Origin of the sequence: Pseudomonas sp. Lz4W (genome assembly GCF_000346225.2) — a bacterium.
GTDB classification, from domain to species: domain Bacteria; phylum Pseudomonadota; class Gammaproteobacteria; order Pseudomonadales; family Pseudomonadaceae; genus Aquipseudomonas; species Aquipseudomonas paraversuta.
In genome coordinates, this window is sequence record NZ_CP017432.1 from 1821481 (window position 1) to 1876076 (window position 54596).

66 protein-coding genes and 1 tRNA gene (1 of these 67 running past the window's edge) are annotated in these 54596 nt (G+C 55.3%); 56 read left to right on the forward strand and 11 right to left on the reverse strand.

Features of this window, described 5'->3' with window-relative positions; translation table 11 throughout:
• Window positions 1–67: 67 nt before the first annotated feature.
• The 11 genes from B195_RS08660 to B195_RS08710 all read left to right on the forward strand — a co-directional run bounded on the left by B195_RS08660 (window position 68) and on the right by B195_RS08710 (window position 8864).
• Window positions 68–289 carry a Cro/CI family transcriptional regulator gene (locus B195_RS08660; RefSeq protein ID WP_003447369.1) on the forward strand — a complete coding sequence of 74 codons (222 nt, stop codon included), beginning with the start codon at window positions 68–70 and terminating at the stop codon, window positions 287–289.
• Window positions 290–522: 233 nt separating this feature from the next.
• Window positions 523–1296 carry a DnaT-like ssDNA-binding domain-containing protein gene (locus B195_RS08665; RefSeq protein WP_003447370.1) on the forward strand — a complete coding sequence of 258 codons (774 nt, stop codon included), beginning with the start codon at window positions 523–525 and terminating at the stop codon, window positions 1294–1296.
• Window positions 1293–1988 carry a replication protein P gene (locus tag B195_RS08670; protein ID WP_003447371.1) on the forward strand — a complete coding sequence of 232 codons (696 nt, stop codon included), beginning with the start codon at window positions 1293–1295 and terminating at the stop codon, window positions 1986–1988. The genes B195_RS08665 and B195_RS08670 overlap by 4 nt, the downstream gene beginning before the upstream one ends.
• Window positions 1981–2190, forward strand: coding sequence for a hypothetical protein (locus B195_RS08675; RefSeq protein WP_003447372.1), 210 nt, complete (start codon window positions 1981–1983; stop codon window positions 2188–2190). The genes B195_RS08670 and B195_RS08675 overlap by 8 nt, the downstream gene beginning before the upstream one ends.
• A complete protein-coding gene (locus B195_RS08680) occupies window positions 2187–3482 on the forward strand; it encodes a site-specific integrase (protein WP_003447373.1) in 1296 nt (431 codons plus the stop codon). Before B195_RS08675 ends, B195_RS08680 begins: the two co-directional genes overlap by 4 nt.
• Window positions 3483–3484: 2 nt before the next feature.
• Window positions 3485–3868 (forward strand): antiterminator Q family protein, encoded by a 384-nt coding sequence (locus tag B195_RS08685; protein ID WP_176464626.1) that lies wholly within the window; start codon window positions 3485–3487, stop codon window positions 3866–3868.
• 172 nt (window positions 3869–4040) lie between these two features.
• Window positions 4041–4958, forward strand: a complete 918-nt coding sequence (locus tag B195_RS08690) for a hypothetical protein (protein ID WP_003447378.1) — start codon at window positions 4041–4043, stop codon at window positions 4956–4958.
• A gap of 128 nt (window positions 4959–5086) precedes the next feature.
• Window positions 5087–5416, forward strand: coding sequence for a phage holin, lambda family (locus tag B195_RS08695; protein ID WP_037001968.1), 330 nt, complete (start codon window positions 5087–5089; stop codon window positions 5414–5416).
• Window positions 5416–6045, forward strand: a complete 630-nt coding sequence (locus B195_RS08700; protein ID WP_003447394.1) for a hypothetical protein — start codon at window positions 5416–5418, stop codon at window positions 6043–6045. The genes B195_RS08695 and B195_RS08700 overlap by 1 nt, the downstream gene beginning before the upstream one ends.
• A gap of 139 nt (window positions 6046–6184) precedes the next feature.
• Window positions 6185–6790 (forward strand): hypothetical protein, encoded by a 606-nt coding sequence (locus B195_RS08705; RefSeq protein ID WP_003447395.1) that lies wholly within the window; start codon window positions 6185–6187, stop codon window positions 6788–6790.
• Entirely contained in the window at window positions 6723–8864 is a 2142-nt protein-coding gene (locus B195_RS08710; protein WP_083912810.1) for a phage terminase large subunit family protein, read from the forward strand. The genes B195_RS08705 and B195_RS08710 overlap by 68 nt, the downstream gene beginning before the upstream one ends.
• On the opposite strand, the gene B195_RS08715 is transcribed toward B195_RS08710, so the two are convergent.
• Window positions 8865–9197, reverse strand: a complete 333-nt coding sequence (locus B195_RS08715) for a hypothetical protein (protein WP_037001996.1) — start codon at window positions 9195–9197, stop codon at window positions 8865–8867.
• 40 nt (window positions 9198–9237) lie between these two features.
• Here B195_RS08715 and gpW point away from each other — a divergent pair, with 40 nt between their 5' ends.
• From gpW to B195_RS08790, 15 genes are all read left to right on the forward strand, one after another.
• Window positions 9238–9507: a gpW family head-tail joining protein gene (gene gpW, locus B195_RS08720; protein ID WP_003447402.1), complete on the forward strand. Its 270-nt coding sequence runs from the start codon at window positions 9238–9240 to the stop codon at window positions 9505–9507.
• A complete protein-coding gene (locus B195_RS08725; RefSeq protein WP_100917152.1) occupies window positions 9507–11159 on the forward strand; it encodes a phage portal protein in 1653 nt (550 codons plus the stop codon). Before gpW ends, B195_RS08725 begins: the two co-directional genes overlap by 1 nt.
• Window positions 11159–12037: a S49 family peptidase gene (locus B195_RS08730; protein WP_003447406.1), complete on the forward strand. Its 879-nt coding sequence runs from the start codon at window positions 11159–11161 to the stop codon at window positions 12035–12037. The genes B195_RS08725 and B195_RS08730 overlap by 1 nt, the downstream gene beginning before the upstream one ends.
• Window positions 12038–12061: 24 nt before the next feature.
• On the forward strand, window positions 12062–12712 hold the full coding sequence (locus B195_RS08735; RefSeq protein WP_003447408.1) for a hypothetical protein: 651 nt from the start codon (window positions 12062–12064) through the stop codon (window positions 12710–12712).
• A gap of 27 nt (window positions 12713–12739) precedes the next feature.
• The gene (locus tag B195_RS08740) at window positions 12740–13435 is read left to right on the forward strand and encodes a head decoration protein (protein WP_003447410.1); all 696 of its coding nucleotides are present in this window, start codon (window positions 12740–12742) and stop codon (window positions 13433–13435) included.
• An 87-nt stretch (window positions 13436–13522) separates the two neighbouring features.
• Window positions 13523–14602, forward strand: coding sequence for a major capsid protein (locus tag B195_RS08745; protein WP_003447412.1), 1080 nt, complete (start codon window positions 13523–13525; stop codon window positions 14600–14602).
• 44 nt (window positions 14603–14646) lie between these two features.
• Complete coding sequence (locus tag B195_RS08750; protein ID WP_100917153.1) at window positions 14647–14838, forward strand: hypothetical protein; 192 nt, start codon at window positions 14647–14649, stop codon at window positions 14836–14838.
• Complete coding sequence (locus tag B195_RS08755) at window positions 14838–15173, forward strand: hypothetical protein (RefSeq protein WP_003447416.1); 336 nt, start codon at window positions 14838–14840, stop codon at window positions 15171–15173. Before B195_RS08750 ends, B195_RS08755 begins: the two co-directional genes overlap by 1 nt.
• The gene (locus tag B195_RS08760; RefSeq protein ID WP_003447418.1) at window positions 15173–15802 is read left to right on the forward strand and encodes a hypothetical protein; all 630 of its coding nucleotides are present in this window, start codon (window positions 15173–15175) and stop codon (window positions 15800–15802) included. The genes B195_RS08755 and B195_RS08760 overlap by 1 nt, the downstream gene beginning before the upstream one ends.
• Window positions 15803–15810: 8 nt before the next feature.
• Window positions 15811–16041, forward strand: coding sequence for a DUF2635 domain-containing protein (locus B195_RS08765; RefSeq protein WP_003447420.1), 231 nt, complete (start codon window positions 15811–15813; stop codon window positions 16039–16041).
• The gene (locus B195_RS08770) at window positions 16038–17516 is read left to right on the forward strand and encodes a phage tail sheath subtilisin-like domain-containing protein (protein ID WP_003447422.1); all 1479 of its coding nucleotides are present in this window, start codon (window positions 16038–16040) and stop codon (window positions 17514–17516) included. Before B195_RS08765 ends, B195_RS08770 begins: the two co-directional genes overlap by 4 nt.
• Window positions 17517–17573: 57 nt before the next feature.
• Window positions 17574–17942, forward strand: coding sequence for a phage tail tube protein (locus tag B195_RS08775; RefSeq protein ID WP_003447424.1), 369 nt, complete (start codon window positions 17574–17576; stop codon window positions 17940–17942).
• A gap of 3 nt (window positions 17943–17945) precedes the next feature.
• Complete coding sequence (locus tag B195_RS08780) at window positions 17946–18239, forward strand: phage tail assembly protein (protein ID WP_003447426.1); 294 nt, start codon at window positions 17946–17948, stop codon at window positions 18237–18239.
• Between the two features lie 112 nt (window positions 18240–18351).
• A complete protein-coding gene (locus B195_RS08785; RefSeq protein ID WP_003447427.1) occupies window positions 18352–20445 on the forward strand; it encodes a phage tail tip lysozyme in 2094 nt (697 codons plus the stop codon).
• Window positions 20442–21872: a DNA circularization protein gene (locus B195_RS08790; protein WP_003447429.1), complete on the forward strand. Its 1431-nt coding sequence runs from the start codon at window positions 20442–20444 to the stop codon at window positions 21870–21872. Before B195_RS08785 ends, B195_RS08790 begins: the two co-directional genes overlap by 4 nt.
• A gap of 9 nt (window positions 21873–21881) precedes the next feature.
• Here the strand turns inward: B195_RS08790 and B195_RS08795 are convergent, their stop codons facing one another.
• Entirely contained in the window at window positions 21882–22274 is a 393-nt protein-coding gene (locus B195_RS08795) for a hypothetical protein (protein WP_003447431.1), read from the reverse strand.
• A gap of 80 nt (window positions 22275–22354) precedes the next feature.
• Between B195_RS08795 and B195_RS08800 the strand changes: the two genes are divergently transcribed.
• The 12 genes from B195_RS08800 (at window position 22355) to B195_RS08855 (ending at window position 32491) form a co-directional block, all read left to right on the forward strand.
• Entirely contained in the window at window positions 22355–23440 is a 1086-nt protein-coding gene (locus B195_RS08800; RefSeq protein WP_037001971.1) for a phage baseplate assembly protein, read from the forward strand.
• Entirely contained in the window at window positions 23437–24021 is a 585-nt protein-coding gene (locus B195_RS08805) for a phage baseplate assembly protein V (protein WP_003447435.1), read from the forward strand. The genes B195_RS08800 and B195_RS08805 overlap by 4 nt, the downstream gene beginning before the upstream one ends.
• The gene (locus tag B195_RS08810; protein WP_003447437.1) at window positions 24018–24455 is read left to right on the forward strand and encodes a phage GP46 family protein; all 438 of its coding nucleotides are present in this window, start codon (window positions 24018–24020) and stop codon (window positions 24453–24455) included. Before B195_RS08805 ends, B195_RS08810 begins: the two co-directional genes overlap by 4 nt.
• Before the next feature lie 65 nt (window positions 24456–24520).
• Entirely contained in the window at window positions 24521–25648 is a 1128-nt protein-coding gene (locus B195_RS08815) for a baseplate J/gp47 family protein (RefSeq protein ID WP_003447439.1), read from the forward strand.
• A gap of 7 nt (window positions 25649–25655) precedes the next feature.
• Window positions 25656–26309, forward strand: a complete 654-nt coding sequence (locus B195_RS08820; RefSeq protein WP_003447441.1) for a putative phage tail protein — start codon at window positions 25656–25658, stop codon at window positions 26307–26309.
• A gap of 1 nt (window position 26310) precedes the next feature.
• Window positions 26311–27291 (forward strand): hypothetical protein, encoded by a 981-nt coding sequence (locus tag B195_RS08825; RefSeq protein ID WP_003447445.1) that lies wholly within the window; start codon window positions 26311–26313, stop codon window positions 27289–27291.
• Window positions 27292–27356: 65 nt separating this feature from the next.
• Window positions 27357–29378, forward strand: coding sequence for a hypothetical protein (locus B195_RS08830; protein ID WP_003447447.1), 2022 nt, complete (start codon window positions 27357–27359; stop codon window positions 29376–29378).
• A gap of 13 nt (window positions 29379–29391) precedes the next feature.
• Window positions 29392–30192, forward strand: coding sequence for a hypothetical protein (locus B195_RS08835; protein WP_003447449.1), 801 nt, complete (start codon window positions 29392–29394; stop codon window positions 30190–30192).
• Window positions 30193–30331: 139 nt separating this feature from the next.
• Window positions 30332–30841, forward strand: a complete 510-nt coding sequence (locus tag B195_RS08840) for a glycoside hydrolase family 104 protein (protein ID WP_003447451.1) — start codon at window positions 30332–30334, stop codon at window positions 30839–30841.
• Between the two features lie 29 nt (window positions 30842–30870).
• Window positions 30871–31332, forward strand: coding sequence for a DUF2514 family protein (locus tag B195_RS08845; RefSeq protein WP_158525119.1), 462 nt, complete (start codon window positions 30871–30873; stop codon window positions 31330–31332).
• Window positions 31333–31782: 450 nt separating this feature from the next.
• Window positions 31783–31992 carry a ribbon-helix-helix protein, CopG family gene (locus B195_RS23230; RefSeq protein ID WP_083912811.1) on the forward strand — a complete coding sequence of 70 codons (210 nt, stop codon included), beginning with the start codon at window positions 31783–31785 and terminating at the stop codon, window positions 31990–31992.
• Between the two features lie 181 nt (window positions 31993–32173).
• The gene (locus tag B195_RS08855) at window positions 32174–32491 is read left to right on the forward strand and encodes a hypothetical protein (protein WP_003447454.1); all 318 of its coding nucleotides are present in this window, start codon (window positions 32174–32176) and stop codon (window positions 32489–32491) included.
• A gap of 100 nt (window positions 32492–32591) precedes the next feature.
• Here the strand turns inward: B195_RS08855 and B195_RS08860 are convergent, their stop codons facing one another.
• Complete coding sequence (locus B195_RS08860; protein ID WP_003447455.1) at window positions 32592–33281, reverse strand: SOS response-associated peptidase family protein; 690 nt, start codon at window positions 33279–33281, stop codon at window positions 32592–32594.
• Window positions 33282–33432: 151 nt separating this feature from the next.
• On the opposite strand from B195_RS08860, the gene B195_RS08865 reads away from it, so the two are divergent.
• Window positions 33433–33861 carry a LexA family transcriptional regulator gene (locus B195_RS08865; protein WP_003447456.1) on the forward strand — a complete coding sequence of 143 codons (429 nt, stop codon included), beginning with the start codon at window positions 33433–33435 and terminating at the stop codon, window positions 33859–33861.
• Window positions 33862–34433: 572 nt separating this feature from the next.
• Window positions 34434–36203 (forward strand): retron Ec67 family RNA-directed DNA polymerase/endonuclease, encoded by a 1770-nt coding sequence (locus tag B195_RS08870; protein ID WP_037001973.1) that lies wholly within the window; start codon window positions 34434–34436, stop codon window positions 36201–36203.
• A 686-nt stretch (window positions 36204–36889) separates the two neighbouring features.
• Here B195_RS08870 and B195_RS08875 read toward each other — a convergent pair.
• Window positions 36890–37261: a tyrosine-type recombinase/integrase gene (locus tag B195_RS08875; protein ID WP_003447458.1), complete on the reverse strand. Its 372-nt coding sequence runs from the start codon at window positions 37259–37261 to the stop codon at window positions 36890–36892.
• Between the two features lie 183 nt (window positions 37262–37444).
• On the opposite strand from B195_RS08875, the gene B195_RS08880 reads away from it, so the two are divergent.
• Complete coding sequence (locus tag B195_RS08880; RefSeq protein ID WP_003447459.1) at window positions 37445–37996, forward strand: hypothetical protein; 552 nt, start codon at window positions 37445–37447, stop codon at window positions 37994–37996.
• Window positions 37997–38132: 136 nt separating this feature from the next.
• Here the strand turns inward: B195_RS08880 and B195_RS08885 are convergent, their stop codons facing one another.
• Complete coding sequence (locus tag B195_RS08885) at window positions 38133–38498, reverse strand: hypothetical protein (protein WP_003447460.1); 366 nt, start codon at window positions 38496–38498, stop codon at window positions 38133–38135.
• A 174-nt stretch (window positions 38499–38672) separates the two neighbouring features.
• Here B195_RS08885 and B195_RS08890 point away from each other — a divergent pair, with 174 nt between their 5' ends.
• The 7 genes from B195_RS08890 (at window position 38673) to B195_RS08915 (ending at window position 41829) form a co-directional block, all read left to right on the forward strand.
• The gene (locus B195_RS08890; RefSeq protein WP_003447461.1) at window positions 38673–39053 is read left to right on the forward strand and encodes a DUF4236 domain-containing protein; all 381 of its coding nucleotides are present in this window, start codon (window positions 38673–38675) and stop codon (window positions 39051–39053) included.
• A 408-nt stretch (window positions 39054–39461) separates the two neighbouring features.
• Complete coding sequence (locus B195_RS22850) at window positions 39462–39845, forward strand: hypothetical protein (protein ID WP_148666170.1); 384 nt, start codon at window positions 39462–39464, stop codon at window positions 39843–39845.
• 27 nt (window positions 39846–39872) lie between these two features.
• The gene (locus B195_RS08895; protein ID WP_003447462.1) at window positions 39873–40256 is read left to right on the forward strand and encodes a DUF1090 domain-containing protein; all 384 of its coding nucleotides are present in this window, start codon (window positions 39873–39875) and stop codon (window positions 40254–40256) included.
• A gap of 32 nt (window positions 40257–40288) precedes the next feature.
• Window positions 40289–40606: a DUF2388 domain-containing protein gene (locus tag B195_RS08900; protein ID WP_003447463.1), complete on the forward strand. Its 318-nt coding sequence runs from the start codon at window positions 40289–40291 to the stop codon at window positions 40604–40606.
• Between the two features lie 11 nt (window positions 40607–40617).
• Complete coding sequence (locus B195_RS08905) at window positions 40618–40800, forward strand: hypothetical protein (RefSeq protein WP_081481301.1); 183 nt, start codon at window positions 40618–40620, stop codon at window positions 40798–40800.
• Between the two features lie 152 nt (window positions 40801–40952).
• Window positions 40953–41096 (forward strand): hypothetical protein, encoded by a 144-nt coding sequence (locus B195_RS22920; RefSeq protein WP_156428451.1) that lies wholly within the window; start codon window positions 40953–40955, stop codon window positions 41094–41096.
• Between the two features lie 286 nt (window positions 41097–41382).
• Complete coding sequence (locus tag B195_RS08915) at window positions 41383–41829, forward strand: cupin domain-containing protein (RefSeq protein WP_003447464.1); 447 nt, start codon at window positions 41383–41385, stop codon at window positions 41827–41829.
• Window positions 41830–41929: 100 nt separating this feature from the next.
• On the opposite strand, the gene B195_RS08920 is transcribed toward B195_RS08915, so the two are convergent.
• On the reverse strand, window positions 41930–42364 hold the full coding sequence (locus tag B195_RS08920) for a DUF3757 domain-containing protein (RefSeq protein ID WP_003447465.1): 435 nt from the start codon (window positions 42362–42364) through the stop codon (window positions 41930–41932).
• A gap of 837 nt (window positions 42365–43201) precedes the next feature.
• On the opposite strand from B195_RS08920, the gene B195_RS08925 reads away from it, so the two are divergent.
• Window positions 43202–43552, forward strand: coding sequence for a putative holin (locus B195_RS08925; protein ID WP_003447466.1), 351 nt, complete (start codon window positions 43202–43204; stop codon window positions 43550–43552).
• Window positions 43553–43676: 124 nt separating this feature from the next.
• Here the strand turns inward: B195_RS08925 and B195_RS08930 are convergent, their stop codons facing one another.
• Window positions 43677–44087: a helix-turn-helix domain-containing protein gene (locus B195_RS08930; RefSeq protein WP_003447467.1), complete on the reverse strand. Its 411-nt coding sequence runs from the start codon at window positions 44085–44087 to the stop codon at window positions 43677–43679.
• Window positions 44088–44260: 173 nt separating this feature from the next.
• Here B195_RS08930 and B195_RS22855 point away from each other — a divergent pair, with 173 nt between their 5' ends.
• Both B195_RS22855 and B195_RS08935 read left to right on the forward strand, forming a co-directional pair.
• On the forward strand, window positions 44261–44593 hold the full coding sequence (locus B195_RS22855; RefSeq protein WP_148666171.1) for a hypothetical protein: 333 nt from the start codon (window positions 44261–44263) through the stop codon (window positions 44591–44593).
• A 204-nt stretch (window positions 44594–44797) separates the two neighbouring features.
• Window positions 44798–45073, forward strand: a complete 276-nt coding sequence (locus tag B195_RS08935) for an ogr/Delta-like zinc finger family protein (RefSeq protein WP_003447468.1) — start codon at window positions 44798–44800, stop codon at window positions 45071–45073.
• Between the two features lie 762 nt (window positions 45074–45835).
• Here B195_RS08935 and B195_RS08940 read toward each other — a convergent pair.
• Window positions 45836–46870 carry an ABC transporter substrate-binding protein gene (locus B195_RS08940; RefSeq protein WP_003447469.1) on the reverse strand — a complete coding sequence of 345 codons (1035 nt, stop codon included), beginning with the start codon at window positions 46868–46870 and terminating at the stop codon, window positions 45836–45838.
• 68 nt (window positions 46871–46938) lie between these two features.
• Entirely contained in the window at window positions 46939–47712 is a 774-nt protein-coding gene (locus B195_RS08945; RefSeq protein ID WP_003447470.1) for a class II aldolase/adducin family protein, read from the reverse strand.
• A 173-nt stretch (window positions 47713–47885) separates the two neighbouring features.
• Here B195_RS08945 and B195_RS08950 point away from each other — a divergent pair, with 173 nt between their 5' ends.
• Together B195_RS08950 and B195_RS08955 are read left to right on the forward strand one after the other, a co-directional pair.
• Window positions 47886–49301, forward strand: a complete 1416-nt coding sequence (locus B195_RS08950; RefSeq protein ID WP_003447471.1) for a PLP-dependent aminotransferase family protein — start codon at window positions 47886–47888, stop codon at window positions 49299–49301.
• Complete coding sequence (locus tag B195_RS08955) at window positions 49258–49701, forward strand: hypothetical protein (protein ID WP_037001978.1); 444 nt, start codon at window positions 49258–49260, stop codon at window positions 49699–49701. The genes B195_RS08950 and B195_RS08955 overlap by 44 nt, the downstream gene beginning before the upstream one ends.
• Window positions 49702–49846: 145 nt before the next feature.
• On the opposite strand, the gene B195_RS08960 is transcribed toward B195_RS08955, so the two are convergent.
• Window positions 49847–49921 (reverse strand) — tRNA-Gln (locus B195_RS08960).
• Between the two features lie 336 nt (window positions 49922–50257).
• Window positions 50258–51748, reverse strand: a complete 1491-nt coding sequence (locus B195_RS08965) for an MFS transporter (RefSeq protein WP_003447472.1) — start codon at window positions 51746–51748, stop codon at window positions 50258–50260.
• 103 nt (window positions 51749–51851) lie between these two features.
• Here B195_RS08965 and B195_RS08970 point away from each other — a divergent pair, with 103 nt between their 5' ends.
• From B195_RS08970 to B195_RS08980, 3 genes are all read left to right on the forward strand, one after another.
• Entirely contained in the window at window positions 51852–52427 is a 576-nt protein-coding gene (locus B195_RS08970) for a TetR/AcrR family transcriptional regulator (protein ID WP_003447473.1), read from the forward strand.
• Between the two features lie 131 nt (window positions 52428–52558).
• The gene (locus B195_RS08975; protein WP_003447481.1) at window positions 52559–53563 is read left to right on the forward strand and encodes a helix-turn-helix transcriptional regulator; all 1005 of its coding nucleotides are present in this window, start codon (window positions 52559–52561) and stop codon (window positions 53561–53563) included.
• 118 nt (window positions 53564–53681) lie between these two features.
• Window positions 53682–54596, forward strand: the beginning of a protein-coding gene (locus B195_RS08980) for an amidohydrolase (protein ID WP_003447483.1). Its footprint extends 927 nt past the window's final position; 915 of the gene's 1842 nt are visible here — the first part of the coding sequence; the start codon lies at window positions 53682–53684; its stop codon lies beyond the right edge, outside the window.

Here is a 54596-nt window from a genome sequence, read left to right on the forward strand (position 1 = left end):
TAGGCAATAGCTTGTTAGGGATTAGCTAATGCCTTATATTTGGCCGGTGATCTAACGGAGAACATCCATGACACCAGCACAAGCAGCTCGGGAGGCGGCCCGCATCGTAGGGAGTCAGACCGATCTGGCAAAGCGCCTTGCCGTCTCAGCTCCGACTGTCAGTCAGTGGTGCTCTGGCGACCGGCCAATTCCCCCACCAAGAGCTCTGCAAATCGAAGCTTTGACAAAAGGCCAAGTGAAACGCGTTGACCTTTGCCCATCGTTTCCCTGGTCCGAGATGGTCGCGTAGTCCAGAGATTCGATTGTCAGGCCATTTGGCTCAAGGGAACAGCACCTCGGATTAGCTGTTAATCCATCCAGTTACCAAATCGCAGACAAAAAAAAGCCGGTGGATAGACCGGCTTCTTCACAACTTCTTTCAGGGGCCATTATGTGCACCATTTGTTCATCACGCAACACTGCTGACGTGATACCTCGCCTTGCACCATTACTCGCTACGACCCCGGCACAGGAGGCCGTGTAATGGCCCGCATACGCACGATCAAACCCGAGTTCTGGACCAGTGAACAAGTCATGGAATGCAGCCCTTTGGCGCGCCTGTTGTTTATCGGTGTGTGGAATTTCTGCGACGACGCAGGCAACCATCCCATGTCTTCCAAAACCCTGAAGGCACTGGTGTTCCCAGGCGACGACATCACCTCGGCGAAAGTCGGTGAACTGCTCGCCGAGCTTTCAACAAATGGGCTTATCGACCTCTACGTGGTGTCGGGTAAAGAGTACCTGCACGTCAACGGCTGGAAACATCAGAAGATCGATAGACCCACGATTAAGCACCCTGCATTTCGACTGACTATCGACGCTGACTCGGAGAGTGCTCGACGAGCCCTCGCCGAGGAGCCGACAGAGCCTAGACGAGCCCTCACCCCCGGAAGGGAAGGGGAATCTAAGGGAGAAAACCCACCCAATGCGCACGAGACGTTCGACTCACGCGAAATGGTCGCCATGACCCTGGACTGGTTGCCCGATCCAGAAACCCTAAAAACCTATGCCGTTCACGTTGGCCTGTCTGGCGCTCTGTTCACTCCAGCGGTGATTGCGTTATTCACCTGCCACTACGAGTCGAAGGGCGTGATCAACACCCAGGCCGAGTGGGTGAGCATGCTGGTCAAGTGGGTGCAGCGTGATCAGATCAAGACCGCCGGAACCAACGTCAGCCGCTTCCCGGGCAGGCCCCGAGCTGACGAACCCTTTGACGACGAAGATACCGACTGGCTGCATCAGGAGGCCACCCAATGAACCAAGTTTCAGTAATCGCCACCGGCCTGTGGGCCAAGGTGCAGACAGGCCAATTTATCGCTGCCGGAGAAAGTGAACACATTCAGCCCGCCGCAGAACTGTCCCAGGCCACGGCCAAGGTCATCAATGGGCTGTTCCGCGAACTGCGTTCGATCTTCCCCGCGTGGAAGCAGGCATGGCCGGATATGGCGACCTACAAAGCGGCCAAGCAACAGTGGATGCGCGGCTTTCTCGAAGCTGGGATCTGCAGCACCGAGCAACTGCGCTTCGGCCTGATGCGGGCCCGCCAAGCAGCCAAGGACTTTGTGCCGAACGTGGGTGTGTTTATCGGTTGGTGCACACCGACAGCGGAAATGCTCGGCCTGCCGAGGTTGGCTGCGGCTCACCGCGAAGCTTGCCGTAACGCGCATCCGTCGATGGCCGGCCAGGCCAAGTGGACCCATGACGCGGTGTGGCACACGGCCAAAGAGTGCGGGTTTGAAAACCTCAACCGGCTGTCCCACGACCTGAGCATCAAGCTGTTTGAGCGTAATTATACGATCACTGTGCGCCGAATTCTGGCGGGCCTGCCGTTGCAGAAAATGCCGCTGGCTTTGCCGCCACGGACCATCGAGCGCAGCGCGCCAGAAGTGGGCAACAAGGCTCTGGCCGCGCTGCGGGCCATGCGTTCGGGAGGTGCTGCGCATGCCTAATCCTCATCTGGCCCCGGTTGAGCCGAGCGCCTACCGTTGGGCCGTTCACTGCTGCTCCTACAAGCTCGACTTGAGCCATAAGCCCGACCGGGCTGTGGCCTTGTTTGAACATGAAAGCGCGGCAAAGCATTTCGGCGGATTGATGTGGCCCAGCACCTTTGAAGTGGTGGACCTGCAATCACCTGTGGGAGCGGGGCAATGAACACGAAAATCAAAACCCTCACCGTGAAGCTGTCTGATGCGGAGATTGGGCGCAATGCCAAGCTTGAGCATGTGCGCGACCTGCGTGATGCCGGTCACCCGGCGTTGCACTTTCGCTTCTTCAAGAATCGCAGCCGGGGCTCCTGGTACTTGGTCAATAAGCGCCGCTGGCATCGCATCGGAGTCTATCCGGCTTTGAGCGCCAAACAGGTGTTGGCTGAGTTGCCAGCCGTGCGACTGCGTGTCTCTGCTGATGCGAGCTCAACGATTTCTCAGTGGGCGACCACCGGCGAACTGCTCGGCTGGTACGCCGATCGCATGGCCCGTGACCGCAGTCTGTCGGCCAAGCGCAAGAACACCGGCGCCTCTGCCATGAAGTGCCACCTGCTGCCGCGCCTGGGTGGCTTGCCGCTGGTGGAGGTCAACAAGGCCACGCTTGATACCTTGTTCATGTGGCCGCTGCAGGAAGTCCTTTCCATCGACTACGTGCGTCTGGCGTTCCAGTTGCTGGCCCTGGCATTCCGTCAGGCGTTGAAACTGGGCCTGATCTCGTCCAACCCGATGGCGGGTATCAAGTTCAGCGATTTCTCCAAAGCCAAGGTCAGCATCAAACCCTCCCGGTTGCGGGGCGTACAGTTGCAGGATCTGCTGACCGAACTGACCCCGGTCATGGCGAATGAACCCGCTGACGCCATGCTGGCCCTGATGATGTTGTGCCACGGCACGCGGATAGGGGAGACGCGTCAGGCGCGCTGGTTGCATATCAGTCTGGCTGAGCGTGAGTGGTTTATTCCTGCGGAGCACACCAAGACCGGCGTGGAGCATCACCTGCCGCTGACCGACCAGGTGCGCACTCTGCTGATCCAGTACCGCGAAACACAAACCGCCCGAGGCTATAACGGCCAGTACCTGTTCCCGGCTCGCAATGGCAAGGCGTTGAGCGAAGGGCTGGCCAGTGCGGTTTTCACCCGGCTGGGGAAGGGCGAGTGGACCAGTCACGACCTGCGCAAGGTAGCCCGCACCGGCTGGGCAGACTTGGGCATCGACCACCTGATCGGTGAGTTACTGATCAACCATGCCATGGGTCACAACGTGAAGGTGTACATCCAGTCGGACGTGATGGGCCGCAAGCGTGATGCGCTGGAGAAGTGGCACGACCATCTAGACCAGAAGGGTTTCAGCCTGATCCACGGGCAGACAGGCGTTAGATTCGGAGAATCCGGTAATACGCTGGTGGCCGCTAACGGCAAGGCGTGCAGCGCTATTAAGAAAACAACCATAGGCGAGGATTAAAAATGATGATTCGAAAAACGCTGCACCGACCTTTGGGTGATACCGAACACATGCTTGAGCAATGGGGCTGGTGGCGAATGGACGGGATGGGGATTCCCAGTTATGCCTCGCCAATGCTGGCCCTGATGCGAGATGCGCTGCCTTCCAGCACGAAGTCCTACACCATCACTGATGAACTGGCCTGCGCCGTTGACGGGGCGTTGGCCAGGCTGTGCAAGCGTGACCAGCAGATGGGCGACATGGTGTGGCTTTACTACGGATCCAAGTGGCCGGCAGTGCGGGTAGGTCGCCACTTCAAGGTGAGCGAAATGAAGGCGCGAGAGTTGATCAAGGCGGGCGTAGCCTGGATCGATTGCGTTCTGGAGACCCTGCGTGAAGCTGCGTAAAAAGAGTTGTCCATATGGAATAGCTCTGTTTTCATAGCACTGTGTTTAGCTGTTACAGCGGGACACCACAGAGAAAGCCCGACCATTGAGTCGGGTTTTTTATTGTTGCAATGATAGCTATAAGCCATTGCCATGCTGTAAATTCGCCCGGAATATTTAACGGAGTTCCCCGGTGACGGACCAGCTAACCCTCGATCTTCCAATCTCTTTCTACTTTGAATCACAAGAACCGATTCCTATTGATGAGATAGTCGCCTCGCTTCTTGGGCTACAGAAGCTAGCCTCAAAAGTGCCTATGCTAGTGGGCAATCTCTGTCATGCGGAACACGGGATTGATCTCGATAGTCTGAAGGTCTCGAAGATCGAGTCGGGCAGCTTGCTTGAAGTCTTGGTGTTGACGCTGCTGTTCAGTTCTGCGGTCGACAAAGAAAGATGTATCCGGTGGCTCAACGAGACGAAAATGGGAAAATATGCGAAGTATGGCCTAGGAGGCCTTTTACTCTTGCTGCTTGCCAGTGAGTCAATCACCCTTTACGACTCATTTAAGGGCAAGGGCGGCACAGGGGAGACCCCTAGCATCCAAGCGAACAACAATATTCTTATCAATATTGGTAGCGAGGCTACTGGTGCTAGTACTGATGAGCTGCGAACAGCCATTGATGGTGCCTTGACTGGCGATCGTAAAAAAATGGTAAGGGCAGCATTAGATTTTGTTCGACCTGCATCCGGTGAAGGCCGTGGTGGCTTGCACGCTGGGGAAGAGGCAACGGGAATTGCATTCTCCCACCAAGCGGCCACTGATGCTCCAGCAACTCCTGATTTTCGGGTTAAAGATACTGAGGTTGCTTACCCTAGTACCAAGCTTGAGATTAGAGCCCTAGATCGTGACAAAGTAGATAGTGGGTGGCGTGGTGCACTCCCTCAGCTTACGGGCGAGAAAAGGCTTCCCCTCTACTTTGCAGATGGTGTGGATATCACTAAAGCGGTGACTCAGGAGTCCGTTCAGGCTGATGTCCAGGTATTGATGTCTACGGATTTCAACCGTGGAGTTCTTGTGCCAAAAAGTATTACAGTCACGAAAATTTATTGATTTAAATTTTCCATTTGAGCCCGCCTAGTGCGGGCTTTTTCGTTTTCGGCCCCGCCACACCCATCGCCTCAAGCTGGGAGTGCTGTCGGGGCCGAACCCATTCTGCTCCCAGCTCGGGAGGACACCGGATGCCTCATATGCCTGATAAGCCAGACACCTGGGTGATAGCGCTCGCGTGGCTGAGTCAGCACTCGCCGACGATCTATGCCGCCACGCTGTCCTTTGTAATGGCGGCGCTGCGGATCATCTACGGCGGCGGTACTCGGCGTCAGGCGCTGCTCGAAGCAACCATCTGCATGTTGCTCACCACCAGCCTGATTGCGGTGCTTGAGTACTTCGGTCTGCCTTCCAGCCTGGCGACACCGGCAGGCATCTGGATTGGTTTCTTGGGTGTGAAGAAGATTGCCGATATGGCTGACCGCTTCGCTGATTTCAAGCTGCCCCGAAGGTCAGACTGATGGCAAGCCCCTTTGAAATTTCAGTCCACGCAAACGTCAAAGAGATTTCGCGATCCCTTTCTCGACTGGCCCACTCGCAGATCAACTTTGCGACTGCTCAGGCGCTGACTTCGTTGGCCAAAGAGGTGCAGGCCGACGAGATTCGCAACATCGCTACGACATTCAGGAAGCCCAAGCCATTTACCCAGAAGTCAGTGGGTATACAGGGCGCACGCAAGGACACGCTGCAGGCCAAGGTATTTGTTCGGCCCATCGCGGCGAAGTACCTGGAGCCTTATGAGAAAGGCGGATCGCATGTCTTATCAGGTCGAGCGCTGATCAACCCGAAGAACATCAAGCTGGATAGCTACGGCCAGTTGCCGCGCAAAGCGCTTGCTCGCCTGAAGGCGCGTAAAGATGTGTTCATTGGCAAGATCAAGACCAGCAAGGGCACAGTAAATGGGGTGTGGCAGCGGATTCCTGCCAAGCGAAAGCTGCCGGCGCATCTGAAACTACTGATTCGTTTTGGTGATTCTTTGCCCGTGAAGAAGCGGTTGAGCTACCGGAGCAGGGCACAGGCGATCGTTGATCGCCGATTCAATGCCGTCTTCGCTGAGGCGATGAGCAGGGCCCTAGCGTCCGCTCGTTGAGCCTTTCAGATGGCAGGGCCGCCCCCCCACCCCCCCCTATGCTTGGGTCCCTCCTAGAGGTTCCTGCATCGAGGGCATTGCGCGCCCTGGTGCAGGCCCAACTATGAACTTTGAAAGGTGTTCGCACTAGAGGCCAGCGATGAAGCAAGGCATTTCGATTCGCGAGTTTGCGCGACGTGAAAGCGTGTCCGACACGTTGGTTCGAAAAGCGCTGAAGCTCAATAGATTGGCGGCTCTCGAGGATGGTTCGCTTAATCCTTTACTGGTCGGCAGCAACTGGCGCGAAGGCAACGCAAAGAGTGCGAACCGTGCGAACCAAAATGCGAACCCTGTGGTTCGCACTTCGGCCAAGGGTTCGCACGCTGCGAACCCCCTGCCAGTTGATGGTGAAACTCTCGAAGAGGAGGCCGCCCGACTGCTCGAAAGCGGTGGAGAGGCGAGCCACGATTACGCCGAAGCGCTGCGCCGAAAAGAGAACTACCTCGCCCTGTTGCGTCAGCTTGAGTACGAAAACAAGTCGGGTTCGCTGGTAGAGCTGGAGGTCGCTGAAAAAATCTTGTTTGAACAGGCCAGGGCATCCCGTGATGCTTGGCTCAATTGGCCTACCCGTGTTGGGCCGCTTCTTGCCGCTGATCTGGGGCTTGAGGCTGATCGTGTGGTTGGAGCATTGACGGAGTATGTCCACAAGCACATCAGTCAGCTTGGTGAACCAGAGATCGAGGTCGAATTCCCTAACGAAGTCTGACCGCCTGACTCTGGCCTATCGCCAAGGCTGGACACCGCCGCCGCGCATCAGCGTCCCCGATTGGGCAGATCGCTATCGCCGCTTGGCCAAAGAGGCCGGCGCCATTTCTGGCAATTGGGAAACTTCCACCGTTGAGGTGGCACGCGGGCCAATGATGGCCGTCACCGAAGCCGGTGTGCACGTCATCACGGTGATGGTCAGCACCCAGCTGCTCAAGACGGCATTACTGGAAAACATCTTCGGCTACTTCGCGCACCTGGACCCGTGCCCGATGCTGTTGCTGCAACCCAAAGAGGCGGCGGCTGAGCAGTTCTCGAAAGAGCGCATCAGCCCGCTGGTTCGCAGCACGCCGGTTTTGCGCGCCTTGGTGGGCTCTGGCAAAACCCGGTCATCCGATGAGACCTTGCTCTACAAGGCCTTCCCTGGTGGTTTTCTGGCCTTGGCCGGCGCCGGTAGCCCTGACAACTTGGCGCGGCGTCCGATCCGTATTTTGTTAAGCGATGAGGTTGACAAATACCCGATCACCCGCGAAGGCGATCCGATCATGCTGGCTGAGGAGCGCACGGCAAGTTTCGGTGCTAACTGGCTATCGGTTCGTGCTTGCTCGCCGACCGTCGAAGACGAATCAAGAATTGAAAAAAGCTTTCTGGCCTCTGATCAACGCCGGGCGTCGGTGGAATGTCCGGGCTGTGGCCATCGGCAGTTCCCGGAGTTCTTTAAGCATGTTCATTGGCAGAAAGATCCAGAAACCGGTGGGCACCTGCCGAAAACAGCCCGTATGTACTGCGAAGGCTGTGGTGATGAATGGTCGGAGGGTGAGCGTTTAAAGTCATTGCGCAGTATTCGCTGGCACCAAACCAAAACATACCAATGTTGCGGAGACCGGCATCAGCCCTTGGAGCAATACGACGCGGCGTGGAAGCTGGAAGAGGCCAGGTCGGTCGATCAGGTCTGGACGTTATCGGAAAGCCCTCGCCACTCAGTCTATCTGGCACGCTGCCCAACTTGTGGCAATCATCCGATCGACAATGAGCATGCAGGCTTTACCGCTTCGAAGCTGTACAGCCCTTGGTCGAAAGACAAACCGTCAGATATCGCGGCTAAGTGGTTGGCCTGTGGCGATGACGAGGACATGAAGCTGGCGTTCTATAACACCCAGCTGGGTCTGCCGTACCGGAAAAACTCCGGGCGGGAAATTCAGATTGAAGCGTTGGCCGCCCGTTGCGAGGTCTGGGCGGCCGAGGTGCCCGATGGCGTAGCACTGATCACCGTCGGCATCGACACTCAGGACTACCGCCTGGAAATGGAAGTCATTGGCTGGGGCGTCAACGAAGAGTCCTGGTCGATTGACTACCACGTCATCGACGGCGAGTTCGATCAGCCCGATGTACAGGCATTGCTGGATGCCTATCTCAAGCGAATCTGGTATCGCGTTGACGGCTATGCCTTCCCGGTCATGGCGGCCTGCTTCGACTCCGGCGGTCACCACACCCAGGCGGTGTATGGCTTCTGCAAGGCGCGTATCGGCCGGCGGATCTGGGCCGTTAAGGGCGAATCTGCCCGCAATGGCAAACGTTCTCCGGTCTGGCCGACGAAGGTGCCGAGTCGTCGCAGCAAGGCGACTTACCGCCCCGTGATGCTGGGGGTGAACGCCGCGAAGGACACCATCACCACACGCCTGATGAAGGACAAGCCGGGACCCGGTTACATGCACTTCCCGGTCAGCCGGGACATCAACTATTTCGCCCAGCTCACCGCCGAGCGTTCCATTGTCAAGGTGACGGGGGGCGTGAAGTATCGGGTATGGGAGCCACGCCCGGGCCGCGCGAACGAAGGCCTTGACTGCCGTGTGTACGGTTATGCCGCGCTCTGCGGTCTGCTGCACATGGGGATCAAGCTCAACAAACGTGCCGAAGAGGTCAATGCCTTGATCGGTACGCCTGTGCGTCGGCCAGAGTCTGAACATGTAGAAAGCCCGGCCCCAGAAAGTCCAGAACCGGGCGCAGCATCGGGTCCGCGCGTCATCCAAGCCAAACCGGCTAGGCGTAAATCACTGACCAGCCGGTTGGCTTGATTAATACTTGAATTGGAAGTTGCTATTGCCTGCTTTCGACTCAAGCTCTTGGGTTACACAGCCGTCGAGAATCATGTAAGACCCTGGTGCCATTGACTTGGCGACAGCGGTGCAATGCGACTGCATGCTTTTCGGCAGTGTTTCCCAGACTTTTTTGAGATTGTTGTAGGAGGTCTGCTCTTGCTCAAAACAGCCGCTCCGAATCATCTCGGAGGATTCACCTATGGCGTTGGCAACATTGTCGCAGTGTGTGTTGACATCGAATTTTGGCAACTCGGCCAGAGCCAATGATGGCAATAGCGCTAACAAGCTAACCCCCAAAATCCTATTCATCTGAATCATCCTTAAATTCCTAATTATGGCGGGTGCACACATGAGTCGCTTTGGTGCAGGCTCCAGCCTGCTTGCGGGTATGCCGCTATCACAACTTCAGGTTTCGCTAGAGAGCGCTCAGCAAGCCTACATCCAGCTATCCACGGGCGGCAAGGTTGAAAACGCGACATATACCCAAGGAGATGGCTCTAAAAGCATCACCTACACGCGGGCCAACATTGCCCAGTTGGCAAACGTGATCATGATGTTGCAAAAGCAACTCGGTATCGATGTTCGTCCCCGTCAGCCCATCAGGTTTGAGTTCAAATAATGACTAATCCCGTATCGATTGTTGGGCTCGACGGCAAGCCGCTCCAGCCCCTGCGGCCGAGTCGGGGGAAGATGCTTGCACCTGGTGGCGGCGCCCCTTACGACGCAGCTGATATCTATGGCGAGCACGTCGCTGGTTGGACGCCCCACCTGGGGTCGCCAGACGGCGACCTCAACATGTACCGCGACCGTATCGTGGCACGTGTCCGTGACCTGGTGCGTAACGATGGTTGGGCCTCTGGCGCGGTCACGCGGATTTTGGATAACGCTATTGGCGGGCATTTCCGGCCGCTGATTAAACCGGACTGGCGGGCCTTGGCAGCCTTTACCGGGAACAAGGCGTTTGACGCTACCTGGGCACACGAATTTGCTCAGGTAGCCAGTGCGAACTACCGATCTTGGGCCTTCGACACCGGACGCTATTGCGATGCCCAACGCTCGCTGACCATCACTCAAATGATGCGTTTGGCCTTTCGCCACAAGCTCATCGATGGCGATTCATTGGTGCAGGCCTGTTACATCCCGGAGCGAGTAGGGCAGGGTAAAGCCCGTTATGCCACGGCAATTCAGCTGATTGATCCGGACCGTCTGAGTAATCCACAACTGCAGTTTGATTCGGCCACGTCTCGCGGTGGCGTGGTGTTGGATAGTTTCGGTGCAGCTCAAGGGTATTGGATTCGCAAAGCCCACCAAGGGGATTGGTGGGCGGCGGCAGATAGTGTGACTTGGGAGCAGATCCCGCGGGAAACCGAGTGGGGTCGTCCGATCATCATTCACGACTTCGATCATGAGCGGGCCTCACAGCATCGGGGCGGTTCTGGCATCTTTGCGCCGATTCTCCAGCGAATGAAAATGCTTGCGAAATATGATGCTGTGGAGCTGGACGCCGCGGTGATCAACTCGATTTTCGGCGCCTATATCGAAAGCCCGTTTGACCACAGTTTGGTCGGCGAGGCGCTGGGTGATGAGACTGATTTGTCGGCTTACCAGGATCAGCGCGCGGACTACCACACCAACCGCAAGACTATGCTCGGCGAGTCTAGGTTACCGATCCTGTTTCCTGGCGAGAAAATCAACGCGGTGACGGCCACCCGGCCGAATGCCAACTTTGCCGGTTTCGAGAAATCGTTCCTGAATAACTTTGCTTCGTGCACTGGGCTGTCAGCGCAGCAAATGTCCCACGACTGGTCAGACACCAACTACAGCTCGGCGCGCGGCGCCTTGCTGGAGGCGTTCAAGACCTTGACCCGTCGGCGTAATGACTTTGCGACCAACACCGCCCAGCCGGTGCTGGGTTGCTTTATGGAAGAGTCGATGGAAGTCGACGATTACCCATTGCCCCACGGTGCGCCTGAGTTTATGGAGTGCCGTGCCATGTACTCGCGGGCTGAGTGGATGGGCCCAGCGCGTGGCTGGATTGATCCGGTTGCTGAAAAACAGGGCGCGGTTTTGGGTATGGACGCGGGCCTTTCGACCCTGCAGCAAGAGTGCATGGAGCAGGGGCTGGATTACGAGGAAGTGCTGGAGCAGCGGAAACGCGAAATCGACAAATTCAAAGAACTGGGCATTCCGGCGCCAACGTGGGCAGGCATGCAGATACCTGGCGGCTACACATCGGCGGACGAAGCCATAGAAAAACAGAGGCCCAACTAATGCAATTTGGACACCTGGCACAGCGCTTGTTTAACGTACCAGTGGCCATACGCCCGGAAAAAGCCGAGGTCATCATGGCCGCCCTGGCTGAGCGTATGGGCATTGGCCGAATGATGCGGGTCAGTGGTGATGCGGTCGACCTGAGCCCGATGGCGCTTGAAGGGGAGGGTTACAGCTACGCCGACCGCGAGTCACGCGACACTGGTTATGACCTGGTGGGCAATATCGCGGTGATTCCGGTCCACGGTACGTTGGTGCAGAAAACAGGCACCCTGCGGCCGTGGAGCGGTATGACGGGCTATGACGGCCTGCGGCAAGCATTTTTGACCGCGCTCTATGACCCAAAGGTGGCAGCCATTGTGTTGGATGTTGACTCGCCCGGCGGCGAAGTCTCGGGTTGCTTCGACCTGGTCGACACCATCTACAACGCCCGGGGTGAAAAGCCTATTTGGTCGATTCTTAATGAGTCGGCTTATTCCGCAGCTTATGCCATTGCCAGCGCCGCCGACCGTATCTATGTGCCGCGTACCGGGGGTACGGGCTCCATTGGAGTGATCTGCATGCATGTGGATTTTTCCAAGGCCTTAACCAGTGCGGGGATTGAGGTCACGTTCATCACCTACGGCGACCGCAAGGCGGACGGGCACTCAGAAATCCCTTTGACCACGGAGGCGCTTGCACGCTTTCAAGATGACATCGACACCATGGGGGAACTGTTTGTAGAAACCGTTGCCCGCAACCGAAACATCACGGCCAGTAAGGTGCGTGCAACGCAGGCCGGCACCTACCTTGGCGCTGCCGGCGTTGCGGCCGGTCTGGCCGATGCTGTCGCGGCGCCCGACGCCGCTTTCCGGGCGCTGCTCTCTCAGCTGGCCTAGCTCAAAACGATCAGAGGTAAGACCATGACCATGCGTACACGACTCAGTGCGTCGATGCCGTTTGCCCACCTATTTGGCTTGACGGCACGGGCTGAAGACGAAGACGAAGACGAAAAATCCAAGCGTGCCCGTCGTGCCGATGAGGGCGATGACGAAGACCTCGAGGACGATGAGGACGACAAGGATGCCAAGGGCCGTAAAGCCAAAGGCCGCAAAGCCAAGGGCAAGCGCGCCGATGAGGGCGATGACGAAGACCTCGAGGACGATGAGGACGACAAGGATGCCAAGGGCCGTAAAGCCAAAGGCAAGCGCGCCGAAGAAGGCGATGACGAAGACCTCGAAGACGAAGAGGACGACAAATCCGCTAAGTCTAAAAAGGCCATCGTCGCCAGTGAGCGCGTCCGTTGCGCCCGTATCTTGACCCATGGCCTGAAGGCCGGTAACGCTGAGCAGGCGTGTGTGTTTGCCTTCGATACCAACATGTCGGCTACGTCCGCCATCAGCGCCCTGAACGCGGCCGGCGCCGCTGGCGGTCGTGGTGGCGGCCTGGCTGAACGCATGAAAAAAGCTCAAGTGCCGAATGCCGGGGCCGGTGGTGGCGACGAGCTGCCCGCAGGTGCTTCTCCGGTTGCCCAGCGCATTATTGCCGCCGCCGCTCGTGCTCAAGGCCGTTAACCCACCCGCAACACGGAGATAGACAGCATGTCGCTCACCCCCACTGAAATTCGTGATAACCCTCAACGCCCTGGTGTTCAGGCTCAGGTCTACAGCCCGGATCAACTGATTTCTGATGCGCGAAGTCTGGTCACTCAGCCCGTCTTGTTGGCGAGTGGTGACCTAAAGCGCGGCACCGTGCTTGGTCAGCAAACCGAGAACCCGGTGCAAGTTGTAAGTAGTGCCGGCAATACCGGTGACGGCGTGATCGGAAGCATCACCCTGGGACCGGCAGTCAAAACCGGTGGTTATAAACTCACTGCCACCGCCCTCACCAAGTTCAACGTCATCAGCCCTGCCGGCGATGTGTTGGGCGTGGCCACAGTCGGCACGCCGTTCAAACACGCTGAAATCGCGCTGACCATTACCGCCGGCGGCGTGGCGTTCAAGGTGGCTGATAGTTTCACCCTGAATGTGTTCGATGCAGTCGGCACGTATGTCGAGTGCGTGCGTACCGCCACCGATGGCAGCCAGAACCCGCTGGCGATTCTGGTGGATGACGCCGATGCCACCAGTGGTCCAGTGACGGCCGGTGCCTATTTGTCGGGAGAGTTCAACGCGGCCCGACTGATTTACGGTACTACCTGGTCATTGCCTGCGCTGGTCTCGGCCATGCGCCCCTACGGGCTGTTTGCCAAAAGCTCAATTTCGGCGGCTTCCCCGTCGAACAACTCGGCGCCGTAATCAGGCCCACACCCGACCGACCCCCAAGGCCCACAGATGTGGGTTTTTTTGTGGCTTGGATTTAGCATTTCTTGCTTGGAGAGGCCCATGACTGCCGCCAGTTCGTTCCCGTTCAGCACCACTGACCTGATTCAGGTTGTGCCGACGCTCAAGCGTCCGCAAAAGTTTTTGCTTGATAAGTTTTTCCCGAATATCCAGAACTCTGAAACTGAGTTCGTGGCCATCGACATCGATGTTGGCCTTCGCCGTATGTCGCCTTTTATCAGTCCGCTGGTGCAAGGCAAGTTGGTTGAGCAACGTAAATACCAAACCAACACCTACAAGCCGGCCTACATCAAAGACAAGCGCGCCCCGGATCTGCGCAAGCCGATCATGCGTCAGATCGGTGAGCGCATCGGCGGTGGCAACATGACGGCCGGTGACCGCGAGATGGCCAACGTGGCCTTTGAGATGGCCGATCAAATCGACATGCTGGATCGCCGGCTTGAATGGATGGCCGCGTCCGCCATGCTGCACGGCAAGGTCATTGTGTCGGGCGAAGGCTTTGAAACCGAAGTGGTCGACTTCGGTCGTGATGGCCAACTGACCATTGCCCTGACCGGCGATAAGCAGTGGGGCACCAAAGCCAACTTCAACGCGGCGGGCCGAGACACGGTTCCGGCGGACAACATTGAGGAATGGCAGACCCTGATGCTGCGGCTGTCTGGTGCGCAAGCCACTGACCTGGTGTTCACCACTTCGGCCTGGCAGAAGTTTGCCAACGACGAGAAAGTCTTCGGCGCGGTGTATTTTCCGAAGCAATCCGAGGCGGGCAGCATCAACGTCGGCCCGCAAGTGGCGCCGGGTGCCGTGTACAAAGGGCGCTGGGGCCAGTTCGATCTGTGGCTCTACAACGAATGGTTCATCGACGATGACGGCGTTGAGCGGCCGATGCTGCCAGACGGTTACATGTTGATGTCGGGTCAGCAACTGATGGGCACTCGCGCTTTCGGCTCGATCATCGATCCGGCGTTCAACTACCAGGCAATGCCTTACGCACCGAAAACATGGGTTGAAAATGACCCGGCGCAGCGCATTTTGCTGATGCAAAGCTCGCCGCTGGTGATCCCTAGCCGGGTGAATGCCTGTCTGGCCGCCAAGGTCTGCACCCCGCTGAGCGCCGGTTAATGGCAGGCGCGACCACAACGGGGGCCTCTATCGTGGAGGCTGTCGTGGCTGCTGGCCGAACTGTCGTCGGTGCCAAAGGCAAGAAATTTGGCCCGGGAGAAACCGTGAAACTGTCCGCCACTGAGGCCGATACGCTGACTGCGCTGGGCTTTTTGGTGGACGATGATGCCGTGGTCAAGAAACAAACCGGGCCCCACATCAGCGTCACCAGTGGCCCTACGGTGAGGGTCGCTTAATGATCGACTGGGATAGCCTAGTGTTGGGGCCGCTGGAAAACATCTTTGGGGAGGCTAAGCACCCCGCTGGGCCCATCATGTTTTACCCGGTGGGCCGCAGCGCCTATCCCATCGATGGGGTGTTTGACTCGGCCTATCGTGAGGTCGAGTTGATCGACCCTATGGTGGACTCGAACAGCACCCAGCCGGTGCTGGGTGTGCGTCTTTCAATCTTTCGTGATGAGCCTGCCCAAGATGACGAGGTGTATATCCCCAGCAGCGGCAAGCGCTATCTGGTCAAGGATGTGCGCCCCGACAGCCACGGCTGGGCCAAGCTGATGCTGGGTGAAATGTAATGACCACCACTGCCGATCTACGCCGCCTGACGATGGAAGCGCTGGTAGGGGCCACAGAAGCCGGTGACCGGGTGTTTGCTGCCCGGTCATGGCCGATTGCCAAAGGTGACTACCCGTTGTTGTACCTGCATTCACCGGCCGAAGACATGGAGTCTTTGGGGCGCAACGGCGCGCCCCAATTCACCGTAACCGCGGTCATTCGGGTCAGTGCGCGGATTCAACTCAAAAACCTGCCCCGTAACGCTGCAGCGGCACAATCGATTGATGAGCTGGAGGTCATGCAACAGCAGATCAAAAGCGCCTTGATCAATTATTCGCCTTTGATGACGCGCCTTCAGCAGTTTGCCTTTGTGCGCTCGGAGATTCAGGAGGACGGAGAGGGGGCACTGGAGCTGGCTGAACTGGTGATGGATATCGGCATGGAGTTTTACCAGGGCCCAGAAGAGTTCTATCCGACTCGGGTCGACCCACTTCAGCAGACACACATAATCAACGACCTGACCAACGTCTTCGATATCAGCGGTACCTATAGCGATCAGGCTTTTCCTGATGCTGTAAATCAAGCTCCGCGCACCGCTGGCCCTGATGGACGCGCCGAAGCAGTGCTCGACATCGATAACACCCCATAGGACACATCATGCGCATTTACCCCTCGGCCGGGCTGCTTGTACGCGACCCGGTAAAACGTGACTTCTTGCCCGACACTGGCCGGGAAGTGCCAGACGGCGATCTGTATTGGTTGCGCCGGCTTGGCTGCAACGATGTCACCTCGACCCCGCCCAAGACAAAGCCAACCCCGGACGTTGTTGCACCCAGCAGCAAACCGGAGAAATCGCCCAAAGCCCCTGCAGGGAGTGACGCCCAATGACCGTCCCGTTTAGCAATATTCCCGCGAACCTTCGGGTTCCGTTGTTTTACGCCGAGGTCGATAACTCCCAGGCCAACAGCGGCGCGCAAACCCAGCGGGCGTTGATCATTGGCCAGGTACTGGCATCCGGCAATGCTGTGGTTGGCGTGCCTGTGCTGGGCCAAGGCGTCGCCGATGCCAAAGCCAAAGGTGGGCTGGGCTCCATGCTGGCACTGATGACGGCGGCCTATGTGGCGGCGGACCCATTCGGCGAGGTCTGGTTTTTACCCCTGGCTGATGCTCAAGGCGCAGTGGCGGCGTCAGGTTCCGTGTTGATCGCCGGCACGCCAACGGCAACCGGCGTTATCTCGCTGTACATTGCCGGTCAACTGGTCAGCCTAGCCGTCACCATCGCAGAAACACCGGCAGAAATCGCGGCAGCCCTAGCTGCTTTGATCAACGGTTCTGGCAATTTGCCAGTCACCGCAGTGGCGACAGCGGACACGGTAGCCTTAACCTCGAAAAACAAAGGCGTTACGGGTAACGAAATTGATCTTCGGCTGAACTACCGGGGCACGGCTAGCGGTGAGGTTGTACCCACCGGGCTGCAACTGACCCTCACCGCTATGAAAGCCGGGGCCACCAATCCGGTACTGGATACCACGCTGGCCAACTTGGGCGACGAACCCTTCGATTTTATCGTGTGCCCTTACACCGATACGGCTTCGCTGAACGCCCTGAAAGCCCTGTTGAATGACAAAACTGGGCGTTGGAGCTATGCCAGTCAGGTCTATGGCCATGTCTTTGCGGCGCAGCGCGGCACCTTGGCGACATTGGCCACCGCCGGTAATGCTCGTAACAACCAGCATGAAAGCATCATGGGGTTCTACGATTCGCCGTCGCCGGCCTGGATCTGGGCGGCAGATGTGGCGGGAACCGCTGCAGTGGCTTTGCGCGCTGACCCGGGGCGGCCACTGCAAACGCTGACGCTGAGCACAGTGCTGGCACCGCCATCGGCTCAGCAATTCATTCTGGGCGAGCGCAACACGCTGCTGTGGGACGGTATCTCGACCTTTATGGTGGGCAGCGATGGAACCGTGGCGATTGAAAACCTGATCACCACCTACCAGAAAAACAGTTTTGGCGCGGCAGATGACAGCTATCTGCAAGTGGAAACCCTGTTCTTATTGATGTACGTGCTGCGGGCTCAGCGCACGCTGGTGACTTCCAAGTATTCGCGGGTCAAATTGGCTGCCAACGGCACGCGCTTTGCGCCGGGTTCGGCGATCGTGACGCCAAACGTCATCAAGTCTGACTTGATCGCTCAGTACGGCGAACTTGAATACAACGGTTACGTGCAGGACACAGCTGCGTTTTCCAAGGCATTGATCGTCGAGCAGAATTCCACGAATCCCAACCGGATTGATGTGCTGTGGCCTGGCACCCTGATCAATCAATTGCGCATCTTTGCGCTGCTTGCCCAATTCCGCCTGTAACCCGGGCGCTTCCTCAACGACCGCCGCTGTGCGGTTTTTTTACGTCTGGAGAAACACATGGCTGCTGCCCCCAATCGTCTTGCCGGGACCTGCTACCTGACCGTTGACGGCGTGAGTTACATGCTGGCCGGTGACTTTGCTTACAAGGTTTCCGGAGTTTCCCGCGAAACCTTGAAAGGTCAGGACGGCATTCACGGCTACAGCGAAACCCCACAGCCGGGCTACATCGCGGCCACGCTGCGCGATTCCTCGACCCTGAGCATTGCCGACATCAACGCCATGAGCAACGCCACTGTCGTAGCTGAGCTGGCCAACGGCAAAACCATCATTGGTCGCAACATGTGGGCCACCGATCAACAAGAGTCCAAATCTTCCGACGCCACTATTGAAGTGAAGTGGGAAGGCCCTTCTGTAACGGAGAACTGATCCATGTTTGACGAAGAAATCATCATCGCTCTGAGCAAGCCCGTAACCATCGGTAAAGGCGACGCCGCAATCAGCTACCACGAGCTTAAGTTGCGCGAACCCACGGCGGGAGAGCTGGAAAAAGCCACCCGTGCCGACACTTCCATCGGCGCGGCGATCACCTTGATCAGCTTGATCACCGCTATCCCCCGGACAGCGGTTGAGCGCATCAGCAAGCGCGACCTGGTGGCGGCAAACAACTTCCTTGAGGGTTTTACCGAGCCTGGCCAGATGGCGGTGGAGGCTGGCCAGAGCTGATTGCTGAGCTGACCAAGTATTACGGCTGGGGGCCACGCGATGCGTGGTCTTTGGGCCTGGCAGAGCTGGCTTGGTGGAATAAACAAGCTAAACGAATTGAGGGGTAGGGGCAGTGGCGAACACGTTCAGTATCACCATCAGTGCTGTCGATAAAGCCACTGCGACCGTGCGCCGGGTCAACGACTCCATCAGTCGGCTGACGCGCCCATTTCAAGACGTGGGCAAGTCATTCAAAAGCCTCGGTCGTGAGCTGGGATTTGAGAAAATCGGCAGAAACCTCGGCACCATCGGGCGTGAGGCCAGTGGCGCGGCGCGCTGTATTGGCTCAATCATTGCGCCGATGGCCGCAGTCACAGGGCTTGGGTCGGTGGCCGGAATCGCCGTACTGGCGAAAAACTGGGCCACCCTCAGTCGCTCTATCGACAGCAGCTCGCACAGCATCGGTATCTCGTCTGGGCAATTGCAGAGCTTTCAGGGTGCGGCGCAAATGGTCGGGGTTGAGGCATCGGCCACTACCTCAAGCCTGGATGGTTTGGCCAACACCATGCAGGACGCCCAATGGGGTCGGAATCAGGGCGCGTTGTTGATGTTTAACAAGCTGGGTATCGGCCTGAAAAAAACCAAAGACGGGACCTGGGACGTGGTGGCTCAGTACAAAGCGGTGGCCACCGCCATCGCCAAAGAAGCCAGCCCGCAGAAGCAAAAGTTGATTGCGCGAGCTTTTGGCATGGAAAACATGCTGCCGTTTCTGCGTCAGGGCGCAGCGGGAATCGAGCGTTACGAGGCTATGGTTAAGCGCCTTGGCTACGTGATGGGGGATGACGCGGTTAAGCGTGGCAAGGCGTTCAGCCTAAGCCTAGCGGGGCTTGGTGTGGTCATTGATGGGGTTAAAAACTCGATTGGTGATGCGCTGATTCCTGCCATGAAACCGTTGATCGATCAGTTTTCGCTTTGGCTCGCCGCCAACCGTGAGCTGATTGCGACCGACATTGGCAACTGGGCCAAGGGCTTTGCCACATGGATCAACAAAATCGACTGGAAGGAAATCGGCGACGGTATCGTCAAGTTCGGCAAGGGCATTGGTGATGTCGTCAAATGGTTGGGCGGCTGGGAAAACGCCGCCATTTTGGTAGCGGTCGCAATGAATGCCGGACTGATCGGCGGGGTGCTGATGCTTGGGACCACCCTTGTCTCCGCCGGCGCCGGGATTCTGGGCTATATCGGTTTGCTGACCCGTATTGGCAGTGCTGCCACTTTGGCTGGGGGTGCCGCAGCAACAGCAGCTGCAGGGATAGCAGGAGCGGGAGCCGCAGGGCTGGGGGCGGGTGCTGCGGGTGCGGGAGCGGCCGGTGCGGGCGCTGCCGGCGTTGCAGGGGCTTCCTTTGGTGGTGGCCTCGGCGCTTCGCTATTGGGGCTCGGGGCGCTGCTGTACTCCCCCAGCCTGAACACGGGAGAGGCTGACATTGTCCGGCGTCGGCGGGTTGCGCAGGGACTTCCTGAGGTCGACCCCTCACAGGTGCTGGGTAGTGTTTGGAAATCCCAAGGCGGGCTGAATGAGGATCTGGTCAAGCGCTCGATGGATTATTTCCAGGGGCAGGGCTGGAGCAAGGCCCATGCCGCAGGTATTACGGCCAACCTTGGACTTGAAAGTAACTTTGATCCAGCAGCAAAAGGGGATAACGGCCGGGCGTATGGCATTGCCCAATGGCACGATTATCGTCAGCAACAGTTCGCTAAATGGGCCGGCAAGCCCATTCAGAATTCCAGCCTTGAAGAACAGTTGAGGTTTGTTCAATACGAACTGACTCAGGGGGGCGAAAGAAAAGCCGGAGATATGTTGCGTGCAACGACGACCGCTCGACAGGCGGGCGACATTGTGTCGAGGCAGTACGAGCGTCCGGCGGATGCCAATGGGGATGCTGCCAAGCGTGCCGCCGTCGCCGAATATCTAGACCTGAGTAATCCAACGGGCATGCCCGCTGCTCCCCAGGCTAAAGACATACCGGTCGCGCCCGGACTGTCCGCGCCGCTTAGCAAGGCGCCTGAAGGTCCTTATTCCAGCGGCGTGCAGAATCAGGGGGGGAAAGTTCAGGTCAATATTGAACACGCCAACGCGCCGGAGGGCATGAAAGTGAGTTCCAAGGCGGAAGGTAAGGTTGAGGTGTCGAGTCGAGTGGCATATTCAGGTGTAGGAGCAATCGCATGACGCTGTTATCAGAGATTGTCCAGATCGCCCAGGACTCAAACAGGACCTGGACCGAAAGCCTTAACAAAGCCTCTTTTCGTGGTGTGCCGTTCGCTATCTATGGTGGTGATGCCCGCTTTGGGCGGCGGTTGGCGCTTCATGAATATCCCGGTCGCGACAAGCCGTACATCGAGGACATGGGGCGGGCCACGCGGCGAATCCGCATGACCGGCTTTCTGGTCACCGACAGCCTGATTTATGGCGGTGGCGATGTGCTTGCTCAGCGTGATGCACTGGTTGCCGCCGTTGAGCAGCCCGGATTGGGTGCTTTGATGCATCCCACTCTGGGTGCGCTGAACGTGAGTGTTCCGGCGGAAGGCTTGAGCGTGATCGAACGCTGGGACATGGGCCGTTACTTTGAAATCAGCATCATTTTTATTGAGTCAGGCGATCGGGTTTTTCCGAGCATCACCACGTCCAGCGGCAGCTTGTTGGATAAGTTGGCAGGAGCGCTCGGATTGTCGAGCGCGTTGGATTTTGTACGCAAGATCATTGGTGGCGTGACGTCGGTGATCAATGCCGTTCAAGGGGTGATCAAGTTCGGCAAAGCTATTGTCGGCATGGTGGTGGGCGTCATCGCGGACTTCAAGGTGCTTGTCGGGACCATCACACGCGACGTTCGAAGCCTCACTAGCTTGGCCAGCTTGTTGGTGGGTAACTTTGGCCGCTACGCCGATGGCAACGTCAGCAGCGCCTTAATCACCAGTAAAAAAGCCAGAAACAGCAGCGCGACCATGCCGGAGTTGATTGCGGATAGCGCCGCCAAGCGCGCCGCCGTCGATGAGTCAATGGAGCGCCTTTTGGAGGCGGCAGAGAATCTAGACGCGAGCAGCAGCGATACGTTTACCGCTGCGGTGCAGGCAGTCATGGACGATTTGGTCGCGGGGATTGCTGACCCTGGGGATGCAATCAAGCTGTTGGGGCCGTTGGTGAGTTTCACTCCAAGCACCTACAGCGGCGTAGGGATTGTCGGAGCTGCTCGAGCGATAGCACAGGATGCCACGGCTTCACTGCTGCGCCGGACAGCATTGGCCGCGATGGGTAAGGTATTGGCGTCATACGCTCCAAGCTCATACGACGAAGCCATGAGCACCATGCGTACCGTGACCGGGTTTATTGATGCGGAGATTTTGGTGGCGGGGGATGTCGGTGATGATGAAAGCTATCAAGCACTGATTGCCTTGCGCAAGGCAGTGGTTAGCGCGCTAACCACTACCGGGGCAACATTGCCCAATCTGGAAACATTCAATTTTCGGGCAGCTTTGCCGGCGTTGGTCATGGCCAATAGGTTGTACCAGGACGCGTCACGGGCCGACGAGCTGACTCAGCAGGCTAATCCGATACATCCGGCATTCATGCCGACCACGATAAAAGGTTTGGCCCGATAAGCAGTGAGGTTATGAGCCTCTGCAAGAGGTGAGCATCATCGCGGTCAAGGTGGACTGAAGCCCTGCTCGATCTGATGGCTGCACAATGACCATGCGGCCATCATCCACAAGTTCAGCGGTCCATTTCATATCCAGTAGATGGTTATTTCTGTTGGTGTAAATGGATCTGCCAGTTGCTGTCTTGCTGAAAAAACTGTCCTTATCGAACAACGTCGTTTGCAACCAATATTGTCCGGCGCAACCGGGATATTTATCGAGTTCAGCAATCACTTTCTCGCCTTGCTCTTTCATCAAGTTGACGCTTTTTTCCTTGAAGTCATTACTTTGAATGGTCGTGGTAACCAGAAAGTATGCGCCCGCAATAAGTCCTACAAAAACAACCTTACCTAACAACCTATTCATTCTTCATCCGTACTCGATCAAACGTCGCCATTAAAAATGACGACTGTGGGGTGCTTGTCCGCGCGTTTCTGAGGGAACCCATGCAAACCGATGATCTAACCATAACCTCTGGCGACATGGCTATTACAGGCTGGACTGACATTCGAGTGACAAGAGGCATTGAGCGCCTGCCCAGTGACTTTAACGTGGGCATGACCGAGCTTTATCCGAATGAACTGGCTCGCCTGAACATCGAACCAGGTGCCCCGTGCGAAGTACGACTAGGTGCTGACCCGGTGGTAACGGGTTATATCGATCACTTTGTCCCGAGCATCACTGCGAATGAGCACTCCATCGGAATTAGCGGACGATCTAAATGTGCAGACCTTATTGATTGCGCTGCTGAATGGCCTGGCGGACAAATCAGTAATGCGACGGTGTTGGGTATTGCCCAAAGGCTGGCATCTGTTTACGGGACGCGGATTAACGGGGTTCCAGAAGGCATTAAAGTGTCTACTGATCGGGATGATTTACCGATTTTGCCGCAGGTCAACATTATGTTGGGTGAATCAGCCTTTGAAATCATCGACCGCATGGCCCGTTTTTCCGCGGTCCTGGCGTATGACCTGGCTGACGGTAGCCTTTTCCTTGCGCGGGCCGGAGAGAAGCGGGCAGCCAGTGGTTTCACTGAAGGCGTCAACGTACAGCGCGCCTACATCGACTTTGCCGCCGACCTGATTTATTCGGACTACGACGTTTATATCCAGTCGATTGATACCTTTACCGACCTTGGGTTGGAGGGCAACCGCATTCACAAAGCCAAGGACCTCAACTGTAAGCGTCATCGTCGGATGGTGATTATTTCCGAGGGCGGCGGAATGGGTAATGAGGTCGCAATGGCACGCGCGCAATGGGAGTCCGCACGGCGTAATGGTCGCTCCCGCGTCGTCAGAGTGACTGCAGACAGTTGGCGGGATTCATCTGGGGCGCTGTGGGAGCCGAACACGCTGGTACCGGTGTCACTGCCGCGACTCAAATTTAGTTCGGAAAGCATGTTGATCACTGAAGTGACTTTTTTGAAAAACGCTTACTCAGGCACGACCGCCGAGCTGACACTGATGGACCCGAGCGCCTTCGTGCCTCAGCCGATCAACCTGATGCGGATGTATGGGGAGTTTTATCAATGAACCCAGCCAAAGACATGACTGGCGTGATGGAACGCTTGTGGCGGCGGGTTCAATTGATGTCGAGCTGGGGGCGAGTGACGTTCAGTGACGACAGCCGCAGTGCGCAACTGCTCCAGGTCAAGCTCAACGACTCAGAGACCCGTGATGACACACCACGAATAGCCGAATTTGGGCTGACGTCTCGCCCCCCAGAGGGTTCGGATGTGCTGGTGGTCTTTCTGGGCGGAGACCGTTCCAAGGGTGTGGTAGTGGCCACCGCACACCAAGCCAGTCGGCCCAAAGGCTTATTGGTCGGCGAAACCATGCTCTACGACCTATGGGGCAAATCGGTGTACCTGACTAAGGATGGCGGGATTGTTGTGGAAGCGAAGGGCGCGCCTGTCACGGTGAATAACGCGACTACCGTTACCATTAACGCTGCTGAAAGCGTGGAGCTGGCCACGCCGCTTCTGCATGTCACTGGCGACATTGTGGCCGGAGGTAATATCACCGATAGCGTTCGCAGCATGGCGGATGATCGCAAGCTGTTTAATTCACACACCAACGGGAGCGGCACCACCACGCCGTCGCCACAACAATGACCGATATCACTACGACTTGGATTACCTCAACCGGTACTGGCGACTGGACCATCAGATCGGGCGCACTTGCCAGTGGCGACGACCTGTCTAGCGCGGTATTGATCAGCATATTCACCGACAGGCAGGCCAATGCGGATGATGCTCTTCCTGATGGCAGTGATGATCGCCGGGGCTGGTGGGGTGATCAAGGCCAGGGCGTGCCGATTGGTTCGCGGCTGTGGCTTCTGGATCGTTCACGGTTGACCCAAGACGTAGCCAATACCGTTCAAGTTTATGTATCGGAGGCCCTGAAATGGCTTATCGATGATGGTGTGGCGGCGGGCGTTTCGGTTATGGCCCGAATTTCTGGCCAGAGTCAGCTCGACACCGTTGTCACCGTTACCCGTAATGACGGCACTAAGGTGCCGCTCAAATACAGCTGGGTTTGGCAGTAGCCGCTTAACAGATACAGCACCGTATCCGCCTCAAGGGCGGTTTTTTTTGCCTGGAGTTTGATCCCATGCCGTTTCCGCGCCCCAAACTGTCTGATCTGCGCGCCCAAGTATCCGCCGATATCACCGCCGGCCTTCCGTCCGCCGACGGTTTATTGCGCTTCTCCAATCTCAATATTTTGGGTACTGCCCTCGCGGGACTTGGGCATTTGAACTACGGCTACCTCGATTGGATTGCCAAACAGGCAGTTCCCTATACAGCGTCAGGTGAGTTCCTGGAGTCCTGGGCGGCGCTTAAAAAGGTGTACCGAAAAACGGCAACCTCTGCGACCGGGAAAGTCTCATTTCCTGCGAGGGCTGGTGCAATCATCGATGCTGGTTCCGAAGTTACCCGCAGTGATTCAGTGGTGTTCAAAGTGAACACAACAGTCATCGCAGGGGATTCGGGTAGCGTAGTGGTATCTGTCTCTGCGGTAATTGCCGGTGTCGCGGGAAACACTCCGGTTGGCAGTCTGATGACACTGGGCACTTCAATTGACGGTGTGCAGTCCAGAGGCGCCGTCACCGCGGTTATCACCAGCGGGGCGGATCAAGAAAATGATGACTCATTGTTCAAACGCATGCTCGATGCCTTTCAAAACACACCCAAAGGGGGCTCAGGGGCGGATTACGTTTCATGGGCTAGGGCGGTCCCGGGCGTCACCCGCGCCTGGTGTGCACCGAATGGGTATGGTGCTGGCAGCGTGGTGGTCTACGCCATGCTCGATGGCGCTAATGCCGACTACGACGGCTTTCCACAGGGAACCAACGGTCTTGCTAGCGATGATGCACGTTCAACACCCGCCAGCGTTGCCTCAGGTGACCAGCTGACCATAGCCAACAGCATCTTTGCCGATCAGCCAGTCACGGCCATGGTCTATGTCTGTGCGCCGATGGGCTTGCCCATCGACTTCACGATCACCGGGCTGACTAATGCTTCAACGGCCACCAGGGCAGCTGTTGCTGCTGCGATCGCAGATGTTCTTGCAGAGCAGGGTGCTCCCCTGAATAACGGTTCCATTGTGGAGCTTTCCGCAATTGACTCGGCGATTGCATCTATCGCAGCGACTGCGGGGTTTGTTGTCACATCACCCACAGTGAACCCAATTAATACCTTGGGAAATCTTCCCGTACTGGGTGCCATCACCTACGGCTGAGCCAATCATGTCTAAACCATCTTTCAGCAGCGCCGACTTCACCTCGGCGCTTCTTGGGTTGCTGCCTCGTGGCCGGGTCTGGCCTAAGGAACTCAGTAGTATTCAGGCGCAGGCAGCTTCTTGCTTTGCACCTACATTTGAGCGCATCAGCGATAAGGCAGTCGATTTGATCGCCGATGCGTTCCCTGGAACCACATCGGATTTGTTGAGTGAATGGGAACTGACTTTAGGTCTTCCTGATGGTTGCACTGTCCCCGGCTCTCAAACAATCGCTGAACGGCAGCGCGCAGTGGCCGAAAAGATATCGGCATCGGGCGGACCGCAACGCTCTTACTACCTTCAAATGGCAACCCACCTCGGCCTCACGGCCATCATTGATGAGTTCCAAACAGCGTGCGTCGGCTCCACCAGCGTCGGTGACTTCCTGTATGGGGATGGTTGGCCATGGTCGTGGGTTGTCGGCATCGACGTCGACTATTACGGGACGCTTCCAGCCGCAACACTCTCCTGCCGATTGGGGCTAGAAGCCCCCGAATACACGAATGTTGAGCTTGGCTTTGGCAGGGATGTGGTTAAGGACATTGCGCTGAAAGTAGATCAACTGTTTAACGCCATTCATTACGTGATGCCGCCCGCCGTGGCCGGCATCGAGGACCTATAGCATGCAGAGGATTTCCAGCTGGACCGAGTTTGTCGCCCCCCGGGGGCTTTTTCGATACGGCACAGTAGTGGGTGGGAAACCACCTACACCACTCAAGGCTGAGTGGTTGAACATGCTTCAGGAAGAGATGGCCAACTTTATCTTGGCTTATCTGCCCGAGCTTGACGCCACCGACAACACGCAGTTGCTCAAGGCTATACAGGCCTTTGGTACAGCCTTCCCACTAAAGGCCACGACTTTGGCTGGCTACGGCATTGTTGACGCCTATACGAAGCCTGAGGCGGATTGGCTGCTATCGAAGAAGGCCAACAACGCTATCACGTTGGCCGGCTATGGCATTGGCGATGCCTATACGAAGCTAGAGGCGAATTTGCTGCTATCGGAGAAGGCCAACAACGCCACGACTTTGGCCGGCTACGGGATTGTTGACGCCTATACGAAGCCTGAGGCGGATTTGCTGCTATCAGAGAAGGCTAACAACGCCACGACTTTGGCCGGCTACGGCATTGTTGACGCTTATACAAAGCCTGAGGCGGATTGGCAGCTATCGAAGAAAGCCAACAACGCCATCACGTTGGCCGGCTATGGCATTGGTGATGCGTATACCAAGGTGGTGATCGATGCCGCGTTGGCAGCCCTGCAAGCGGCGGTTGACAGCCTATCAGCGACTAAGCAAGACAAAAACACTGCGCTAATGGCGCCGACGGGTTGGAGGCTGGATAAGGCAACTGGTTTTCTTGAGCAGTGGGGGAGTGGTTATTGCGCGCCTGATTCCCAAACGGGTGTCATCGACTTCCCGACCCCTTTTGCTGAGGTTTACAACTGCCTGGGCAGCAAGGTGACGCCCAATCCAGTTGACTCTGATGGGAACGCTGTAGGTGTTTGGGCCGTCAGCGAAACTCAGTACAAACTCTTTAATGACTCCGCTACACATGGAGCCACTGTCCATTGGCGCGCCATCGGTAAGGCGCCCGGCTATTGAGCTTCAAACCCATAGAAATCTCACAACCCGCCTCGGCGGGTTTTTTATTGCCCAAGGAAAAGTAAATGACAGAAGTTGCAGCGCTTGAAGCCCATGCCGGGGCTCTATCGGAGGCGGCCGCCAAGTCCACCGCGGCGGCGGCAAAGCAGCATGAGTACATTCATGGCGATGATAATAAAGACGTAGATACTGAATCCGGCGCGGTGCCTTCGATTGCCAAGCAAGCGCGACTGGGTGTCGAAAAAATCTCGACAGTGTTTGAAGAGGCTGCCGTGCAGAGTGGGGGGGCGTTGCCCTTTCCGAGCATTGAAATTGGGATGTTAAACACCCCGGAAGGTGGCTTGTTCACCGTGCCGGCAGCGCCTGATAGTGAGTACCTGGTGCTCTACAAAAAAGAGAGTGGTCAGCCTGTCGAGCTTAAGACGTCTGCTTCAAAGCAGCGCGTTGACGAGGTGGAAGATGGCGCCTTGTTCTCGGTTCTCGCGGCCGTTAATGGCAGTCTAGATTTGGATTATCCGTGGTCTATCACTGATGAAGTAATGAAGGTGATTCTAGGTATCCGCAAAACGGGGGTTGTGGATGCGATCCTTGATCGTATGCCGGGGCTATCCCATTTCGGCGATTATGCTTGGCATATCAGCGATCAAAACGAGACTGTTCTACTGGGTATCAAGTGGTCGGGTGAGGTGGTTATGTACCCTTCCGCCTTGGCGTCAGTGCCTGCAGGCTACGCGTGGGATGAAGGGACGATTGGTCAACGCGATGTTTTTACTCTGATCGATGGTGTGCCCTACCAGCTGACGTCTAGTGGCGATAACACTTCGCCCCAAGTGCTCGGTGTTCAGGTGCATTACGTTGAGCGCAACGGGACTGTAAAAACTCGCTCAGTACCCTTGCCGGAAGCCGGATCGGTTGCCGCGTTTGTGGGCAGAATCATCCATGTCATTTTCCTGGGTCAGTCCTTGGCTTGTGGGATTAACTCAGGTAGCCCAGTGTCAACGCAGCCTACTGCGGCGAATCGGCTGTTTACTTTGAAGGCCGGTGTGCAGCTGGTGAACGAAGCGGGGGTTTTGGCCAGTAATATGGTCGCGCCATTCACTCCCCTTATGGCAAACGTTTCCAAAGAGCCTCCTTGTCTGCAGGCGGCCGCTGAGATAAACCGCAATCGCCGTTTGCCGGCAGATGCGGGTTTACTGATCAGCAACCACGGGCGCGGCGCCCAAGGGATTCGGAGCCTAAACAAAGGGACTATCCCCTACGAAAACAGCCTGACCGCGATTCGCGAGGCGAAAGCTGAGTGTGACCGCAAGGGCTTGCCTTATTCCGTTCCATGCATCAGCTGGAATCAGGGGCAGCATGACGGAGGGATGGCAGAGGGGGTTTATTACGCGCTGCTTGTTCAGCTCCAGCTTGACTATGAGGCTGACATTCAAGCGATCACCGGCCAAACGGGACGTATCCCGATGGTTATCACACAGATGAGCAACTGGACGGCGCCGGTCTACAAACGTGCTTTTAGCTACATTCCTCACGAACAGTACCAGGTATCGATTGATTACCCGGATCGCTTCGTTGTTTCCGGCCCGCAATACTGGTTGCCGAGCAACAATGACGGGATTCACCTTCCTGCGAACTCCTACAGCCGTGATGGCATTGCGTTATCCGGTGCGATAGGCGCGCTGATTAATGGCGAAAAGTGGCTTCCAACATCCTGTTATTCAGCTGTTCGCAAAGGAAAGGTAGTCACGCTTCGTTTCAATGTGCCTCATGGCCCGCTGGCCATCGACACGCTGAACGTAACCGATCCGGGAAATCTCGGCATTCGCTGGATCGACAGCACCTCAAGCGTGAGCGTAACCAGCGTGGAGCTGGACGGATATGACGCGTTACGCGTAACGCTGAGTGACGAGCCTACGGGCGCGTCCCCAATGATCGGAATTGCAGACATCGGGATAGCTGGCAACCGGGCTGGCCCTGATACCGGCCCACGAACTTGCATCAGAGACAGTGCCCCGAACCTAGATGCGTTCGGCGTACCTGTTTACAACTGGGCGTGCCATCAGCGCATTGCCGTAACTTCTGTTTAATAGAGAGAATCTTATGACCATCCGTGGCCAGCAAATTGTTTTGCCTATTCAAGCCCCTAATGCACCTGGTGCTGTGAAACTCAATATATCCCCGGCTGACCGAATCGTTACCGGTATGTCGTTCATTCATCGAGCCATGCAGCCCAAGAGCTTAACCGCGCTGAGTGGCGGTGGCGTGTCGGGTTACTGTCGGGCAAGCGGGGAACCGCTCATTCAAAAAGGCGCTGATCCATCCGTTCTAAAGCTCGAGATTGTGGGCGGTAAGCCTGCGCTGGCATTCAGCAATTACTTCGGCGTTGGCTCTCTGGCTTTTCAGCCTGGCAGTGCCTCGAAGTCGTACACGCAAGTTATTGTGGTCAACGTATCTGACCCGACTGATCGGGTTAATTTTTTGTTCTCGTACACCGACGAAACCCCTATAGCATCAGTGCTGCGCTATGACATTACGAGCGATTCTCCTGATGCTAAAAAGTTTATCGCGTATGGCAGCAGCAATAACCCGGCGCATGCTGCGGCTGATCGCCCGGCGGGTACTTGGGCGGTCCTGGTGGTTGATTATGACGACGTGACCCGTAAGGTCTCCATTGCGGTCAACCAAGTCGATACGTTCGCCGAGCAAATCAAATCGGTTAATCACCCGGTCGAGGCTGAAAGTTATTTTGAAGTGGGCTACCACGGCAGTTCTAACGGCTTGCGGGATGCAAAGGTGGGTGACCTGTACGTCTTTAATCAGTCACTTCGAAACAGTCCTGCTTCGATGGCAAAGCTGTCGCAGCTGGTTGCGGCATTAAAGACGGAATATGGAATCGTCTAATCAGGTGTAGGGATTGAATAGGCCGCTTTGAGCGGTTTTTTTGTGCCTGTAAGTTCATGGCCCGACAAGCTCGGGTTTACTTTTGTCTACCCCCTAACGCCGGCCAAGATGCCGGCGTTTTAGCATCTGGAGTTTGACTATGCCAAGAACTAAGGAACAACCGAGTATCGGCCGCAATCTACTGGCGTTCCTCGATGTGCTCGCCTGGTCGGAGCTGGGGAGCGATTACCTGAAACGCTCGGACGATGGCTACAACGTCATCGTGACGGGTATCGATGGCAAGCTTGAGTTATTCGATGACTACGCAACGCATCCATTTTCTGGGGGGCGGAAGTCGAAGTTGATCAACAGCAAAGGACTGACCTCCAATGCTTCGGGCCGCTACCAGCAAATGCTCAAGGATTGGCCACACTATCGCGATCTTCTGAAGCTTCCAGACTTTGGGCCTGTCAGCCAGGACAGGCTTGCCATCCAGCACATTCGAGAGTGCCGAGCTCTTCCTGATGTCATTGCGGGTCGAGTTGAGGTCGCTGTCGATAAGTGCCGAAACATCTGGGCGAGCCTTCCTGGTGCTGGGTACGGGCAGCGTGAACACCGGATGCAGGATCTTGTTGTGCAGTTCGAGCGAGCGTTGAAGGTGTTGGCGTGATAGCTGTGCTCAGGCAGGTGCCAGTTTGGGTGTGGGCATTGATTGCTCTGCTAGCTGGCCTGGCCTACCAGACCTTTCAGGTAACGGATGTTCGCGCGGATTACGCCAGTTACAGGTCAGATACGGCCACGGCTGCTGCAAACGCGAGCGAGGATGCCCGGTTAACCGAGCAGAAACTCCGACGAAACATCGACCAGGTGCGCGCCAATGCGGTGGATCAAAAACAGAAAGATGATGCTCTTGCTGCTCTGCAGCGCGCTGACCATCACAGCGTGCGCGATCAAACCCGAAGGCTACTTGCCGACAAGGCCGATCTCAATACCCGCCTTGCCGAGCGAGGCAAGACAATCAACGACCTTGTTGATCTGCTCGCCGAGCTGCGATCAGAGGCTGATGGATATGCGGGAGAGTTGGCGGCAGCGCTTACAGAAAGTCGTCGGGCCGGGTTCGCCTGCGAGCGATCCTATGATGCCGTAACGATGCCGCCTTGAAGGGGTTGTAGGAGTGTGTGAGGCGGAGTGGTGATATGGCGAGATGAGTATTTATTGCGCCCGCGTCATTATGAGCTAACGTCAGGCCATTGAAATAGAGCCTTGCACAAGGAAGAGCAATGGATCAGCAATTAATTTGGATGTCAGTGTTGATGATTTCACTCTGGATCACGGCTTTTTCATTGACCGTGTACGCACTGGCTGAATAGTCAAAAAGAAAAGCCCCGGAGTTTTGCGGCTCTAGGGCTTCTATTTTCGCCTCAATCCCTTAATGTCTGCCGGACGTGGCACAGAGATTACCCGCGATGTGCAGACGAATCACTGCTGCAAAAGATAGATTGTATTCGGTCTTCGGCTCAAAAAGATTTATTGTCCTAAATAGCATTCGGTGGTGCAGGAAAAGCAGCGCGTTGCTGTCAATTACGATAAAAAGATGAGTAAGGAATCTAAATGCCTGATAACGCTATACGCCTAACGATTTTGATCAGTTCTGAAACTAAAGATAAACTCGAAGAGCTCGCTCAGAAGTCTGACCTAACTGTCTCGCAAATACTTCGGAAGCTCTTAAAAAATCATTTAAAAGATTTTGATGCTCTAGCCGACAAGCCAGATGCTTCAGGACGGGAAGACTCTACAGTTCATTCTGGAGCCCGAACCTAGGTAAGCGAGTGAAGGGCTGCACATAACGCCGCTTATGTAAAACAGGCTACCTACACTCAAGACGAGTGTGGGGACCATTTTTGTTGATACGGAACCACACTCCACTACACTAGTAGGCTATTCCCCAGGCTCCTGGTTTGACGCTGTACCGGCCACTGACTTTGAACAGGACACCCTCGCCATGCCGCTACCCGCCACACCCTATTATGAGCGCCGTCTGCGCGACCTGCGCACGCTATCCTCTGCTACCGCGGCACTGGCCGAGCGCATCGCCTTGGACCTGCAGCTGCAAATGCTGGCCACCTCGACCGAGACGTTGGAGGCGCAGTTAATGGATCACCTGCAGGAAGTGGCTGAGGAACAGACACGCTGTGTGACTCGACTCTGGGATTGGTTAAACGCCGTGGTCGATGCCGGAGCGCTGACGCCACCACAGGCAGCAGCGTTTGCTTGTGAAGCCGCCGCCTTGGGCGGTCCTTCTGGCGTACTGCCAAGATGATCGGCGACGGGCCTTCACGAAGGCGTGGTGGAGAAGCTAGAAGTGTTCCCTTTCAAGCAAGGCCTTCTAATGTGAAATTAGGTGGACGGATGAAATGCGATCAAACAAGCGGCTTAATTAATTCGGGCCCTTGGTTTTTCACATTGCCCACTATCTTGCTTACGGGGAACCACTCAAAATCTTCAGTCAGCTGGCAGCACTCCATGGCCAGCACTTCCGCACGTATATGCTCGACATCGTACTTTATCCATTCACGAGCCTGCTCTGGTTTGAAAACCAAGGGACGCCGATCGTGAATATCCACCATCCCCTGATCACTGGCAGCAGTGATAATCACAAACCCATCCCCTTCATGAGGCTCCAGCCCAGTGTCAACCTCGGCCAACGCCGCGAAGAACATCGGCGCCTGAGTTTTCAGGCGAATGAAGTAGGGCTGTTTCTTCTTAGGATCATCCGTATCTTTGACCCACTCATACCATCCGTCAGCCATGACCAAGGCGCGGCCATTGGGCCATAGTTGCTTGAAAAACTTCCCGGTTGTGACTGTTTCTACTCTGGCGTTGATGGGGTCAGGGCGTTTGCCCTTTGCCCAGAACGGCGCCCAGCCCCAGTGAACGGGATCAATACTTAGTCCATCATCTACGCCGTGAATAATGCTGACGCGCGTGCCAGGAGCGACGTTGTAGCGACTTATGGGTTGATTGTCATACCCGCTCACGACAAGCCTGTCAGGCGCCAATACCTCCAGATAATCAGATATGCCCTGAGACTGCACAAATCGTCCGCACATCGTGGTGACCTCTTGCAAAGAGAACGCTTTGCAAAGCGTAGCTTGAAGTGCTCGGGATGTTCCTCTCGTCGAAAATCCCCACAGACAAATTGACCAAAATCCCCTACCGCAGTTAACTGTATGTACATACAGTTAACTTAAGGCGTGCGTCATGAGCTTCACTTCTCTGGGTCAAATTGCTGAAGGAGGCATTCGCCTGCCTCTTTGCTCCTTTAAGGTTCCAGCCGGTTTTCCATCGCCGGCAGCTGACCATATGGAAAACCCTATTTCGCTTGACGAGTTGCTGAGTGTTCGAGCGCCGAGCGTTTACCTGGTGTCCATAGATGGCGATCGCATGATAGGGGCCGGGATATTTTCAGGTGACCTGGCTGTGGTGGATCGGGCTATAGAGCCGGCTCACGACCATGTAGTGGTGGCGTTGCTCAATAACGATCCGCTTTGCAAGCGACTCTGTATACGCGGGAAGCAAATCATCCTCAAATCAGAAAACCCTCGTTACCCTGACCGTTACATCATGGAGGGAGATGAGTTTTCCGTATGGGGAGTTATCACGTACACCGTACGAAGTCATGGGCGCTAAAAATTTGATAACAAAGCACGTTGGCAGAACGCCGAGGAGGGGAGGGAATCAGTTCCTATGCTAAAGGTATGACCCTTATAGGATGCGGGTTGTAGAGGTGCTAAAAGTTATAAGTTTCGGAAGTGAAACACGGCTGTATGCCGCAGCCCGCTGTGATCTTCATATCGGTCTTGAAACCGTAGGCGGTTACTGGCCGATTGCAGCCAGTTACGATGGGTTGCTGTCGACACTTGGCTTACGTTGCCCAAGGGCAGCTATCGGCCAAAAGCAGTCAGGCTTGATGGGCAGAGAACAGCCAATAGTAGCCTGTCGCGAAGGACTACATGGTGCTGGCGGCAGCCCAATGAGCTTGCAAGGTGTCTAGTGAATCTAGGGCTATTCACATTGCTATCGGATCCAATTATTTGCTAACCTCGCTTTCGGCTTACGGGCAGATTTTGGATCGCGCATCGCGATCAGTGAAAAAACGGTCCGAAAGGATTGCCCTTGGTGGAGACTTGTCGATTCTCTACGTTCCTGGCGGTGCCTAGGAGTGCCCGTAAGCCGTTTAACTTTCTGAACATTAGTAGACGATGATAAAAATAAGTGCTCTACGTGCAATAAAGACTAAGCCAGAGCTTGCATTGCTCATGGGGATTCATGCATCGCACCTCACTAATGTTCTATACAGGATGAGGCCTGAAAGTCAGTATAAGAGCTTTACGATAGCCAAAAAGAGTGGTGGTATTCGTACTATACATGCTCCTTCTGACGAGCTTAAATCTATACAGGCCGCCCTATCCCTTTTGCTGCAAGATTGCATCCAAGAGATCAATGAGTCCAAAGGGGATAAATTCAAGTCGAAGTTGTCGCATGGTTTTGTTCGAGATCGGTCGATTCTTACAAATGCGGTCATGCATTTGAACCAGAAAAATGTTTTGAATATTGACCTGAAAGAATTTTTTGAAAGTTTTAATTTTGGTCGCGTGCGAGGTTTTTTTATCGCAAACAAAAACTTTCAGTTAGACCCAGCAGTGGCCACTGTAATCGCGCAAATTGCATGCTATGAGAATAAACTACCCCAAGGTAGCCCGTGCTCTCCTGTCATAACAAATTTAATCACACACTCGCTTGATATCAGACTGGCTTCTCTGGCCAAAGAAAATTCCTGTACCTATAGCAGATATGCTGACGATATAACGATCTCCACCAGGAAGAAGGAGTTTCCCTCTAGTTTGATGGCAGAGGAGCAGCAAGAGTACATTCCTGGCAAAAGGTTGCAGGCTGAAATTAAACGAGCTGGATTCGAGATCAATAGTTCAAAGACGAGAATTCAATATAAAGATTCACGTCAAGATGTTACTGGGCTGGTTGTTAACAAAAAACCAGCAGTTAAAAGCGAGTACTGGAGAACTGTCAAGTCGCAGTGTCATTCATTATTTCAGACTGGGGCTTTTACGGAGAATACATCCGGAACTCCCAAAGAAGGTAATATTTTTGTCCTTGAGGGGCGGCTGAACTTTATAGATCAAATTGATTTGTTTAATCGAAAGAGAAATAAGACAGCGCTAGCTCTTGATCATGATTCTTCTCAAAAAAAATCTAACACTCGAAGATTGTTAAGTGGTCGAGAACGAACATTCAGCAGATTTTTGTACTACAAGCTATTCTATGGCAACGATAAGCCAACAATTATTTGTGAAGGTAAAACCGACAACGTATATCTTAAGTCAGCCATAGGTCGGTTAGCAGGTGGTTATCCTAAACTAGTGAAGCCAAAGTCTGGGAATGATCCATGCGAGCTACTAGTGAGGTTTCTTAATTATACAGAACGCAGCAGATTCTTGCTTGAGTTGTCAGGTGGCACGCCATATCTAAAAGAGTTTGTTTTAGGTTTTGATGATCACTTCAAATACTACAAAGCCCCAGCTCCAGCGCAGCCAGTCATTCTCATACTTGACAATGATGATGGGTTTGGGAGAGTTGAAGGAGTGTTGAAGGGAAAAAAATACAGCCCCACTGTTTTTCCCTCAACGCCAGCGGCCAGCGATTTCAGAAAAGCGGAATTTATTCATGTGGTCCATAACTTATATATCGTGCTGACGCCATTAAAGGCGAAAGGAGAGCATACTTCAATCGAGGATCTCTTCCCGCAGGCTGTCAGGGACATAAAGCTAGGTGGCAAACAGTTTAATAAAGAGAATGAAATTGATATTGCCACTGAGTATGGTAAGGAGTTCTTTGCGAGTAAAGTTGTTGTACCGAATAAAAATTCTATTGATTTCTCGGGTTTCAATATTATTCTGACTAGGGTGGTGCAGTGTATTGAACACTTCGCTACTGTTACTCTCTCGAAGCCTTAATTGGCCTCTGGCTCTATTGATGTAATTCGCCCCCGCCACGCCTCACGCAGTCCTGTGGAAGGGCTAAAGCCATGTATGAAACGCATTCCGCAATAGCTTTTGGCTACACAATTGTAGGTTCAGAACGACAACCACCGACCGGTCTCTGCTGAATCCGAAGGACCGCTATGGGTCGGTAGCCGCCTTTGGTGAACGGCCGCTTATGGCCCAGAGTGTGTAAAAACGCTTCGCCAAAATTGAAGTGAGCGCGTCTGCGTTAAATCTGAAATTTATCAGCACATCAGAAGATGTGGCTTTCGCGTAGAAGCGCAATTTCCAGTCCATTTTTGAGTACCTGTTGCGCTCAAAAACGTTTTACACACCCTCGGTGCTAGGCGGCAAGGCAATCCCAGGGGCTTGCAGTCCTGCTCTCTGAAGCAAGCAGTGCAGTCACAAGGAAGCGCCGCAACATCGACCGCATATCATCATGGGTAGTGGATAAAAGCTGTAGCAAAATACAGCGCTAAGTTATTGATTCTTATAGGGTTGTTATCCTTGTTTTGCACAATCCAAATCTCCTGTAAATTCTATATATTTCAATAGCTTACGATTGTTCAACGGTCAACCTTGACATGGTGGGGGTCGTTGGTTCGAGTCCAATCGCGCCTACCAAACAAAATCCGCTCTGCTGGGCGGTCTAGAAGGGCTCACCGAAAGGTGGGCCCTTTTTTGTTGCCTGCGATTTGCAAAACCCCCACCTCCAGATACTCGATACCTTTCTCTGTGTGCCCATCCTGATAGTGTTTGGTCATCTTCGCGCCCGCATGGCCCATCAGCGCCTGGATGTATTCCTGCGGGAAATTCTGCTGCTCATTTAGCCATGCGCCCAAAGCGCGGATCTCGTGAAAGGTGGGTCGTTCGGTGGCCGGAATATGGTCATAAGAATGCGCAGCGTCCCGGGCCTTGCTGAACTCGTTGCTCAGATAGTTCGGAGTGACCGAGGTGCAGTGATCCTTGGCGTCTATCTGCTCGCGCCTTCTCGCCTTGGGCCTGTAATGGATCAGGTAGGGCGAAGCCACGGGGGGAGGGCAAACATTCGCTTACAACCTCTCGATCGTCGCTCTGTCGGCCAAGGCAGTTCGTGACTTATAAATCGTAATAAAAGGCTCTAGAACGGGCATCTTGCGTGATGTCATCTTGACATCTATGGTTCCTTTGGCATCATCGATACCTTCGATAGCGCTCCATGGATGTGTAGTTTTATGACCGTGTTCAAAATGACTTTTCTGGCTTCCTCGTTTGCCCTGCTCGCAGCTTGCGGTGGCAGTGACAAAATTGACGGCTCCACAGAAGCCAAGTTTGCAGCCTCGATGACTTCCATCAGTCAAAATATTGATATTGCAAAAAAGGACGAGTTTGATCGTTCTCTTTCAGTGGTGCGGGCGTCTTACGGAAGTGACCGTGCAGGCATGGCTAAGGCTTTGGATGGTAAAGATGCTGATGCTGTCATTGCCCTATCCGCCGCAATAAGCAAAGCACAGGCTGAAAAAGAGCTGGCGGAAGCTAAAGTAGCTCAGGCGAAACATCTCGCACAAGCCAGAGTGGAACTGGCCGAACATAAGCAGAAATTAGAGGAACTGAAAGCCCATCGCCTCGCTACTGGTGAGAATGGTGGTGAACCGTCGAAACTGGAACTGATGATCATCGATTACATGCCCGCCCGAGAAAAGGCAGTGAGCAATTTAGAAAAAATGACCCCAGAACAATATAAATCTGCCGATAAAAATGGAATAGGCTATATGGAACTTCCATAACAAGCGGCAGATTAATTGATCCACAAGGGCCTCATTGAGGCCCTTTTTCATTTGGTGCCGTTTGAATCAAGCGCTCCGAAAATGGCGCAACCCCAGTCCTTGGTTTTTTAGGTAAAGCACTGGGGAGGTCGGTCACTTAAATCCCTAACTCTGTTACAAACACTTTTCCCTTAAGCAAGTTGGGGGCCTCGCAATTTGGCTCTTTATCCCGGGCTGCAAGATAGTTGGCAAACTCGTTTGCCATCGCAGCGATCCAGGCAGGATCCTGACTCTCAATTGGAGCTATCAAGTCCATTATTTCTGATGACTGGCTGAATTTATATGCGAGAAGATCATTTGCGCCGATTGCATCAAGCTGTTCATGGGAAAGGGGATTACGAAAGCTTTCTCGCTCCTTGAATGCTTCAATATCAAGCATGATTGCGTAGCGCAGTCCATAGCGCCATTGTTTATCATCTCTTGGTGTTGATGCTGCTGCTCTGATTCTGTCGCCTATTGCCATCAGTCTCACTATTCCTTAGCCCTGGTCAGGTGTTATGGCTAAGCGCCGCTGTCTGGGCCCCGTACAGACACTGGCTTGCCATTTATGTTTACAGTCAGGATTGTGCCTAGTTAAGCTGAATTTCGATAGTGGCCTTTTAATGGTAAAGTGTTTTTTTCGTAAAGGAAGTGAGTCATGGCCCTCAGAATCAGGAAGAGCATCAAAATTGCTCCTGGTGTTCGGATCAACATCAGCAAGAGTGGTGTCAGCACATCTCTAGGCGTGAAAGGTGCAACAGCCAATCTAAGTAAACGCGGTACGCGGATCACGACTGGTATTCCGGGCACTGGTATTTCCAGCTCTACTTTCTACAAAGCTAAACAAAAGCAAGCAGCACCTGCTGTGCCTCGTGAATACTCAACAGCTGAATGGGTCACCGCTTGGGTTATTGGCGAAATTGCGGCCATTGTCGGCTGGTTTATGCTTGATGGAGGCTTTCGGCTACTGTGCGCCGCATTGGCTGTGTTTATCCCACTTGGTATGTTTCTTTACTATCGTTCGAAACCTGCTGTTTGAAGCGTGCACCTGTGTGCAGGGGCTTACCTGATCTGCGCCGATAGAGGTATCAACCCAGTAGCAGGCGTTGATTAACATGGGATGCTGCTCACTCTGCTTCAGCGAAGCTGAATTGAAATCTCTGTCCCTTCATGGCTCCGGCAGGACCAATGTAGTCAGTCTGAATGGCCCTTGAGCCGGCAGCTGGCGGGGGCGTGGAGGGCGCGTGGGAGGCCGGTAAGACTGAGTAAGGTTGAGTAATGCGCACTTAAGGACTTATACAGAACTGCCTTTTATGATGGTGGCATGCAACTGGCGACAAGTAGTTTAAAGCCGGTTCTGAATATAGCGTGCTGCCAAGGGGTAAAGTTGGATTGGCTGTATATTGAAAGCGGAGACTGTGACGGGTGCGCTGTCTGGGAACGCTCAGTGGCCGTGAATAAACAAGGGGTTTTATTTGTGGCTGCAACATTCGGCGGCGAAGAACAGGAAGTGGTTGTATTAACCCTGCGCAAGATCACACCTGCGCTGGTCTGTTTTGGTCACGTGTATGTTCCTGTCGATTGGTTGTTTGAAAACTTTCCGTTGTCCAGGCGCAGGTGTCAGCCCATGGTCATGGAAGCGCTGCGCATTGTTAAAGTCCGTGCCCGTCATAACCATAATGCACACTCTCACAATTCATCAGATAAGCCGGGCCGTTGCAGTACACAGTTCTCCCGTGCTCATTTGCGAAAGGCGCTGGGGAGTTACCTGAGTACTGTTGAAAGCCATGTTCAGCCCCCTGAGTGGGCTCTGTTAGATGTGCGTATTTAATTAAAGTTGTGGTGCCGAGGCCTGAAGATGCGTAAGAAACTAGTCAGTCAATGGACATTAGGCGTTGGGTTGGGTTGCCTGTTAATGAGTGGTTACTCTGCGGCTCATAATGACAGTACCTGTGCAGAGCGTCGTGATGAAATACTCTATCAGTTGGAGCAGGCCAAACTAAGCGGTAATCGATATAAACAGTCGGGGCTGGAAACAGCCTTGCGCAACGTGCAGCGGTACTGTCAGGACGATCCGCTTGATCGTCATCAAAATAAAATGGCAAGCGCTGCGGCTGAGGTTATTTACAGAAGTGAGCAACTTGAAAAGGCGTTGGAAGAGGGCGCGCCAGGCAGAATCAAAGTATGCCGGGAAAAGCTGCATGACGCTCGCCGGCAATTAGCCCGCGCGACAGAAGATTAACGGTGTACGGTTATTAAATGATGAGAGTCTACATGAGCAATGCATGGGTTAAGGTCATGACGGTTTGCGCACTGGCAACATTTTCCAGTTCGGCAATGGCCATGAATGATTTTTGGCTTGAAACACTCATCTCCAGTACGTCCGGAGGAACAACCTATCTCACGTCCAGGGACAACAAACTGAACACGTCATTACTGGGTGATGCGAGTTCTTTTGTGGCAAGCGATGGTGCTATCCGCGGCCCTTACCTGGAGGCGTCAATCAATGCGCTGCGGGCGTCTGAATCTGCCCGGGGTGTCAGTGATATGGAACTGGCCACAGGTTTATTGCTGCTATCGGTATCTGAGTAGGGGGCGTGTCCATGAAACTCAAGATTTTACTTGCCGGCGTCCTTATGTTGACTGCCAGTCTTTCAGGTTGCACGACCAGAGACTGGATTCAAGCAGTGGGGGGTGCTGCACAAGCCCGTGACGATTACGCCAAAAAAAGTCGTATTGAACGGCTAAAAAAAGCCAATGCCGCGTCCTCTCGGGTAAAGAATTAATAAAGTGGCCATGCGTAACTGAGAAGTGCCAGTGGCTCAAGAGCGCTGCCAAAACCCCCGCCTTCTCAGTTAGCCGTTCACCCTTGGCGGTGCTTGATTTAAACCCCGTCCGAATCATCGACCCCTGGGCGCGCGCCGTCGATGAGCCGTACATGGGGATACGACGACCGACCGGCATGTGCACCATCAGGCGCATGGGGCTCGGAAACCGGCCGCTGTACATCGCCCGCCAACTGGGGGCTGCACTGGCAATCAGTTGGTACCGGATGCGCGATTCCCTGGGGTTTCCCGCCTGAGATTTGTGTAGTTAAAAAGCCCGACCTTTATGCCGGGCTCTATGCATCCCGTCAGCCTGGTTCCGACTGTAAAAACGACACTCCCTCCCTACAGTGCGCCTGGACATTTAACGGCCCGGATTCGCGTTCCGCCGTGATCCCGGGGGCGTCCTGATCATTTAGCCTCGGATCCACATTCATGGTCTAGGCTACCGCCGGTGAGAATTACTCATTATTGAGAAAGCTGGATCTAGCGACTTGGCAAGGCAGATCCCTACTTCATTCTTATCCGCGCGGGATCAAAATCATGAAGAAATCTCACACGGGCGAAGCAATCCCGCCCATATTCGATTGCTGTACCACGATTGCCAAAGAGGGGGTAACAAGTGAAGTTTTACTCAGGTCCAGTTCGTCCTGGGAGGGCACGCCTTATATCGCTTATCCTGAGGGGACGCCGGAGTTAACGCTGGCAATTACCCGGATACCGGCCAACTCCATAATGGATTGGCACACCCATCCTTGCCCTATGGCGGTATACGTATTATCGGGTGAGTTCAGGGTAGAGATACGAGCGACTGGCAAGCAGCGATTGTTTACCCAAGGTGCTGTAATGGCAGAGTCTGTTGATATTGTTCATCGTGGCATGACAGGCGACCGCGGTGTGGAGCTTCTTATGTTTTATGCGGCAGTACCGGGCCTTAAGTTGTCCAGGCCCGCCAGTTCGGGCACGCCGCAGGACGGATCGGCGCAGTGAACTCAAGCCCGGGAGCCCGCTAAATCACCGCAGACCTGCTCGCCACTTCAGCAGGCAGGTTTGCTGCCACTTTGCAGGCTCTGCAACAGCTGAAACTGCATTATTGAATGAGAGAGAACTTGCAGTCTTGCGGTGCGGTGTTCTCGCACACGTGGTAGATGATACCGAAAGGGCCGTGCTCTTTTTTCCAGGTGTCGCCTTCAGTTTTTATGTTGAAGTCACTTTCATTTTTTGCCAGAAATCGCAGGTCGAGCAGGTTCTGATCGCCAAGGCCGTAGGTGCAGTACTGAAAGTATTGGGGGGCGGGCTGTTGCTCCTGAATGGCAAGCGCCATTTCGAAGTACTGCACAGGTGCTGTTTTCGCTGCGACGCCCTGGAGAACCCCAGACCACTCTCCATGCTCCCCGTTTGCGCGATAAATACCGGGGGCGATTTGTTCTATCTCTGAAACTTCAGGGCAATTTTCCAAGGCTTGGGAAGTTGTGGCGATCGCCATAAGTGACGCTAGGGTAGTAAGTGTTAAATAGGGTTTCACGATGATATTCCTTGGCTACCTGTACAGGCGAGTTGTTGAATAGCACTGGCTGTTACAGGTTGATTGAGTAAGCCTGTTTGTGGGGTGTGTATTCGATACATTCAATTAAAGGCAGGCAGGTGCCTGCTAACAAGAAGTTCGTGTTGCTGAGTTGTCATTGACCATACACTTGGCCAGGGCCCTGTGTCAGACATCGCATTTGTAAAGTGCGACTGTACAACTCCCATTGCCACGGGGTTTGGAGGGGGCACTTCGTAAGGGGCAAATATGTCGGGACATTTGGGGGGGGATTAGCGGGGCGGGCAGGCTCTCAATCAGCGCCGGAATTTGTTACTGCGTAAGATTCGGCTGCAGTTAGAGTCGAGCGCCCAACCCACAGCATTTGTCTAAAGTCGGGTGCCGGCTCGAGGTTCATGGGCATGGGCAGGAACTGCCGGAGGCGCGCCAGCTATTAATGTCGACGCCGAGAAGCGTCCGTTCTTTGGACAGCGGGGTAAACAGGCATAGTGCCCGTGCCTATCGTGTAAGAAGTAGCAATCCCCACAGGGTACTGACGCGTTGGCCCGGTCTCGTTCTTCACGGGTGTGAGTTTTGCCGGCCGGCGGTCAGGCTCTTGTGGTCGACGCTTTTACAGTTTTGCAACATTGCCCCGGTCAGGCTTTTAAAGCATGCTTTTTTCTATTGGTTTTACAGGTTTCAAGAGGGATATTAATGTGCGCCTGAATAATGTGCTCCGGGTCTGAAAATAGAATGTTCGATCCAGGATGTTGGGTGTTTGCGAGAAAGTTACGAGCTTTAGATGGTCTCGAAAAGATTTGGCCTCAGGAGTATTTCATAATGGATGAATCTTCATTCAAGGAGCTGGTTGAACTCAGTGCCAGGTGCTGCGGATGCATAGTATCGGGAATAGATATCGAGGTCATGATTGGTGCAGCGCTAGGAGCCTGGCTAATTATGAGCGGCAAAAGGAATTCCAGTATCAGGCAGCGTCTCACCACTCTTTTTTTATCAGCAGGGGCCGGTTATATATTTGCACCGATGGCCATGGAAATCGCTCCCGTATTCACCGCTGGAGGTGCTGCATTCGGTTGTGCCTTGATTGTGGTTCCCATCGGGATCAAGGTGAATGTCTGGGTGAGGCAAGCGGACCTCCCTGAACTCATCAAGCGGCTGCGAGGAGGGCGATAAAATCCAGCATGATGCGCAGCGAGATCCGTTGCTTTTCCCGGTGTTTCAAAACGCCTGATTACTGAAGCGCCGCAATACACTATTGACAGGCCTGCAGCATGAATACATTCAATCTGTGCCCGGGTTAGTTGCTGGTTATGTGGTTAGACAACAGCCTATCGATATCATGTATACGCTGTTCCAGTTCTCGAAAGCGTTTGCGCTCCAGAATAATGTTTTTTATATGCAGACGATCATCTTCATTTACAGAGCGGAACAGGGTAATTAGAGAATCTTCTGCGGGACTTAAGCGCGACTCCAGCACAGCGCTCTCCGGGGTGTGGGTACGCCGGATAGGGCCTTGTCCGGTGAGTAGCCAGTCAATCGATACTCCCAAATGGGACGCTAAAGATATCAAAGCATCTGACCGCGGGTCCCGTGCGCCACTGACCCAATTTTGTAGCGAGCTATAGGGGATTTCACATAACATCGCAGCATCCTTAAGCGACAGGTTACTCAGTTCGATTGCTAATCTAATTCTATTTTCAATACCCATTTGGGGCTCCTTCCTTGACATAATCTCAATTGGGCATGTAGCTTTGATATTACTAAGGACTACACGGTATTTAGCAAGCGCGAGCGCATGCACAAGCACTATCGTCGAGATGGTTGGTCAGTGCTTACACAACAAGGATAGCAGGGACGCTATAAGTAGAGGTTCAATAGTCTGTGAGTACTAAAGCGAAGTGTTGTGTCGAGCGAAATAAAATACCTTTTGTTATGTATGCTGCCGAAACTGCAAAAAACACAATAAGAAAACTCCTAAAAACTCATTTGTATAAGATGGATTTCTTTACAGCAGTGCCTGGCTCTGGATGGATGGTCAGTGTTGTTTTCGGGTTTGTTGCGCTTCGTCAAACTTTGGTGACTGTGCGCGATTTAAAATGGTTGTTTAGTGGTGGTGTGGATAGCGCTGAACGTATCAAGCGATACTTGCAAAATCAAGTTCCGGGTTGTTTCGGTCAATGCCGATGTTTAATCGGATCAGGTGTCATCAAGTGATCAATAACTAAGTGGTTTGGAGGCTAGGGTATGGGGTGTCTGGATTTTGCTCCGTGGGGCGGGAAAGTCATGTGCAGTTTAGCAGGTGTGTTGATGGGAACTGCTGTGGGGGGGTAGCAAGGTGTGTTATTACCAATAAGTTTGATTCCTAATTAGAGCTTCAGCCGCGACCAATAATTATTTCTTCAATATGGATTTTTGAATATGAGTGCCTATAAACTGGTTTGCCCCCATTGTTCCAACAAAATGCGCATACGTACTAGCGAAGGGCGACATATTTTTTTGCGCATTGCCTATCTGCAATGCGTGTTTGAGGGCTGCGGATGGTCGGTCAGGGCCGAGTTTGAAATGACCCACGAGATGAGTCCAAGTGGTATGGCCAATCCTTCCGTCAAGCTACCCATCGCAGACGGTGCGCTTCGTCGTACAGCAATGAAGCCTGAGGCGCCTCTTCCAAGAGGCAATAAAAAGACGAGTTAGATCAATAGCAAAACCTTGACCTGGCAGCGAGGTGGAAACAGCGGCATCAGGCGCTGCTTTCCCTGTGTAACTCAAACTATCCATTCAATGGGCGCCCTTCAAACTATCCACTCTATGGGGCGTCCTTATTGCAGCGGGATATGGAGTGCTTATCCGTCCCTCTCTCCAGTCGTAGAGATGAATTAGCGGTATTAAAAATACCTCTACTCTATAGCGACGCTTGTATAATGCTATATGCAGCAGGTTGTACACCACTCCAGAATTTTTGAATCTGTCAGGCCTGCGCGCGCCTACTGCTCGACCATTTTTCTTGCTTCGTAATGCCTTGTCTTTCGTAAGGGCCTGGCCTGCAGTTGGCGATACATTTTTACTTCGCAAGTGCTTGGGCATCATGCCATGCCGCAATGATGGGACTCGCAACAGATACCCTTGTATGTTTATTGTCTAACGTTTTTTAATTGACTCTTTTTATATTGAAAGACGTTTAAGGTTATCCCGCGGGTGCGCAGGCAGTAACTGCCCTGTGTTGTCTGCTCCTCAACGTGGAGATAACACTTGGCATGCCTCAACGTAGCGTAGGGCTACTGACTACACCTGCTTGGGCAAGCTGTGCTGTTTATGGGGGGGGATCGGTTCATCCCCGCGCTGCAGTGGATATTGCCAGTCTGACCGGCCCTTTCCCGGGTCGATCAGATGCCTGGCTTTGGAACTCCGCTCTGCCGTTTGACCGACATGCCGAGCTGGCGGGGCAGCGTCGCGGGATCAGTGGGTTTTAGCCACCCAGGCGTTGAAGCGCTGTTCCAGCTCTTCGCCATGATCGACCCAGAATCCATTGTTCATGGGCATTGCCTGCGCCAGGTTTGACGGGGCAGTGTTCAGGCGTGCTGCCAGGGCGGGATCAAGTAGGGCTGCGGTATGCAGACTGGTCGAACCATAACCCAGGGTCGCGGTATGGATCTTCTGGTTTTCCGGGCGCAAGGAGAAACTGATGAACTGCTCCGCGACGGCCTTGTTCTTGCTGCCTTTTGGGATAGCCCAGGAGTCGATGGCATAGATGCTGCCGTTCCAGACGATCTTGACCGGGGCTCCGGATTCCTGGGCCGAGAACACGCGACCATTGAAGGCGGTGCTCATGACCACATCACCGCTGGCCAGGAACTGCATTGGCTGCGCGCCTGCTTCCCACCATTGAAGCTGGGACTTGATCTGATCCAGTTTGCGGAATGCGCGATCCACACCTTCTTTGCTGCCAAGTACTTTATAGATATCGGCATAGTCCACGCCATCGGCCATCAAGGCGATTTCCAGGGTGTACTTGGCTCCTTTGCGCAGGCTGCGCTTGCCGGGAAACTTCTGCACATCCCAGAAATCCTTCCAGCCAGTGGGCGTAGCACTCAGTTTGTCGCTGTTGTAAGCCATAGCCATGGACCAGACCAGCAAGCCGGCACCGCATTCCGAGAATGTGCCGGGCACGAAGTCTTCGGCCTTGCCCAGTTGCGCGGCATCCAGTGGCTCGAACATGCCTTCATCGCAACCGCGAATCAGTTCCGGTGCTTCGACCTGAACCACGTCCCAGTTGACGCTGTCGGTATCGACCATGACCTTGATCCGGCCCATTTCGCCGTTGTATTCCCCGGCTATCAGTTGGTTGCCGGTGGCTTTTTCAAAGGGTTTGTAGAAGGCTTGCGACTGCACATCCTTGCTGACGCCGCCGAACGAAATCACGGTTATTTCGCTGGCCATGGCACTCGACGCCACGACGGCGAGCAACAGGGTTCCAATGGCTTTGCTTTTCATGTCTACCTCTAGGATTGTTGGTTTTGGCAGATGTAGAAGAATCAATGGCGGTGTCTGGCGCTCGCCGCTCAGGTGCGATAATCCACCGGGTCACCGGCGATGAGACGCAGGGCCGAGGTCCAGGCAAGTTGGTGCAGCTGCTGGTCGATTTCGTCATCGGACTGTTGCGCGGTCAATTCGCATACGGCCTCTGAGGGCAAGCGCAATGCCTGTCCACCGGCCAGTGCCTGCACCTGGGCCTGGCAAGCGCGTTCCAGGAAGTAGATCTGGTTGAAGGCTTCAGCGATGCTGCGTCCGGCCGCCAGCAGCCCGTGGTTGCGCAGGATCATCGCCATGTGCGGTCCCAGGTCGGCCACCAGCCTGGCGCGTTCATCGGGGTTCAAAGAGATGCCCTCATAATCATGGTAAGCCAGGCGCCGGTAGAACTTCAGGGCATGCTGGCTGATCGGCAACAAGCCGTTTTCCTGGGCGGATACGGCGATACCTGCCGAGGTATGGGTGTGCACCACGCAATCGATATCCGGGCGCGCCCCATGGATCGCCGAATGAATATTGAAGCCGGCACGGTTGACACTGTCGGCCCCGCGCCAGGGATCGAGGACATTGCCTTGATGATCGATTTTGATCAGATCCGAGGCGCGCATTTCGTGGAACAGCACCCCATAGCAATTGATCAGGAAGTGGTCGTGCTCACCTGGAACCCTGGCGGAGATGTGGGTGTCGATCAGATCGGTCATGCGCAAATGCGCGAGCAGGCGGTAGAGCGCTGCCAGGTCACAACGGGTTTGCCACTCTTGTGCGCTGATCTGGCTGCGGTCGATTTGCAGGGGGGTATCGTGCATGGCGGTTCCAGGTTCGTGGTATGTTCTGCCGATAAATCGATCGGCCATGCCCCGATCCTGACGTAGTGCCCTGCTGGCGACCAGACACACAACAGGCCTTATGACGGCATCACTGTTATGGTCTTTTTACCAGTACACCAGCCTGCCCAAACCTTGCTTGTACGGACGTTCTCATGATGTTCCTGGATTCCGCTTCGCAGGCGCCGCTGGTTAGCCAGATCGTTGCTGGCATCAGTCTGGCGATCAAACAGCAACAGTTACGCCCGGGCAGCAAGTTGCCCTCGATCCGCAAGCTCTCGCAATCCCATAAGGTCAGCCACTTCACCGTTGTCGAGGCCTATGACCGGCTGGTGGCAGCGGGCTTGTTGAAAGCGGTGCCCAATGCCGGTTTCTTCGTGCGCGAACTGGCGGACAGCGTTATTTGCGCGGCGCCGGCAGAGGCTGCGGATGTGGATGCGCACGGTGAGTTCGATTTCGACGCTTACCTGTTATTGCAGCGGGCCTTCCAGCCGATGGGTACAGAGGTGCGTCCCGGGGTCGGTCTGCTGCCTGAACAGTGGGCGGACGACGATGGCCTGCAACGTAGCCTGCGGTTGCTGGCCCGAAGCGCGCCCGGGGATTTTTCCGGTTACGGCATTGCCAAAGGCAGCGCGAAACTGCGCGCCAGGCTGGTGGAGAAACTGGCCGACAGCCGGATTGCGGCCCACCCCGAACAAATCATCCTGACCGGCGGCGCCAGTCATGCACTGGATCTGGTGGTGCGTTACCTGGTGCAGCGGGGCGACCCGGTGCTGGTTGACGAGCCGGGCTATCACAACCTGTTTTTCAATTTGCATTTGCAAGGCGCCAGGCTGCTGGGTGTGCCGCGCACCCGTGACGGCATCGACCTGGAACAGCTTGAGCAATTGATCGTGCAGCACCGGCCCAAGGTGTTTTTCACCAACACCCGCCTGCAATGTCCCACCGGTACCAGCCTGTCGTTGGCCATCGCCCATCGCTTGCTGCTACTGGCGCACAAGCATGATTTCCTGATTGTCGAAAATGACATCTATGCCGACCTGGACCCTAGCGGCCAGCAGGCATTGGCAGGTATGGATCAGCTGTCGCGGGTGATTTATATCGCCAGCTTTTCCAAGACCATAGCGCCGGCATTGCGGGTGGGCTTCATCGCTGCCCGCCAGGAGCTGATCGACGAGTTGCTGCCGCTGAAACTGGTCAGTGGCCTGACTACCTCGCAAATCACCGAAGAGCTGGCCCTCGAAGTGCTGCTGCAGGGACGCCATCGCAAACACGTCAAACAGCTGCAAAGCCGTCTGGCCGAGGCCCACGAGGTGGTTGGCCGGCGTTTGCGCAGTGTCGGCATGGAGCCCTATGTCGAGCCCTACGCAGGCTTGTTCCTGTGGGCGCGGCACCCGCAGATCGAAGACTCCACAGCTCTGGCGATGCAGGCCAGGGATGAAAAAATCCTCTTTGCCCCGGGGCAGTTGTTCATGCCCGATGCCCGTGTCGTGCCCTGGATCCGCTTCAACGTGGCCCATTCCATGGATGACCGGATCTACCGCTTTCTGGGGGAAATCCGCGCCGGCTGACCGGACGGGGGCGCTGCTGGCGGGCGCCATTGGCACCGAGTATCACCCGCGAGAGCCGACGTTTGCCCGCTCGTCGATTCGCCAGCACGATCGGGCAGGGCAGGGCTCCAATTCCTTGAGTCATGAAGATCAAGCCAAAGATGTGGAGGTGGATATGGGTACTAACGTGCCAGAAGTACCGCGATCAACTGCTCAGGGTGCCGCAAGCAAGGGTGCAGAACCCGACTCCGCTGCCCCGGACCCGTCCGGGCCGGCCCTCGATCCGGCAGGTCCGCAAAAGGTGCCAAACAAACCCAGGCCGAACGCTGAAGCTGAAGAAAATCCGTACAGCCCGAATTTCAAATCCGAACCCGAGCCCAAACCCCGGCATGACGCCGATATAGACACCCCGGGGGGTTAGCGGCCCGCGCCATATGCAACGGCAAGCACCGGTTTATGCTTCGCGCAGGGATGACTGGCGGCTTGAAACGGAAAATCAAAAGGGGGGGAGGTTTTTAAACGTGTAGCGCCTGACGGCTGAATTACACGTGGATGAATCAAGTAAATGGCAGGGGCGGCTGGATTTGAACCAACGCATGGCAGGATCAAAACCTGCTGCCTTACCGCTTGGCGACGCCCCTGTATCAACTGCATTTACTGCCCATCGATCTCTTGTGAGGTCACTCATTGCGAGTGGCATCGAGAGGATGGTTACCGTCGTTGCGAACCTTGTTTTTGGCCCGCTTCAACAATGCGCGGAAATTTACCAACATTTGTTTCATATGGGAAGCACTAATTGAAAAAAATCTCGTAAAAACAGCTGGTTACTATCAAATTGGGCCAATTCGCTGTCCAGCACCCATATTCCAGGCACGGCGCCAGATGATTAAAGGTCGCGGACAGATTTGTGTCATCGGCAAATCTGTCCGCGATTCAAAGCCCGGCAAGGTGGCCCCAACAACAGGAGTGAAGGCTGGCTAAGCCTTCACTGGCACCTGATCCGTGGTTTTCAGGCGCACCACGATGGCGGCCACCAACAGCAACAGCGCGGATACCGCCAGTACCGCAACAAACCCCTGGTCAAACGCAGCCCGGGCCAGTGCCGAAAGGGTGGCAGCCGATTCTGTGGTCATGGCCTCGGCCGTGATCAGGGCTTCGTCCAGACTGTCGCTGACCATAGCCGGCACCTGCATCCCGGCAGGAATCACCATGCTGGCCGCGTAGACCGCCGACAGGATGCTGCCCATCAGGGTCACACCAATTGCGCCGCCCAGTTCGAATGACACTTCCTCGATAGAGGCCGCCATCCCCGCCTGATCCTGAGAGGCACTGTTCATGATGGTGCTTGAGGCGGTGGTCATGGTTGCCCCCAGCCCCAGTCCCAGCACGATCAGGCTGGCGATTTGTGCCCCGATATTGGCGTTGTACAGCAGCAGGTAAGCGGCCATGCCGATGCTCGATACCAGCAGCGCCCAGAACAGCATCCGCTGGCTACCGACGCGCTGCAGCCAGTGCCCGGTCAATGGCCCGGAGACAAATGAGGCCAGCGGCAGAGGCAAAATGAACAACCCGGCCTGCAGTGGCGACAGGCCCATCACCAGCTGTAAACGCTGGGTGAACACCAGCTCCATACCAATCAGCGCGGTGGTGGCAACCATCGCCGAGGCCACTGCTGCGGTGAACCCGGGGTTGTCGAAGATCTTGAAGTCGATCATCGGTTGGGCTTTATGGCGCTGACGACGAACGAACCAAACCATGAACGCCAGGCCAATCGCGAACACAACCGCCGCCGTAGCAAACGACGGAGCGCGTTTACCCAGCTCTTTAATGGCATAGGCGATACCGATCAGGCCGATCATGACCTGGACCGAGCCCCACAAATCCCAGCGTTTTTTACTGTTGCCCGGGTGCCCGGGAATCAACATCACGCCCAGTACCAGCGCGACCAGCACGATGGGCACATTGATCAGAAACACCGAGCCCCACCAGAAGTATTCCAGCAACGCGCCACCGAGCACCGGGCCGAATGCGGCACCGCCTGACGCCACGGCGGCCCAGATACCGATCGCCATCGAACGCTCGCGCTCATCGGTGAAGGTCATGCGGATGATGGAGAGAGTCGCAGGCATCATGACCGCAGCCCCCACCGCCAGTAACGAGCGGGCAGCGATCAACCACCCGGGCGTGGGCGAGAATGCCGCGCACAGCGAAGCCACCCCGAAGATCGCCAGGCCAGCGATAAACAGCCGTTTATGGCCAAGGCGGTCACTCAGGGTGCCCATACCCAGCAGCAGGCCGGACACCACCAGCGCGTAGGAATTGACGATCCAGAGCTTTTCCGAAGCCGATGCCTGCAGCTCCCGGGTCAAAGTCGGCAGTGCGGTATAGAGCACGGTCATGTCGATAACGATCAAAAACAGGGCGCTGGAAATGATCGCCAGGATCAGCCAGCGTTGTGAATGCATCATGGTTTCACCGTTAAATCCTGTTCAAATATTGGTCATGATGGGCCTATCAAGAGTGACGCCCACTGATTACAATGCGATCGTATTCTAATTCGGGAATTTTCAAATGGCCAGACCTTCCGTTATTGATCGCAACCAGCTGCTTGACGCTGCAGAGGCGCTGGTGCGCGAGGGGGGCATCGCCAGCCTGACCATAGGCGAAGTGGCCAAGGCTGCCGGAGTCAGCAAAGGCGGGGTGCAGTCGTGTTTTGGCACCAAGGACAACCTCATACAGGCGATGTATGAGCGCTGGAGCCTGGAGTTCGATGATCAGGTGCACAGCCTGGCGGGAGACGAGCCCGGGGGCATACAGCTGATTGCTGCCCACATCGCAGCCACCCGTGCCACCGATGGCATGCAGGCAGACCGGGCGGCAGGCATGATGACGGCGTTGCTCGGGGTCGACTCGCTGCGCCAGCCAACCCGTGACTGGTACCGGGCGCGGATGAATCTGGCAGACCCGCAGACAGCAGATGGACGTCGGGCCCGCCTGGCATTCCTGGCCTCTGAAGGTGCTTTCCTGCTGCGCAGCTTCGGCTTTCTGGCGATGACAGAAGACGAGTGGCAAAGCATTTTTTCCGACATCAAGACATTGCTGGCAGCGGACAGCACAGCGCCCGCGGAACAGACCGATCCTTGCTGATCGCTACTGACAGGGCGTGGCCTGTCTGTAGGAGCGAGCTTGCTCGCGAGTTTTTTTCAATGCTGCAACCATGAGCTCGCTCCTGCAGGGGGCAGGTCGAGAAAGGCTACCTAACCCTTGGGATTTCAGCGATGGATACGCGCAGCAAGCAGGAAATGACCAGGCTCCTGGCGTTCAACAGTTGCCTGCTTGAGCTGGGGCGACTTGCCCGGACCCGCGGCGGTTCTCACTTCATGCAAGAGGGCCTGCAGGCATTTCGCCAGGTGGTGCCTTTTGCCAGTGCATGGTGGGGCGAGATGTCGACCTCAGCCCTCGATGTACCTCCGCAAACCTGGATGCACGGGCGCATCGACCTGCCCGAGTCGTTTGCCGGCGAATGGCACAAGGGCGCAGGCAGTGACAGCTTTTCCCGCGACACATTGAGTCAACCCGGTAAGGTCATATGTGAAAGCGGCTTTACCGATCCCTGCGCGCAAGTCGATGCCTTTGCGCGGCGCCATGATCTGTTTCATGTGATGTGTATCAGCTTTGAATTGCCCGAAAGCGGCTTGATGTTTTTTGTCTGTCTGTACCGTGGTTCATCCGCCGCGGCTTTCTGCGCCATGGAGCGCAGTCTGTTTTCAGCCTTCTGTGAGCATTTGCTGCAACTGTGGCGCTTTCAGGTGCAAGACCTGATCCGCTTCGACAGCCAGGACGGACTGAGTGATTTTGCCGTTGCGCGCCTGGACGGCAGTTTGCATTACGTGGGAGCACGCCTGTGTGCAGTGATCGAGCGTGAATTTCCCGGATGGAGAGGGTCAGTGTTGCCCGCTCAGGTAAGCAGGCAACTGCAACAGGCACCCTCGGTGATCCGCCTTGGCCGCTCGGTGCTGACCCTGAGTCCCCACGCAGAGCACGTCATTCTGTCCCTTGCAGCGCCGTCGCGGGCCTCGGTACTGGCGCCCCGGGAGCGAACCGTCGCCTTGCTGTTCGCAGCAGGTCATTCCTATAAGGAAATAGCCAGAATCCTGGTGCTGAGCCCCGCGACGGTCCGTACCTATCTGCGCAACAGCTATCTGCAGCTGGGGGTTAAAAGCAAGGTCGAACTGGGTGCGGCACTTGGATTGAATCCGGCGGTGGCTGTCAGCAGCCCATGACCTCACCCTCCTCATTTGTGGAGGTTCGAAATGTTTCTGCGTTCTATAGGGTGGGCCCTGCCTGTCACGGGGCGTGGCAGCTGATTCGCACCCCACAATAAAAACAGAGGTGAGGCACTTGAAGTTTTCCGGCTTGTTCATGGCTGTTGCCACTCTGGCACTGGTGGGCTGTCAGACCCGCAGTACTGCTCCGGCAGACATGGTGATGCGCAACGGTCAGGTGTACACCGTTGATGGTCAGGACTCGGTACAGCAAGCGATCGCCGTTGCAGGTGGAAAGATCGTTTATGTGGGTAACGATGCGGGGGTCAGTTCGTATATCGGCCAACAGACCCAGGTGATCGATCTGGCGGGACGCATGCTGATGCCGGGCTTTATCGATGCTCATATGCACCCCGGGGATGGGGGGCGCGCCCTGACCTTGTGTGACTTGAAATACCAGCCCCTGACTCGCCCGATGTTCCAGGCGGCGATCCAGGCGTGCCTGGATGCCAGCGCGGACAAGGGGCCCGATGTGTGGCTGGAAGTCGGCAGCTGGGATCGAATGGCAATGGTCGGTCTTGACGGCGATCCCGATAAATCGACCCTGGATGCCCTCGACACCAAACGCCCGATTCAGGTGCGCTCCTCCGACTTTCATACGGTGCTCAGCAACTCCCGTGGCCTGGCTCTGGCCGGGGTCGACCGGGACACGGCCAACCCGGCAGATGGCAAGTTCGTCAGGGATAAGGCCGGCAACCCGACCGGTATTTGTGAAGACGGTGCTGCCAATATCGTCGCTTCGGTGGTGCCCCCCGTCACTGATGCACAAAAGCTCAAGCAGATCCGCGCAGCGCTCGATGCCATGCGTGAGCAAGGTATCACCAGCTTTATGGATGCCTACTCCGGCGCTGAAAATGGCAAAGCCTTTACCACCTTGCAGCACTCGGGGGAGCTGACCGCCCGGGCATTGCTGGCGATCAGGCTGGACCCCCATGCTGCAGCTGCAGACCCGGTCAAAACCATCGCCGGGGTCAAGTCACTGGCTGCAGCC

Excerpts from the sequence above, each read along its gene's own strand:
- B195_RS08780 (WP_003447426.1), top strand. The coding sequence starts at position 17,946 with ATGTTTGACGAAGAAATCATCATCGCTCTGAGCAAGCCCGTAACCATC.
- B195_RS08685 (WP_176464626.1), top strand. The coding sequence starts at position 3,485 with ATGATGATTCGAAAAACGCTGCACCGACCTTTGGGTGATACCGAACAC.
- B195_RS08770 (WP_003447422.1), top strand. The coding sequence starts at position 16,038 with ATGACCGTCCCGTTTAGCAATATTCCCGCGAACCTTCGGGTTCCGTTG.
- B195_RS08670 (WP_003447371.1), top strand. The coding sequence starts at position 1,293 with ATGAACCAAGTTTCAGTAATCGCCACCGGCCTGTGGGCCAAGGTGCAG.
- B195_RS08895 (WP_003447462.1), top strand. The coding sequence starts at position 39,873 with ATGCGTAAGAAACTAGTCAGTCAATGGACATTAGGCGTTGGGTTGGGT.
- B195_RS08820 (WP_003447441.1), top strand. The coding sequence starts at position 25,656 with ATGTCTAAACCATCTTTCAGCAGCGCCGACTTCACCTCGGCGCTTCTT.
- B195_RS08660 (WP_003447369.1), top strand. The coding sequence starts at position 68 with ATGACACCAGCACAAGCAGCTCGGGAGGCGGCCCGCATCGTAGGGAGT.
- B195_RS08930 (WP_003447467.1), bottom strand. The coding sequence starts at position 44,087 with ATGGGTATTGAAAATAGAATTAGATTAGCAATCGAACTGAGTAACCTG.
- B195_RS08890 (WP_003447461.1), top strand. The coding sequence starts at position 38,673 with ATGGCCCTCAGAATCAGGAAGAGCATCAAAATTGCTCCTGGTGTTCGG.
- B195_RS08715 (WP_037001996.1), bottom strand. The coding sequence starts at position 9,197 with ATGAATAGGATTTTGGGGGTTAGCTTGTTAGCGCTATTGCCATCATTG.
- B195_RS08865 (WP_003447456.1), top strand. The coding sequence starts at position 33,433 with ATGAGCTTCACTTCTCTGGGTCAAATTGCTGAAGGAGGCATTCGCCTG.
- B195_RS08965 (WP_003447472.1), bottom strand. The coding sequence starts at position 51,748 with ATGATGCATTCACAACGCTGGCTGATCCTGGCGATCATTTCCAGCGCC.
- B195_RS08705 (WP_003447395.1), top strand. The coding sequence starts at position 6,185 with ATGAAGCAAGGCATTTCGATTCGCGAGTTTGCGCGACGTGAAAGCGTG.
- B195_RS08950 (WP_003447471.1), top strand. The coding sequence starts at position 47,886 with ATGATGTTCCTGGATTCCGCTTCGCAGGCGCCGCTGGTTAGCCAGATC.
- B195_RS08840 (WP_003447451.1), top strand. The coding sequence starts at position 30,332 with ATGCCAAGAACTAAGGAACAACCGAGTATCGGCCGCAATCTACTGGCG.
- B195_RS08745 (WP_003447412.1), top strand. The coding sequence starts at position 13,523 with ATGACTGCCGCCAGTTCGTTCCCGTTCAGCACCACTGACCTGATTCAG.
- B195_RS08940 (WP_003447469.1), bottom strand. The coding sequence starts at position 46,870 with ATGAAAAGCAAAGCCATTGGAACCCTGTTGCTCGCCGTCGTGGCGTCG.
- B195_RS08765 (WP_003447420.1), top strand. The coding sequence starts at position 15,811 with ATGCGCATTTACCCCTCGGCCGGGCTGCTTGTACGCGACCCGGTAAAA.
- B195_RS08795 (WP_003447431.1), bottom strand. The coding sequence starts at position 22,274 with ATGAATAGGTTGTTAGGTAAGGTTGTTTTTGTAGGACTTATTGCGGGC.
- B195_RS08695 (WP_037001968.1), top strand. The coding sequence starts at position 5,087 with ATGCCTCATATGCCTGATAAGCCAGACACCTGGGTGATAGCGCTCGCG.
- B195_RS08675 (WP_003447372.1), top strand. The coding sequence starts at position 1,981 with ATGCCTAATCCTCATCTGGCCCCGGTTGAGCCGAGCGCCTACCGTTGG.
- gpW (WP_003447402.1), top strand. The coding sequence starts at position 9,238 with ATGAGTCGCTTTGGTGCAGGCTCCAGCCTGCTTGCGGGTATGCCGCTA.
- B195_RS08805 (WP_003447435.1), top strand. The coding sequence starts at position 23,437 with ATGAACCCAGCCAAAGACATGACTGGCGTGATGGAACGCTTGTGGCGG.
- B195_RS08700 (WP_003447394.1), top strand. The coding sequence starts at position 5,416 with ATGGCAAGCCCCTTTGAAATTTCAGTCCACGCAAACGTCAAAGAGATT.
- B195_RS08835 (WP_003447449.1), top strand. The coding sequence starts at position 29,392 with ATGACCATCCGTGGCCAGCAAATTGTTTTGCCTATTCAAGCCCCTAAT.
- B195_RS08740 (WP_003447410.1), top strand. The coding sequence starts at position 12,740 with ATGTCGCTCACCCCCACTGAAATTCGTGATAACCCTCAACGCCCTGGT.
- B195_RS08775 (WP_003447424.1), top strand. The coding sequence starts at position 17,574 with ATGGCTGCTGCCCCCAATCGTCTTGCCGGGACCTGCTACCTGACCGTT.
- B195_RS08975 (WP_003447481.1), top strand. The coding sequence starts at position 52,559 with ATGGATACGCGCAGCAAGCAGGAAATGACCAGGCTCCTGGCGTTCAAC.
- B195_RS08665 (WP_003447370.1), top strand. The coding sequence starts at position 523 with ATGGCCCGCATACGCACGATCAAACCCGAGTTCTGGACCAGTGAACAA.
- B195_RS08955 (WP_037001978.1), top strand. The coding sequence starts at position 49,258 with ATGACCGGATCTACCGCTTTCTGGGGGAAATCCGCGCCGGCTGACCGG.
- B195_RS08825 (WP_003447445.1), top strand. The coding sequence starts at position 26,311 with ATGCAGAGGATTTCCAGCTGGACCGAGTTTGTCGCCCCCCGGGGGCTT.
- B195_RS08860 (WP_003447455.1), bottom strand. The coding sequence starts at position 33,281 with ATGTGCGGACGATTTGTGCAGTCTCAGGGCATATCTGATTATCTGGAG.
- B195_RS08870 (WP_037001973.1), top strand. The coding sequence starts at position 34,434 with ATGATAAAAATAAGTGCTCTACGTGCAATAAAGACTAAGCCAGAGCTT.
- B195_RS08755 (WP_003447416.1), top strand. The coding sequence starts at position 14,838 with ATGATCGACTGGGATAGCCTAGTGTTGGGGCCGCTGGAAAACATCTTT.
- B195_RS08935 (WP_003447468.1), top strand. The coding sequence starts at position 44,798 with ATGAGTGCCTATAAACTGGTTTGCCCCCATTGTTCCAACAAAATGCGC.
- B195_RS08970 (WP_003447473.1), top strand. The coding sequence starts at position 51,852 with ATGGCCAGACCTTCCGTTATTGATCGCAACCAGCTGCTTGACGCTGCA.
- B195_RS08880 (WP_003447459.1), top strand. The coding sequence starts at position 37,445 with ATGACCGTGTTCAAAATGACTTTTCTGGCTTCCTCGTTTGCCCTGCTC.
- B195_RS23230 (WP_083912811.1), top strand. The coding sequence starts at position 31,783 with ATGCCTGATAACGCTATACGCCTAACGATTTTGATCAGTTCTGAAACT.
- B195_RS08760 (WP_003447418.1), top strand. The coding sequence starts at position 15,173 with ATGACCACCACTGCCGATCTACGCCGCCTGACGATGGAAGCGCTGGTA.
- B195_RS08790 (WP_003447429.1), top strand. The coding sequence starts at position 20,442 with ATGACGCTGTTATCAGAGATTGTCCAGATCGCCCAGGACTCAAACAGG.
- B195_RS08915 (WP_003447464.1), top strand. The coding sequence starts at position 41,383 with ATGAAGAAATCTCACACGGGCGAAGCAATCCCGCCCATATTCGATTGC.
- B195_RS08905 (WP_081481301.1), top strand. The coding sequence starts at position 40,618 with ATGAAACTCAAGATTTTACTTGCCGGCGTCCTTATGTTGACTGCCAGT.
- B195_RS08710 (WP_083912810.1), top strand. The coding sequence starts at position 6,723 with ATGTCCACAAGCACATCAGTCAGCTTGGTGAACCAGAGATCGAGGTCG.
- B195_RS08680 (WP_003447373.1), top strand. The coding sequence starts at position 2,187 with ATGAACACGAAAATCAAAACCCTCACCGTGAAGCTGTCTGATGCGGAG.
- B195_RS08810 (WP_003447437.1), top strand. The coding sequence starts at position 24,018 with ATGACCGATATCACTACGACTTGGATTACCTCAACCGGTACTGGCGAC.
- B195_RS08885 (WP_003447460.1), bottom strand. The coding sequence starts at position 38,498 with ATGGCAATAGGCGACAGAATCAGAGCAGCAGCATCAACACCAAGAGAT.
- B195_RS08735 (WP_003447408.1), top strand. The coding sequence starts at position 12,062 with ATGACCATGCGTACACGACTCAGTGCGTCGATGCCGTTTGCCCACCTA.
- B195_RS08800 (WP_037001971.1), top strand. The coding sequence starts at position 22,355 with ATGCAAACCGATGATCTAACCATAACCTCTGGCGACATGGCTATTACA.
- B195_RS08815 (WP_003447439.1), top strand. The coding sequence starts at position 24,521 with ATGCCGTTTCCGCGCCCCAAACTGTCTGATCTGCGCGCCCAAGTATCC.
- B195_RS08925 (WP_003447466.1), top strand. The coding sequence starts at position 43,202 with ATGGATGAATCTTCATTCAAGGAGCTGGTTGAACTCAGTGCCAGGTGC.
- B195_RS22920 (WP_156428451.1), top strand. The coding sequence starts at position 40,953 with ATGGGGATACGACGACCGACCGGCATGTGCACCATCAGGCGCATGGGG.
- B195_RS08855 (WP_003447454.1), top strand. The coding sequence starts at position 32,174 with ATGCCGCTACCCGCCACACCCTATTATGAGCGCCGTCTGCGCGACCTG.
- B195_RS08730 (WP_003447406.1), top strand. The coding sequence starts at position 11,159 with ATGCAATTTGGACACCTGGCACAGCGCTTGTTTAACGTACCAGTGGCC.
- B195_RS08945 (WP_003447470.1), bottom strand. The coding sequence starts at position 47,712 with ATGCACGATACCCCCCTGCAAATCGACCGCAGCCAGATCAGCGCACAA.
- B195_RS08900 (WP_003447463.1), top strand. The coding sequence starts at position 40,289 with ATGAGCAATGCATGGGTTAAGGTCATGACGGTTTGCGCACTGGCAACA.
- B195_RS08725 (WP_100917152.1), top strand. The coding sequence starts at position 9,507 with ATGACTAATCCCGTATCGATTGTTGGGCTCGACGGCAAGCCGCTCCAG.
- B195_RS08830 (WP_003447447.1), top strand. The coding sequence starts at position 27,357 with ATGACAGAAGTTGCAGCGCTTGAAGCCCATGCCGGGGCTCTATCGGAG.